Raw genomic sequence first — 56675 nt, 5'->3', positions numbered from 1 at the left:
ATCGAGGCTTCGTCGATCGGCATCGCCGAGCGCCGGCTCGACGGTTGCCGCATCGCGGTCGCCGTGTTCACCAATTTCACGCAGGACCACCTCGACTACCACGGCAGCATGGACGCCTACTGGCAGGCCAAGGCCGAGCTGTTCCGCTGGCCCGGCCTGCGCGCCGCGGTGATCAACATCGACGACATGCACGGCGCGAGCCTGTGCGCCAACCTGCTGGACGCCGGCATCGGCGCGCTCGACGTCTGGACCGTCTCGGCCGGCGGCAAGCCCGCGCGGCTCGTGGCGCGCGACATCGGCTACGACGCGCAGGGCCTGCAGTTCACCGTGGCCGAGCACGGCAGCACGGCGCCGGCCGAACGGCTCGCGACCGGGCTCATCGGCCAGTACAACGTCGCCAACCTGCTCGGCGTGCTCGGCACCCTGCGCGCGCTGGGCCTCACGCTCGCGCAGGCCGTGGCGGCCTGCGCCCACCTCAGCAGCGTGCCGGGCCGCATGGACCGCGTGCAGCCGACCGAGGGCGCGCCGCTGGCCGTGGTCGACTACGCCCACACGCCCGACGCGCTCGACAAGGCCCTCGCCGGCCTGCGCCCGTTGGCCAGGCAACGCGGCGGCGCGCTGTGGTGCGTGTTCGGCTGCGGCGGCAACCGCGACCCGATCAAGCGCCCGCTGATGGCGGCCGTCGCCGAACGGCAGGCCGACCATGTCGTGCTCACCAGCGACAACCCGCGCAACGAGAACCCCGACGCGATCATCAGCCAGGCGCTGCGCGGCTTCACGCGCGTCGAGGCGGCCCGCGTGCAGGTCGACCGTGCGCGCGCCATCGCCGAAACCATCGCCCAGGCCGCACCGCAAGACGTGGTGCTGATCGCCGGCAAGGGCCACGAAGAGTGGCAGGAGATCGCGGGCCAGCGCCTGCCGTTCTCCGACAAGACCCACGCGCTCGACGCGCTCGCAGAGCGGGGTGCCGCATGACCGCCATGGCCACGCCCGTCTCTACGCCGCTCAACCTCACGCTGGCGCAGGCGCAGCAATGGGTGCCGGGGTCGCGCCTCGTGGGCGACCCGGCCACCGTGATCGCCCGCGTCCACACCGACACCCGCACCCTGGCCGCCGGCGACCTGTTCGTCGCGCTCAAGGGCGAGCGTTTCGATGCCAACGATTTCCTGGCCGACGCCAAGAAGCAGGGCGCAGTGGCCGCCATTGCGCACGGCGGCCTCGAAGCCGCGGGGCTCGCCGGCCTCGAGGTGCCCGATTCGCTCATCGCGCTCGGTGCGCTGGGCGCCGGCTGGCGCGCGCAGTTCAACCTGCCGCTGATCGCCGTCACCGGCAGCAACGGCAAGACCACGGTCACGCAGATGATCGCGTCCGTGCTCGCCGCCTTCCGCGCCGACCGCGCACTGGCCACGGCCGGCAACTTCAACAACGAGATCGGCGTGCCGCTCACGCTGATGCGCCTGCGCGCGCAGCACCAGCTGGCGGTGCTCGAGCTGGGCATGAACCACCCTGGCGAGATCGCGCGGCTGGCCGCCATGTCGCGCCCGACCATCGCGCTGGTCAACAACGCGCAGCGCGAGCACCAGGAGTTCATGGCCAGCGTCGAGGCGGTCGCCATCGAGAACGCCGCCGTGTTCGCCGAACTGCCCGACGACGGCACGGCCGTGTTCCCCTACGGCGACACCTTCACCTCGCTGTGGACCGACCTGGCGCGCCAGAGCGGCTCGCGCCGCTGCCTGACCTTCGGCGAGCACGCCGACGCCGACATCGCGCTCGACAGCGCCGAATGGCAGCAGGGCGCCTGGCGCGTGCGCGTGCGCACGCCGCTGGGTGCCTTCGACGCGCGCCTGCACATCGCGGGCCGCCACAACGTGGGCAACGCGCTCGCCGCCACCGCCTGCGCGCTGGCCGCCGGCGTGTCGCTCGACACCATCGCCGCGGGCCTGTCGGCCTTCGAGCCGGTCAAGGGCCGTTCGCGCGCCAGCGAGGTCGTGCTGCCCGGCGGGCACGCGCTCACGCTGGTCGACGACAGCTACAACGCCAACCCCGACTCCGTGATTGCCGCCATCGACGTGCTCACCGGCCTGCCCGCGCCGCGCCTGCTGGTGCTCGGCGAAATGGGCGAGGTCGGCGACCGCTCGCCGGAATTCCACGCCGAGGTCGGCGCCTGGGCGCGCCAGCGCGGGCTCGACGCCGTCTACACGCTGGGCGGCGAGACCGTGCATGCGGCGACGGCTTTCAACAACAACGATGGTGTCGATGGACGCCATTTCGACGATTTCGACACGCTCCGCGCGGCCGTGCTCGCCCGCCTGCCGCAGCTGGGCAGCGTGCTGGTCAAGGGGTCGCGCTTCATGAAGATGGAGCGCGTGGTGCAGGCGATCGAAGCACAACAACAAAAGGAGGCCGGTCATGACGCATGAGCCGCGCAACACACCATGCTGATGTCCCTGGCCCAATGGCTGCAGACGCTGTCGCCCGAGTTCGGGTTCTTGCGCGTTTTCAACTACCTCACGTTCCGCGCCCTGATGGCCGCGCTGACCGCGCTCGTCGTCGGCCTGGTGGCCGGCCCGTACGTCATTCGTCGCCTCGCCGCGCTCAAGATCGGCCAGCCGATCCGCGGCTACGGCATGGAAACGCACCTGACCAAGAGCGGCACGCCCACCATGGGCGGCGTGCTGGTGCTGTTCGCTATCGCCTTCGCCACCTTGCTGTGGTTCGACCTCTCGAACCGCTTCGTGTGGATCGTGCTGTGGGTCACGATGGGCTTCGGCGCCATCGGCTGGGTGGACGACTGGCGCAAGGTGGTGCGCAAGGACCCCGAAGGCATGCGCTCGCGCGAAAAGTACTTCTGGCAATCGCTGGTCGGCCTGCTCGCCGGCTTCTACCTGCTGTTCAGCATTTCCGAGAGCTCCAACTGGCGCGTGCTCGAGCTGTTCTACGCCTGGGTGCGCTCGGGCTTCGACCTCGACTTTCCGCCCAAGATCAACCTGCTGGTGCCTTTCTTCAAGGAAGTGAGCTACCCGCTGGGCGGCATCGGCTTCGTGATCCTCACCTACCTGGTGATCGTGGGCGCGAGCAATGCCGTGAACCTCACGGACGGCCTCGACGGCCTGGCGATCATGCCGGTGGTGATGGTGGGCTCGGCGCTGGGCGTGTTCGCCTACGTCACGGGCAGCGCGGTGTACTCCAAGTACCTGCTGTTCCCCAACATCCCGGGCTCGGGCGAGCTGCTGGTGTTCTGCTCGGCCATGGCCGGCGCGGGCCTCGCGTTCCTCTGGTTCAACACCCATCCGGCGCAGGTCTTCATGGGCGACGTGGGCGCGCTGGCGCTGGGCGGCGCGCTGGGCACCATCGCGGTCATCGTGCGCCAGGAGATCGTGTTCTTCATCATGGGCGGCATCTTCGTGGTCGAGGCGATCTCGGTGATGGCGCAGGTCATGTACTTCAAGTACACGAAGAAGCGTTATGGCGAAGGCCGGCGCGTGCTCAAGATGGCGCCGCTGCACCACCACTTCGAGAAGAGCGGCTGGCGCGAGACGCAGGTCGTCGTGCGCTTCTGGATCATCACGATGCTGCTGTGCCTCATCGGCCTGTCGACGCTGAAGCTGCGGTAACAACACAACCATGCGGTACCTGAAAGACCTCCCCGTTCTCATCCTCGGCCTCGGCGCGTCCGGGCTGGCGATGGCGCGCTGGTGCGCGCGCCACGGCGCGGTCGTGACCGTGGCCGACACGCGCGAGGCGCCCGCCTCGCTCGCGACGCTGCAGGCCGAGCTGCCCGACGCCACCTTCATCGGCGGGCCGTTCACGGCCGCGCTGGTCGAAGGCACGCCGATCCGCGCCGTGTACCGCTCGCCGGGCCTGTCGCCCGCGACGCTGGCGCCAGTCGTCGACGCCGCCAAGGCCGTGGGCCTCGTGGTCGGCGGCGAGCTGGACCTGTTCGCGCGCGCGCTGCTCGACCTGCGGACGGTCGAGGTGCCGGTGGTGGAAGTCGAGGCTGAAGTGCCGGTCGAAACCGCCGTGGTCGAGCCTGTCGTTGAAACGCCGGCCCAGGCCGAGCTGGCCCTGAGCGAAGAGGTTCCTGTGGCGGGGGCTGCGGTGGTCGAGACGCCGGAAGTGCCTGCGCCGGAGGCTGCTGCGGTTGTCGAAGGCGAAGCCGAAGCGGCTGCGCCTGTTGAAGCAACTGACGTTGTTGCACTCACTGACGCTGTGGCTCCTGAGCCGACGGCAGAGCCGACCGAAGCCGCACTGCCGGTCGATGCGACTGCCGCAGAAGCCGAACCCGTCGCTCCCGTCGAACCGACCGAAGCCGCTGAAGTCACACCGCCCGCCATGGCCGAAGCCATGCCGCGCGATGCATCGCTGAGCGTGCCGGTGACGCCGCCCGCCGAAGACGTCGTCGCCGAAGGCGCCACGACGGAAGACGCAGCCACGGAAAACGGCGCAGCACCAGCCGCCGCCGAAACGCCCGCCGTGTCGCCCGCACCCGCCGCCACCGTCTCCCGGCTCCCGACCCCCGGCAAGCCCTACGTGCCCACCGCGGCGCGCGAGGCCGCCGAGTTCGTCGCCAAGATCGCCGAGCTGTCCGCCACCAACCCGGCGTCGGCCGCGGTCGAGGAAGAGGCCACGCCGCAGCTCGAACTCGTACCCGAACCCGAGCCCGAAGCGCCCAAGGGCTACACGCCCGCCGTGCTCGCCATCACCGGCACCAACGGCAAGACCACCGTCACCTCGCTCACCGGCCAGCTGGTCGAGCGCGCGGGCAAGACCGTGGCCGTGGCCGGCAACATCGGCCCGACGCTGCTCGACACGCTGGCGGGGCACCTCGACGCCGGCACGCTGCCCGACGTGTGGGTGCTCGAACTCTCGAGCTTCCAACTCGACGGCGTGCAGGGCTTCGAGCCCACGGCCGCGACCGTGCTCAACCTCACGCAGGATCACCTCGACTGGCATGGCGACATGCCGGCCTACGCGGCCGCGAAGGCGCGCATCTTCGGCGCCAAGGGCCTGATGATCCTCAACCGCGACGACGCCGGCGTGATGGCCATGCTGCCGCCGCCGGTCAAGGTGCGGCTGCAGCGTCCGCAGATCCGCACGCATGTCACCTTCGGCGGCGCGATGCCGCTGCGCCCCGGCGACTACGGCATCGAGCGCATCAACGGCGTGGCCTGGCTGGTGCGCGCGTTGGAAGCCGACGAAACGCAGAAGCGCAAGCGCGGCGCGGTGGTGGAAGAAGAGCTCTTCTTCCAGCGCCTCATGCCCGCCGACGCGCTGCGCATCCGCGGCCGCCACAACGCGATGAACGCGCTGGCCGCGCTCGCGCTCGCCAGTGCCGCCGACTGCCCGCTGGGCCCGATGCTCTACGGCCTGCGCGAGTACCGCGGCGAGCCGCACCGCGTCGAGCCGATCGCCATCGTGGACGAGGTCGAATTCTTCGACGACAGCAAGGGCACCAACGTCGGCGCTACCGTGGCCGCACTGAGCGGCCTCGGCGAGGAGCGCCGCGTGGTCGTGATCCTCGGCGGCGAAGGCAAGGGCCAGGACTTCGAGCCGCTGGCCGACCCCGTGCGCCAGTACGCGCGCGCCGTCGTGCTCATCGGCCGCGACGCCCCGCTGATCGAGGCCGCGCTGGCTTCCACCGGCGTCTCGCTGAAGCACGCGGGCTCGATGGAAGAGGCCGTGAAGCTCGCCGCCGCGCGCGCCCACCCCGGCGATGCCGTGCTGCTGTCACCGGCCTGTGCGAGCTTCGACATGTTCAAGGACTACGCGCACCGCGCCGAGGTGTTCTGCGAGGCCGTGGAGGCTTACGCCGACAGCCCGCGCGAGGCCGTGGGTGGCGACGACGCGGTGGTGTCGTACGTGCCCAGCGCGTCGCTGTCCACCACCGGATCGATGGAGGACCCGATTTGAACTCCGCAGCCGCAGGCCAGGAAACCAGCACCGGCAGCCGTTTCGGCGGCTGGTTCCGGCGCGCCCGCAGCGGCATGGATTCGCTGCCCGTGCACCTGCCTGTGCGGCTGGGCGGCGCCGGCGTCGCGCAGACCAAGGCCACGCCGATGCGCGTGCTGGGCTTCGACCAGGCGCTGGTCTGGGTCACGGTCGCGCTGATGACCTGGGGCCTGATCATGGTGTATTCGGCCTCGATCGCGCTGCCCGACAACCCGCGCTTCGCACGCGCCGGCTACAGCGCCTCGTACTTCCTCACGCGGCATGCGGCGTCGCTGGTCATCGCTTTCATCGCCGCGCTGCTGACCTTCCAGGTCCCGATGAAGACCTGGGAGCGCGCCGCGCCCTGGCTCTTCGTGGCTTCGCTGCTGCTGCTGGTGGCGGTGCTCATTCCGCACATCGGCATCAACGTGAACGGCGCGCGCCGCTGGCTGCCGATGGGCTTCATGCGCTTCCAGCCGTCGGAGCTGGCCAAGTTCGCGATGGTGCTCTATGCCGCCAGCTACATGGTGCGCAAGATGGAGATCAAGGAGCGGTTCTTCCGCGCCGTGCTGCCGATGGGCATCGCGGTGGTGGTGGTCGGCATGCTGGTGATGGCCGAGCCCGACATGGGCGCTTTCATGGTGATCGCCGTGATCGCCATGGGCATCCTGTTTTTGGGCGGCGTGAACGCGCGCATGTTCTTCGTGATCGCGACGCTGGTGGTGGTGGCCTTCGGCTCCATCGTGGCGAGCAGCCCGTGGCGCCGCGAGCGCATCTTTGCGTACCTCGATCCGTGGAGCGAAGAGCACGCGCTGGGCAAGGGCTACCAGCTGTCGCACTCGCTGATCGCCATCGGGCGCGGCGAGGTCTTCGGCGTGGGCCTGGGCGGCAGCGTCGAGAAGCTGCACTGGCTGCCCGAGGCGCACACCGACTTCCTGCTGGCGGTGATCGGCGAAGAGTTCGGCCTCATCGGCGTGCTGCTGATCATCGGCCTGTTCCTGTGGCTCACGCGCCGCATCATGCACATCGGCCGCCAGGCGATCGCGCTGGACCGCGTGTTCTCGGGCCTCGTGGCCCAGGGCGTGGGCGTGTGGATCGGCTTCCAGGCCTTCATCAACATGGGCGTGAACCTGGGCGCACTGCCGACCAAGGGCCTGACCTTGCCGCTGATGAGCTTCGGTGGCTCGGCGATCTTGATGAACCTCGTGGCGCTCGCCGTCGTGCTGCGCATCGACTACGAGAACCGCGTGCTCATGCGGGGAGGTCGCGTATGACCGGCCGTACGGCACTCGTCATGGCAGGCGGCACGGGCGGCCACATCTTCCCGGGCCTGGCCGTGGCCGAGGCCCTGCGGGAGCGCGGCTGGCGTGTGCACTGGCTGGGCGCGCCCGGCAGCATGGAAGAAAAACTCGTGCCCCCGCGCGGCTTCGCCTTCGAGCCGGTGCAGTTCGGCGGGGTGCGCGGCAAGGGTCCGCTCACGCTGTTCCTGTTGCCGCTGAAGCTGCTGCGCGCCTTCTGGCAGAGCCTGGCCGTGGTGCGCCGCGTGAAGCCCGACGTGCTCGTGGGCCTGGGCGGCTACATCACTTTCCCGGGCGGGATGATGGGCGTGCTCATGGGCAAGCCGCTGGTGCTGCACGAGCAGAACTCGGTCGCCGGCCTCGCCAACAAGGTGCTGGCGGGCGTGGCCGACCGCGTGTTCACGGCCTTCCCGAACGTGCTGAAGAAGGCGCAGTGGGTGGGCAATCCGCTGCGCGCGGCGTTCACGTCGCAGCCCGATCCGGCCACGCGCTTCGCGGGCCGTACGGGACCGCTCAAATTGCTGGTGGTCGGCGGCAGCCTGGGCGCGCGTGCGCTCAACACCGTCGTGCCGCAGGCGCTGGCGCGCATCGCGCCCGCCGAACGCCCGCAGGTGCTGCACCAGAGCGGCGCCAAGCAGATCGACGAGCTGCGCGCCAACTATGCGGCGGCCGGCGTCGAGGGCGAACTCACGCCCTTCATCGACGACACCGCGCAGGCGTACGCCGAGGCCGACCTCATCGTCGCGCGCGCCGGCGCCAGCACCGTCACCGAAATCGCGGCCGTCGGCGCAGCAGCGCTGTTCGTGCCTTTCCCCTCGGCGGTCGACGACCACCAGACCACCAACGCGCGCTTCCTCGTGGACGCGGGCGGCGGCTGGCTGGTGCAACAGACCGACCTCACCCCTGAATTGCTGGCTGATTTGCTACAGAAAACCGAACGCGCGACCTTGATCGACAAGGCCACCAAGGCCAAGACCCTGCAGAAGACCGAAGCAGTGGACGCGGTTGTCCGCGCCTGCGAGGAGCTTGCGAAATGAAGCACGCGATCCGTCACATCCACTTCGTCGGCGTCGGCGGCTCGGGCATGAGCGGCATTGCCGAGGTGCTGCTGAACCTGGGCTACAAGATCACCGGCTCCGACCTGTCCGACAGCGCCACGCTGCGCCGCCTCGCGGGCCTGGGCATCGGCACCTTCGTGGGCCATGCCGCCGCGCACATCGACGGCGCCGACGCGGTCGTCACCTCCACCGCCGTGCAGTCGGACAACCCCGAGGTGCTGGCCGCGCGCGAAAAGCGCATTCCCGTCGTGCCGCGCGCGCTCATGCTCGCCGAGCTGATGCGCCTGAAGCAGGGCATCGCCATCGCCGGCACGCACGGCAAGACCACCACCACCAGCCTGGCCGCCAGCGTGCTCGAGGCCGCCGGGCTCGACCCGACCTTCGTGATCGGCGGGCGCCTGAACAGCGCCGGCGCCAACGCGCAGCTGGGCAGCGGCGACTACATCGTGGTCGAGGCCGACGAGTCGGACGCCTCGTTCCTGAACCTGCTGCCCGTGATGGCGGTGGTCACGAACATCGACGCCGACCACATGGAGACCTACGGGCACGACTTTGCGAAGCTGAAGAAGGCCTTCGTCGATTTCCTGCACCGCATGCCGTTCTACGGCGTGGCCATCCTGTGCACCGACGATCCGGCGGTGCGCGAGATCGTGGCCGACGTGACCTGCCCGGTCACCAGCTACGGCTTCGGCGAGGACGCCCAGGTGCGCGCCATCGACGTGCGCGCCGTCGGCGGCCAGATGCATTTCACCGCGCAGCGCCGCAACGGCGTGACGCTGCCCGACCTGCCCATCGTGCTGAACCTGCCGGGCGAGCACAACGTGCGCAACGCGCTGTCGGTGATCGCCATGGCGGTCGAGCTCGGCATTGCCGACGAAGCGGTGCAGCGCGGCCTCGCCGGCTTCAAGGGCGTGGGCCGCCGCTTCCAGAGCTACGGCGACGTGGCCGTGCCGAACGACACGGCAGGCGGGCGCTTCACCGTCATCGACGACTACGGCCACCACCCGGTCGAGATGGCGGCCACCATCGCGGCCGCGCGCGGCGCCTTCCCGGGGCGCCGGCTGGTGCTGGCCTTCCAGCCGCACCGCTACACCCGCACGCGCGACTGCTTCGAGGACTTCGTGAAGATCATCGGCACGGCCGATTCGGTCTTGCTGGGCGAGGTCTATGCCGCGGGCGAGGCGCCCATCGTGGCCGCCGACGGCCGCACGCTGGCGCGCGCGCTGCGCGTGGCCGGCAAGGTCGAGCCGGTGTTCGTGGACGACATCGTCGCCATGCCGCAGGCCATCCTGGACAACGCCCGCGCGGGCGACGTGGTGCTGTGCATGGGCGCAGGCTCCATCGGCGCGGTGCCGGGCAAGGTGGTCGAACTCGGCACGCCGCCCGCACCCTCATCAACAACTTCAGAGCGCACTGCGCGCAAGGGGAGGGCCGCGTGAGCCTTCAGGATCCACAACTTTTCGGCAAGGTCGCCGTGCTGTTCGGCGGCAGTTCCGCCGAACGCGAGGTGTCGCTGATGTCCGGTGCCGGCGTGCTACAGGCCCTGCGTTCGCGCGGCGTCGACGCGCATGCCTTCGACCCGTCGGAGCGCGAGTTGACCGACCTCAAGCGCGAAGGCTTCGCGCGCTGCTTCGTCGCGCTGCATGGCCGCCACGGCGAAGACGGCACGGTGCAGGGCGCGCTCGAGCTGCTCGGCATTCCCTACACCGGCTCGGGCGTGATGGCCTCGAGCGTGGCCATGGACAAGGTCATGACCAAGCGCATCTGGCAGGCCGACGGCCTGCCCACGCCCAAGTACGTGCGCCTGGCCTTCGACCAGCAAAGCCGCGAGCAGATCATGGTGGTGCCCGACGTGCTGGGCCTGCCGCTGATCGTGAAGCCGCCGCGCGAGGGCTCGTCCATCGGCGTGACCAAGGTCGAGGGCTACTCGCAGATGCAGGATGCGGTCGCGCTGTCGGCCAAGTTCGACGCCGACGTGCTGTGCGAGGAGTTCATCGACGGCGAGGAAGTCACCTGCGCCGTGCTCGGCCAGGGGCTCGATGCACGCGCGCTGCCGGTGGTGCGCATCGCCGCGCCCGAGGGCGCCTACGACTACCAGAACAAGTACTTCACCGACGACGTGAAGTACCAGTGCCCGAGCGGCCTGCCCGAAGCCGAGGAACGCGAGATCCAGCGCATCACGCTGGCGGCGTACCACACGCTCGGCTGCCGCGGCTGGGGCCGCGCCGACGTGATGATCCGCGCCAGCGACCGCAAGCCCTTCCTGCTCGAGATGAACACCTCGCCCGGCATGACCAGCCATTCGCTGGTGCCGATGTCGGCGCGCGCGGCGGGCATTCCCTACGAAGAGCTGTGCGTGCGCGTGCTCGCGTCCGCATCGCTGGATGCCAAGGGAGGCGCGAACTAAGCCATGGCCGACAGCATCCCCGCTCCCTTCGACGTCAAGCTGATGAACATCGTCGCGAACGTTGCGTTCGTGCTGGTGGCGCTCATGCTGCTGGCGGCGAGCGCGTGGTGGGTGCTGCGCCAGCCTTTCTTCCCGATCTCGGGCATCAAGGTGGACGGCGAGGTCACGCACAACAACGCGGTCACGCTGCGCGCCAACGTGGCGCCGCAGCTCAAGGGCAACTTCTTCACCATCGACCTGGCGCGTGCGCGCACCGCCTTCGAAACGGTGCCGTGGGTGCGCAGCGCGGTGGTGCGGCGCGAGTTCCCGAACAAGCTGCGCGTGACGCTGACCGAGCAGGTGCCGGTGGCGGTGTGGGGCGACGAGGCCGGCTCCAAGCTGATCAACGGCTTCGGCGACGTGTTCGAGGCCAACGTGGCCGAGGTCGATGCCGACCTGCCGCGCCTGGACGGCCCGATCGAGCAGGCCGGGCAGGTGCTGGGCATGTACCGCGTGCTCGCGCCGATGTTCGAGCCCTACGACTTCGACATCGCCGAGCTGCGGCTGTCCAGCCGCGGCAGCTGGAAGGTGCTGCTGGACAGCGGGGCCGAGATCGAGCTCGGCCGCGGCCAGAGCGACGAGGTGTCGGCGCGCCTGCAGCGGTTCCTGAAGACCGTGACGCAGGTCGCGGGCCAGTACCGCCGCACGGTGGCCGACGTCGAACGCGCCGATCTGCGCCACAACGACGCGTATGCCCTGCGGCTGCGCGGCGTCACCACGGTCTCGCCCGAGGCCCCAAGAAAAATCAAGTAGCGAATACCGAGGACATCTACATGCCCAAAGAATACAAAGACCTGGTCGTAGGCCTGGACATCGGAACCGCCAAGGTGATGGTGGTCGTGGCCGAGGTGCTGCAAGGCGGCGAGCTCAAGCTGGCCGGCCTGGGCATCGCGCCCAGCAACGGCCTCAAGCGCGGCGTCGTGGTGAACATCGACGCCACCGTGCAGAGCATCCAGCAGGCGCTGAAAGAAGCCGAGCTGATGGCCGACTGCAAGATCAGCCGCGTCTACACCGGCATCACCGGCAGCCACATCCGCGGCATCAACTCGAGTGGCATGGTGGCGGTGAAGGACAAGGAAGTCACGCCCGCCGACGTGGCCCGCGTGGTCGAGACGGCGCGTGCCATCAACATCTCGAGCGACCAGCGCCTGTTGCTGGTGGAGCCGCAGGAGTTCGTGATCGACGGCCAGGACGTGAAGGAGCCGATCGGCATGAGCGGCATGCGCCTGGAAGCCAAGGTGCACATCGTGACCGGCGCGCAGAGCGCGGCCGAGAACATCATCAAGTGCGTGCGCCGCTGCGGCCTGGAGGTCGACCAGCTGATGCTGAACCCGCTGGCCTCGAGCCAGGCGGTGCTGACCGAAGACGAGCGCGAGCTGGGCGTGGTGCTGGTCGACATCGGCGCGGGCACCACCGACGTGGCGATCTTCACCAACGGCGCGATCCGCCACACTGCCGTGATCCCGATCGCGGGCGACCTCATCACGAGCGACATTGCGATGGCCCTGCGCACGCCCACCAAGGACGCGGAGGACATCAAGGTCGAGCACGGCTACGCCAAGCAGCTGCTGGCCGACCCTGAATCGCAGGTCGAAGTCCCCGGCCTTGGCGATCGCGGCCCGCGCATGTTGAGCAAGCAGGCGCTTGCCGGCGTGATCGAGCCGCGCATCGAAGAAATCTTCTCGCTGGTGCAGCAGGTGGTGCGCGAGTCGGGCTACGAGGAAGTGCTGTCGTCGGGCGTGGTGCTCACGGGCGGCAGCGCCGTCATGCCCGGCATGGTCGAGCTCGGTGAAGACATCTTCCTCAAGCCCGTGCGCCGCGGCATCCCGAAGTACTCGAGCGCGCTCTCGGACATGGTGGCGCAGCCGCGCGCGGCCACCGTGATGGGCCTGCTCGAAGAGGCACGTTTTGCACGCATGCGTGGCTTCAAGGTCGCACAGAAGAACGGGTCCGTAAAGACTGCGTTCGGACGTTTCAAGGACTTCATCGTGGGGAACTTCTGACCATGAACCACTCCCCACTCTGGCTCGCACGCGCGGGCCCTCCGCTGCATTTCAACGAGCGATGGCGACGCACCGGTCCACCATCGCGACGGCGATCCCGTTGATCACGTCACGGCAAAAGAAATATTCATAGACACATAACGGCAACTGCAATATTCAAGGAGTTAGAAATGACCATCGAAATGATCGAAGTCGAAGAATTCAACCAGGGCACGCAGATCAAGGTGATCGGTGTCGGCGGCGGCGGTGGCAATGCGGTCGCCCACATGATGGAGCGTGGTGTGCAAGGCGTGCAGTTCGTTTGCGCCAACACCGACGCGCAAGCCCTGCAACGCAGCAACGCGCACAAGAACATCCAGTTGGGCATCAGCGGCCTGGGCGCCGGCAGCAAGCCCGAGAAGGGCCGTGACGCGGCCGAAGCCGCGGTGGACGACATCCGCGCTGCCATCGACGGCGCGCACATGCTGTTCATCACGGCCGGCATGGGCGGCGGCACGGGCACCGGCGCGGCACCTGTGATCGCGCGCGTGGCCAAGGAAATGGGCATCCTGACGGTGGGCGTGGTGACCAAGCCTTTCGACTGGGAAGGCGGCCGCCGCATGACCAACGCCGACGCCGGCCTGGCCGAACTCGAAGCCAACGTCGACTCGCTGATCGTGGTGCTCAACGAGAAGCTGCTGGACGTGCTCGGTGAAGACATCACCCAGGACGAAGCCTTCGCGCATGCCAACGACGTGCTGAAGAACGCCGTGGGCGGCATCTCGGAAATCATCAACGAGTACGGCGGCGTGAACGTCGACTTCGAAGACGTGCGCACCGTGATGGGCGAACCCGGCAAGGCCATGATGGGCACGGCCGCGGCTGCAGGCCCGGATCGCGCGCGCATCGCCGCCGAACAGGCCGTGGCCTGCCCGCTGCTCGAAGGCATCGACCTCTCGGGTGCCAAGGGCGTGCTGGTGCTGGTGACAGCGTCGAAGGGTTCGCTGAAGCTGAACGAGTCGAAGCTCGCGATGAACACCATCCGCGCCTACGCCTCGCCGGACGCGCACGTGATCTACGGCGCCGCCTACGACGAAAGCCTGGGCGACCAGATGCGCGTCACGGTGGTGGCCACGGGCCTGTCGCGCGCCGACGCACGCCGCCAGGCCCCGACGCTCGAAGTGATCCGCACCGGCACCGACAACATCCCGTTCACCGTGCCGACGCTCGGCGGCGTGGGCCACGCGGGTGGTGGTTCGGGCAGCCAGCCCAACTACGACGGCATGGCCGTGCCCAGCGTGTGGCGCACCAACCGCACGATGGCCGCTGCCAAGGTCGATGCACTGTCGTCGGGTGGCATGGACGACTTCGAAATCCCCGCATTCCTGCGCCGTCAAGCAGACTAAATAGGCTCGCCCCCAGGCTACGCGCACTTCGTGTCGCTTCTCCAACCCCCTACCGGGGGCAACACCTGCGGCCCGGCAAAGCCGGTTCCGCGGTGTTTCGCGAAGTGACACGCCACCGAACGCAGAGGGCACGAGGGTTCGCAAGGGGACGGGGAAGACCTGAAAGGGACTGCCCCCCGGCTCTAGGCGCTGCGTCCACCTCGTGCCCCTTGCGTCCATCGCCGGGGGCTCCCCGGCTTCTTTGCTCTTTCTTGTCTGACCGGTCCATGTCTATCGCGGCCATAGCGAAGGGAATAGGGCGTCACGGTCGCCGCCCGCCTAAAATCTCGGGCGTGCTGCAACAACGAACCCTCAAGTCGATCAGCCGCGCCGTGGGCGTGGGGCTTCACAGCGGCCAACGCGTGGAGCTGACCCTGCGACCGGCCCCGGCCGACACGGGCATCGTGTTCCGCCGCGTCGACCTGCCCGAGCCGGTCGAGATCCGCATGACCGCCGAATCGGTCACCGACACGCGCCTGGCGTCCACCGTTTCCACGGGCGGCGCCAAGGTGCAGACCGTCGAACACATCATGTCCGCCTGCGCGGGCCTGGGCATCGACAACCTCTACATCGACATCACGGCCGACGAAGTGCCGATCCTCGACGGATCGGCCTCGTCCTTCGTGTTCCTGCTGCAAAGCGCGGGCATCGAGCTGCAGAAGGCGCCGCGCCGCTTCATCCGCGTGCTGCGCAAGGTCGAGGTGCGCGAAGGCGAGGGCGCCAACGAGAAGTGGGCGAGCCTGGAGCCGTACCACGGCTTCAAGCTGAGCTTCGAGATCGACTTCGACCACCGCGTCGTCAACTCCACCGGCCAGCGCGTGGAGTTCGACCTGGGCACCGACTCGTACAGCCGCGACATCGCACGCGCGCGCACCTTCGGCTTCACGAAGGACGTCGAATACATGCGCACCAGGGGCCTCGCGCTCGGCGGTGGCCTCGATAACGCCGTGGTCATGGACGACACCAAGGTGCTCAATGCCGGTGGCCTGCGCTACGACGACGAGTTCGTGAAGCACAAGATCCTCGACGCCATGGGCGACCTGTACATCATCGGCAAGCCGCTGCTGGCCGCGTACACCGCGTTTCGCTCGGGCCACGCGCTCAACAACAAGCTGCTGCGCGAGCTGCTCTCGCACAGCGACGCCTACGAGGTCGTGACCTTCGAGGACGAGAAGCGCGCACCGCGCGGCTTCGGCGAAGTGGCGCGGGCCTGGTAAGTCCGGCGCACGCCTTTTCTTTCCGATGCTTCTCTTTCGCTGGGCCATCCTGCTGCTTCTGCTGGTGGCGGGCGTGTCCTTCGCGTTCTATGCGGGCACGGGGCAGGTCAAGTACCGCCGCTTCGGCTGGATCGTGTTCAAGTGGACGGTGCTGGCGGCGCTCGGCTTCTTCGCCGTGCTCATCGCTGAGCGCGTCGCGTAGCGCGAGCCGCTCAATCGACCAGGGCCTGCAGCGCCTGCACTTGCTGCGCGAGCAGCGGCCCCTTGCGGTGCGTGGGCACCAGCAGCATCAGCGTGTCTCCCAGCGCCTTCGGCCGCCCCCAGGGTGCGTGCAGCCGGCCTTTCGCGAGCAACGGCGCCACCAGCCGCTCGCGACCCATCAACACCCCTTCGCCGTCGAGCGCGGCCTGCAGCGCGAGGCTGTAGAGCGAGAAATCCGGGCCGGCGGCCAGCGCATCGGCCTCGGCCGCCGTGGTGTCGGGGCGCACGGCCTGCAGCCAGCGCGACCAGTCGTCGCGCCACACCGTGTCGTGCAGGCCGCCGCAGCGCGCGAGCACGTCGAGGAGGTCGTCGAGCGGGCGCGGGCGTGCGCTCTCCAGTGATGCGCGCACGCGCGGGCTGCACACGGGCACGAGGCGGTCGCGCGCGAGCGGGATGCCCGTCGCGCCGACGGCGGCTTCGGCGCCGCGTGCGTAGAACAGTCCGAGGTCGAAGGGCTCGCGCCGGAAATTCGGTGGCTGCTCCAGCGCCGTCACCGACACCTGCACGCCGGGCAGCGCGGCCTTCAGCCGCGAGAGCCGCGGCGAGAGCCACAGTTGCGCCATGGCCGGCAGGGCCGCCACCTGCAGCGTGCTGCGGCGCGCGGCGGTCTGGGTTTCCTGGCGCAGCGCCTGTACCGCGAGGCCGAGCTGGTCGACCGCCGCGCTGAGCGCGGGCAGCGCGCGCCGGCCGTGCGCGCTGAGCCGGATGCCCTGGCTGTGCCGCTCGAACAGCGCACCGCCGGCCCAAGTCTCAAGCGCCTTGATCTGCTGCGCGACGGCGGCGGGCGTCACGAACAGTTCCTCGGCCGCGCGGGCGAAGCTGCCGTGGCGCGCCGCGGCCTCGAAGGCGCGCACGGCCGTGTGCGGCGGAAGGCGAGGGCGGGGTGGGGCGAGAGACATGGTGGGGAGGCCAAGTTTTTCTATGGCTCGGGCCCAGTTTATCCGTGTTGCCCGTTGGGACACGGGGCGCGACCATGCGGTCATTCCCTTCCACCACTCCCAGCGAGACACCGCATGCCCGCAGCTCTCCACCGCCGTTCCTGGGTCCCCGCCGCCAGCGAGGACCACGTGCTCGCCATTGCCGCCGACGCCGCCGCGCGCGACGCGTCGGGCGTGGCCGCCGAGATCGAACGCCTCGTGGCCGACAGCCACCGCATCCACGACGTCGACGGGCTGAACCTCAACCCGGCCACCAACGTGATGAACCCCGCTGCCGAGGCACTGCTGTCGCGCGGGCTGGGCTCGCGCCCGTCGCTGGGCTATCCGGGCGACAAGTACGAGATGGGGCTGGAAGCCATCGAGCGCATCGAGGTCGTCGCCGCCGAGCTGGCGGCCGAGGTGTTCGGTGCGCGCTTCGCCGAGGTGCGCGTGAGCTCGGGCGCGCTGTCGAACCTGTACGTGTTCATGGCGACCTGCCGGCCCGGCGACACGATCATCGCGCCGCCGCCCGCCATCGGCGGCCACGTGACGCACCATGCGGCGGGCGCGGCCGGGCTCTACGGCCTGAAGACCGTGCCGGCGCCGGTCGATGCCGACGGCTACTCGGTCGACGTGGTGGCGCTGGCCAAGCTCGCGCGCGAGGTGAAGCCCAAGCTCATCACCATCGGCGGCAGCCTCAACCTGTTCCCGCACCCGGTGTCCGCGATCCGCGAGGTGGCCGACAGCGTGGGCGCCAAGGTGCTCTTCGATGCCGCGCACCTGTCGGGCATGGTGGCCGGCAAGGCCTGGCCGCAGCCGCTCGAAGACGGCGCGCACGCGATCACCATGAGCACCTACAAGAGCCTGGGCGGCCCGGCCGGCGGCCTGATCGTGTCGAACGACGCGGCGCTGATGGAGCGCATCGACGCCATCGCCTACCCCGGCCTCACGGCCAACTCGGACGCGGGCCGCACCGCGGCGCTGGCACGCGGCCTGCTCGACTGGAAGGTGCACGGCGCGGCCTATGCGGCGGCGATGCGCGACACCGCGCAGGCGCTGGCGCGTGCGCTCGATGCGCAGGGCCTGCCGGTGTTCGCCAAGGCACGCGGCTTCACGCAGTCGCACCAGTTCGCGCTCGAGGCCGCGCGCTGGGGCGGCGGGCAACGCGCCGCGAAGCAGCTGGCCCAGGGCGGCCTGCTGGCCTGCGGCATCGGCCTGCCGATCGCGCCGGTCGACGGCGACATCAACGGCCTGCGCCTGGGCGTGCCCGAGATCGTGCGGCTGGGCTTCACGCCCGAGGACATGCCGCAGCTGGCCGACTGGATCGCGCGGGCGCTGGCAGGCGATGCGCCCGCCGTGGCCGCCGAGGTGCGCGAGCGCCGCCGGCGCCTGGGAGACCTGCGCTACATCGTGCGCTGAAGCCTCAGCGCGAACGCCCTTGCCGGTAGGTGCCGGCATGGGTCTTCGACAGCTCGGCCGCCTCCGCGAGCCGCGCCATCGAACGGCCGACCTGCGCGTGCGTGATGGCGATGCCCAGCGCGTCCGCCGCGTCGGCGCCCGGCAGGCCGGGCAGGTCGAGCAGGCGCTTCACCATCTCCTGCACCTGCGCCTTCGCAGCCTGGCCGTGGCCGGCCACGGCCTTCTTCATCTGCAGCGCCGTGTACTCGGCCACCGAGAGGTTGTGGCTCACCAGCGCCGTCACGCAGGCGCCGCGCGCCTGGCCCAGCAGCAGCGTCGACTGCGGGTTGACGTTGACGAAGATGATTTCGACCGCCGACGCCTCGGGCTGGTAGCGCGCCGTGATCTCGCCGATGCCGTCGAACAGCACCTTCAGGCGCGCCGGCAGGTTGCCGCTGCCCAGATGCCGGGTGCTGATGGTGCCGCTGGCCACGTAGCGCAGCGCATGGCCGTCCGCATCGACCACGCCGAAGCCGGTGGTCTGCAAACCGGGGTCGATGCCGAGGATCCGCATGAAAAGGAAGCGTAAAGGCCTAAGCCTGGGTGAGGAAGGTTGAAGAAGGTGTGAATTCGCGCGCGATGCGTGGGGGATCGCGGGCAGAATCCGCCGTTCTTGCATTCCGCCCCGCTCCGCGCGGGGCGCGCCACACAAGGAAGCGAAGGTGAATGTAGTCGAGTCCTCCGCGCAGCAGCAACCGAAGCCATCGAACGACGCCCCGGCCTTGCCCGCGCACCTGCAGCAATCTCCTGCCGAACGTGCCGCTGCGAGCTTCCGCCAGGCGGAGCTGTTGAGCGACCTCGGCCGCCGTCGCGAGGCGATCGCCGCCTGCAGCCGGCTGATCGCCGAGTTCGGTGCGCTGCCCGACGCCGCCGTGGTCGTGCCCTGTTGCCAGGCGCTGCGGCTGCTCGCGCACGTGCTGCGCCAGCTGCATCGCCCGGCCGACGCGCTGGCCACGCTCGACCGCCTGGTGGCCGCGCACGGCGGGCGCAGCGAGCCCGAGGTCCGCGCGCACATCGCCCACGCGCTGTACCAGCGCACCTGGCTCATCGACGACGCGGCGGCGCGTTGCGAGGCCTGCGACTTCATGAGCGAGCAGCTCGACGCGCAGGCCGACACCGCGCTCGATGCGTGGCGGCTCGACGCGCGCCTGCTGAAGGCCGAGATCGAACACCACCGCGGCCTGCCGCAGGACGCATTGGCCACGCTCGAAGCGGCCATCGAACGCTTCGAGGGCGGCGCCGACGCCGGCGTGGTTCTGCGCGTGGCGCGGGCCCGGCTGGCCGCGGTGCTCAACCTGCGCGAGCTGGCGCAGCACACGCAGGCGCAGGTGCTGTGCCTGCAGGTGGCCGACCAGATCGAGACCGGGCTGGCCGAGGCCGCGCCCGAGCTGCGGCTGGAAGGCGTGCGCGCGCTGGCCCTGTTCTTCGACGGCCTCGGGCTCGACGAGGCCGCGCGCCGCGCCGAACTGGTCGGCTGGCTGCTCGACCGCTACGGCCACGACGCCTCCGCGCAGGTGCGCCGCCTCGCGGCCGTGCGTGCCCACGAATGGGCCGTGGGGCTGCGCGACCAGGGCGACGGCGAGGCCGCACTGGCCGCTTGCGAACGCCTGCTCGGTGCTTTCGCGCACGACGCCGACGCTGTCGTGCAGCGCACCGTGGCCACCACCTTGCTGCACAAGGGCTTCGTGCTGCTCGACCTGCTGGGCCGGCCCGAGGCGGCGCTTGCGGTGTACGAGCCACTCGTCGCGGCCTCGCGCGATGGCACCACGCCCGAACTGCGCGAGCTGCGCGTGAAGGCCATGGCCGGGCGCGAGGCCTGCCTGAAGCGCCTGCGCAAGACCGGCGGGCTCGACGCCGGCGAGTTGCCGGCCGAGCTCTTCGATGCGGCGTGCGACACCGTCCGCGAAGGCCGCAAGCTCGGTGACGCGGGCGCATCGCGCGAGGCCATCGCGCTGTTCGACGAGGTGCTCGCGGCGCATGCCGCCTCGCCGCACCCGCTGATGCGCCGCCAGTGCGCCCGCGCCCTGTCGCACAAGACCTTCTGCCTGCTGGCGCTCGAGCACTTCACCGAAGTCGTCGAGGCCGCCGACGCGATGGACGCGCGCTACGGCGCCGATGCCTCCACCGAGATGCAGTCGCAGGTGGCGCTGTGCCTGCAATACAAGAGCACCGCGCTCGACCGTCTCGCGCGGCCCGCGGACGAGATGCGCGTGCACGACGAGATCGTTGCGCGCTGGGGCAATTCCGAGCTGCCCGACCTGCGCGCGCGCGTGGCCGGTGCGCTGTTCCGCAAGGGCGCCGTGCTGCGCCGCACGGGTCGGTTCGCCGAGGCCGTGGCCAGCTACGACGAGGTGATCGCGCGCACGGCGATGGCGCGGGACAGCGCGCTGCAGCTGTGGGCCGCCAAGTCGATGATCAACAAGGCCAAGGCCTTCGACAAGATGGACGACCTGCCGGGCCAGGCCAAGGCCTACCGCGTGCTCATCGCGCGCTTCGGCGAGTCGGGCGACGCGGCCTTGCGCGGGCGCGTGGCCAATGCCTGCGAATGGCTGGCCGAGGCCGAAGGGCGGCAGGGCCGGGTGGCGGCGCAGCGCGAGGCGCTGGAACTGGCGCTCGGGCGTTTCGGCACCGCGCTGTCGGCCGAGCAGCGCACGCGGCTCAAGCGCGAGCTTCAGGCGCTGAAGACGAAGGCCCTGGGACGGCGCGCAAAGCAGGCCTTCGACCGGGTGGTGCGGCGCAAGGCCTGATCGCCCGCCGCCCGGTGCTTCAGACGTTGAAGTACCAGCGGATCGAATGGAAGAAGATCGGCGCCGCGAAGCACAGCGCGTCGACGCGGTCGAGCAGGCCGTTGGCGCCGGTCACGCCCACGCCCTTCTGGCCCCAGTTCGGAATGCCGCGGTCGCGCTTGAGCGCCTTCATCACGAGGTGGCCCATCGAGCCCGCGACGCAGGCAATGATCGACACCGCGAGCGCCTGCCCGAACTTGAACGGCGTGATGAACGAGAACAGCGCGCCGACCAGGCTGGCCACGACGATGCCGACGCCCCAGCTGGTCCAGTTGAAGCTGCGGCTCACGTTCGGCGCGAACGGCGTGCGCTGCATGCGCCGCGAGATCAGGTGCTGCACCAGCACCGAGGTCTGCACCACGAACACCAGGAAGAACACGAGGAACGCGCTCTTGCCTTCGTAGCCCGGGAAGGTCAGCAGCAGCAGCGCGGGCACGTGGCTCATGCCGTAGACGCAGACCATGATGCCCCACTGCAGCTTGGCGTTGCGCTCGAGGAAATGGCTGGGGTCGTTCGCCAGCGCGCTCGCCACCGGGATGGCGAGGAACACGTAGACCGGGATGAACACCGTGAACAGGTCGAAGCGCGCGGTGGCCACCAGCCAGAACTGGATCGGCAGCACCACGAAGAACGCGAGGATCAGGCTGCGGTGGTCGCCGCGCCGCGTCGGCGAGAGCGTGATGAACTCGCGCAGCGCAAAGAACGCGATCAGCGCGAACAGCACGGTGGCCACCGTTTCGCCCAGCGCCCAGCCGATCCAGAATACGATCACCATGAACCAGGTGGTGCCCAGCAGCGCGCGGAAATGCGCCAGCTCGGCCTGCCACGATTCGTCGTGCACCGGGTTGCGCCGCTCCTTGAAGCTCAGGAAGAAGACGGCGGTGCTCACGATGAAGAGCAGGCCGAAGACGATCAGGAAAAGGGCCGCGACCTGCTGGGTCGGGCTGAGGCTGCGCAGGAACTGGTTCATACCTTCAGACGTCGCGCAATGCGATCACGGCGGCGCGCGCACGGTCGAGGAAAGGGCGGCGCTCTTCGCCGTCCTCGACACGGATCGGCGCGCCGAAGGTGACGGAGCACAGGATGGGCACGGGCACGATCTCGCCCTTGGGCATCACGCGCTGCACGTTGTCGATCCAGGCCGGCACGAGCACCACGTCGGGGAACATCGTCGCCAGCGCGTACAGGCCCGACTTGAATTTCTGCGGCTCGCCAGTGTGGCCCCGCGTGCCTTCGGGAAAGATGATGATCGAGTCGCCGCTGCGCAGCGCGTCGATGAGTGGGGCGAGCGGGTCGGCGACAGGGGGCTCGGGCGCGGCGGCTGGCGCTTCGGGCTCGATGACGGGCGGCGGTGCGACCGGTGGTGGAGGCGGCGGGGGCGCGGGAAGGTCGAGCTGTCCCTGAATCTCCTGCGGGCCTTCGGCAACTGGTGCGTGAGACACAGTTTCGATCGGCAGCAGCGGCTCCATCGACGGCTCGATGCGCTCGTCCGGGGCGATGGGCGCCGCGGGCGGCGGTGCCTGAGGCGGTGTTTCCGGCGGCGGCGCAACCGGCGCAGCCCCCGTGGCCGCCCGCTCCACATACACCGCGTTGAACACCTCCGTCGTGATCCAGCGCTTGACCGGCGTGTTGGCCCAGTAGTCGCGCGCCGCGATGGGCCGCGTGATGCTGCGCAGCTCTTCGGGCAGCGCGGCCCAGATCATCACGAGGTCCGCGTGGCTCTGGTGATTCGCGAAGTAGATGCGCTGCTCGGCCTTCGGTGGACAGCCGTACCAGCGCGCCTGCGCGCCGGTGAGCAATCGGACGATTCCCAGCAGCAACCAACCTGTGAGCTTTGCCAGCATATGGAGGCGATGATACGGGCCATGCGATGGCGATTCGATCTTCTTTCCCTGGCGTGGGCGGTGGCCCTTTTTGTACTGCTCGTGCTGCTGGCCACCGTCGGCGCGCGCTGGGGCTGGGTGCGAAGCTTCTTCGGCGACGTGCTGGCCGTGGCGTGGGTGTACCTCGTGTTCAAGACCTTCATCGCCGCGCGCGTGCTGCCGCTCGCGCTGGCGGCCTTCGGCGTGGGGCTGCTGGTCGAGCTGGGGCAGTTCTTGGCGTCGACCTGGCACCTGCACATTCCGAACCGCGCGCTGCGCATCGTGCTCGGCGCCACCGCCGACTGGTGGGACGTGCTGGCCTACGCGATCGGCTTCGTCGCCGTGCTGGCGGTGGAAGGCGCGGTGCGCAGGCTCAGGGCAGGTCGACCGCCGGCATCCGCGCCACGATCGTCGATGCCCGTCCGTTGATGTACGAGGAGTTGGGCCGCCGCTCGAAGAACTTCGGGCTCGGCAGCATCACGGCCAGGCGCGCGGCTTCGTAAGAGCTGAGGCGCGCGGCTGGCTTCCTGAAGTAGTACTGCGCCGCAGCCTCGGCGCCGAACACGCCTTCGCCCCATTCGACGTTGTTCAGGTAGATCTCGAGGATGCGCCGCTTGTCGAGCAGCACTTCGAGCAGCGTGGCGAGCACCAGCTCCTGGCCCTTGCGCAGCATGGTGCGTTCGCCCGACAGCAGCAGGTTCTTCGCGAGCTGCTGCGTGATGGTGGAGCCGCCGCGCAGCGGGGCCGGCTGCACCGGCTTGCCGCGTGCCGCCGCGCGTGCCATGCGCTTGGCGGCCAGCTGCTCGGCGCGGGCGTTGCGCTGGCGCGCACGCTCGATGGCTTCCCACTCGACGCCGTTGTGGTCGACGAAGCCGGCGTCTTCGCTGGCGATCACGGCGCGCTTGAGGGTGTCGTTGATCTGCGTGTAGGGCACCCAGTCCTGGCGCCATCCGCCGTCGCGGCCCTGCGAGAGGGCGACGCGCCAGGCCTCGGAGCGCTGGAAGGCCGTGCTCTGCGGATCGATCACCGCCATGGCCGCGATGCGCACCACGAAGAACAGTTCGAGCGCCAGGCCCGCCACCACGAGGCAGGCGATCAGGCGCAGCAGGCCCTTCATGCGCCGGCGGCGAGCGAGGCGCGCAGCTCGGCCAGCACCTGCGCCGACGGCGGGCGCACGCCGCGCCAGAATTCGAAGGCTTCGGCGGCCTGTTCCACCAGCATGCCGAGGCCGTCGCGCGCGACCGCGCCGTGCGCTTCGGCCCAGGCCATGAAGCCTGCGGCGGCGGGGCCGTACATCATGTCGACGGCCAGCGCGCCGGGACGCAGCACTTGCGCGCGCACGGGCACCGCGTCGCCCGCGAGGCTGGAGGCGGTGGCGTTGACCACCACGTCGAAGTCGCCCGGCACGTCGTCGAGCGCCCAGGCCTCGAGCGTGGCACCGTGGCGCAGCGCGAGCGCGGCATGGCGCTGCACCAGCGCGATGGCCTTGTCGAGCGTGCGGTTGGCCACCACGACGTGCGCGGCGCCCGCGTCGAGCAGCGGCCCGAGCACGCCCGCCGCGGCGCCGCCGGCGCCGATCAGCAGCAGCGACCGGCCCGCCAGCGGCACGCCGGCGTTGCGCACGATGTCGTTGACCAGGCCGATGCCGTCGGTGTTGTCGGCATGGATGCTGCCGTCGGCCTCGAAGCGCAGCGTGTTCACGGCCTGCGCCAGCGTGGCGCGCTCGCTGGTGTGCTGTGCGAGCGCGGCGGCGTCGAACTTGAAAGGCACGGTGACGTTGCAGCCGCGCGCGGTGTCGCCCTGCGCGGCCGCTTCGCTGCGGAAGGCGGCGATGCCTTCGGCGAAGGCGCCAATCGGCACCAGGCGCCGGCCGTAGGCCATGGGCTGGCCGCAGAGTTCGGCAAAGCGCGCGTGGATGCGGGGCGAGCGGCTGTGCTCGACGGGGTTGCCCATGACGCAGTACTGATCCATGGCCGATGCTCCGTGTTCTGCTGGGGTGCTGTTGCTATTGGGACGACAGCTCGATGGTCTCGTCGCGCGTGAACTTGAAGCGCGACTGCAGCACGATCTGGTCGGTCTGCTTGCGCATCGCGTCGGTGAAGGTGCCGAAGTTGCCGACACTGCGCACGATGGCCTGGGCGCGGCGGTCGAGCGTGGTGTTGCCCGAGCTTTCGTCGACCACGGTGTCGAGCACGCGCCCGTCGTGGTTGATGGTGACGGTCATCTTGAGTTCGCCGTAGAGCTTCTTGCCGGCCGCGGTCGGGAAGTTCTCGGTGCCCTTGACCTCGATGCGCCGGCGCAGCGTGTCGACATACAGCGCGTAGGCGGCCTCGCGCGTGGCGGGGCTCAGGTAGCGCTTCTTGGGGCGCGCGTTTTCCTCGTTCACGCGGCGCTCGATCTCGGCGAGCAGCGCGACCATCTGGCGGCGCTTTTCCTCGCGCGCGGCGGCCTCGGTCGGGTCGCCCGCCTGGCGCGGATCGGGCACGGGCATGGCGGCCAGCTCGCGCTTGAGCTGCGCCAGCATCTGCATCTGCTGGGCCTGCATGGCCTCGACCTGGCGGCGCGATTCCTCGAACGAGTCGCCCATGGTGGTGAAGCTCGACGGCGGCAGCGGGCTCGTGGCGCGGCCCTTGTCGAGGTCGCCGCCGCCCGCCAGCGTGGTCTGCGCCATCACGCGGGCCGCGGGGTCGGGCTTGTCGTTGGTCTTGCTGTTGACCAGGATCACCTCGAGCGGGGTTTCGCTGAAGACCCGGTTGAACGATTCGGGATCGACGAAGCGCACCGCGAGCAACGCGGCATGCGCGATGACCGACACGCCCAGAGCGATCTGCAGCGTGCTGAGGTCCTTGAGATTCATTCTCGAAACTCCTCCAGGGGTCGCGTGTCTCCGGTCGTTCGACCGGGGGTCATGCAGGCGTGGTCGTCGCCGGGTCGGGTGCGGCCTCGGTGTCGCTCAGGTCGACCGCGATGGCGATCGGGCCGGCGACTTCTTCTTCGTCGTCCTCGCCGCCGTCAGCGGTTGCGGCATCGGCCTGCGGCACGTCGAAGCGTTCGAGCACGGTGCCGCTCACGTCGAGCGCGATCTCGTCGATCTCGCCGAGCTTCACGCGCACGCGCGCGCCGCGCTCCTGCTGGCCGGCCACCGGGAACACCAGCGGCAGCGTGTCGGCGCGCACCAGCGCACCGTTGGGAATGTCCTTGATGACCGTGGCCTCGAGCTCGGTGATGCCCTGCTGCTGCAGGTACTTCAGCGTCCAGAAGCGCTCCATGCCGCCCTGGTAGGCGTTGTACGTGGCGTAGGCCGCGTCGAAGCCCGACAGGATCGAGAACAGGTCGGCGTCCTTCGGCTTGAAGGGCGCGGCCAGCGCGGCGGTCTTGCCGTGGCGCGCGGCCGCGATGATCTGCCACTGGTTCACGAGGTCGGTGTAGCGGCGCAGCGGCGAGGTGCTCCAGGCGTAGCTCTTCACGCCCAGGCCCGCGTGCGGCAGCGCGCGCGTGCCCATGCGCACCTTGATGCCGGGCGCCAGGCTGGCCTGGCTGCGGTACAGGCCCGGCACGCCGAGCTCGCCGAGCCAGCCGCCCCAGCTGCTGTTGGCCAGGATCATGGCCTCGGACACGATCAGGTCGAGCGGCGCGCCGCGCTGGCGCGTGCTGATCTGCACCTGCTCGTTGCCGGTAGGCTCCGCGCCGTCGTTGCCGACGAGGCGGAAGTTGTAGTCGGGCCGGCTGAAGTTCTCGGGCTTGCCGCGCACCACTTCGCGCTGCGCCTTCAGGTGCTTGGCCAGGCGGAACAGGAAGGACAGCGGCGCGCGCAGCTTCGCGGCGGCGTCGGGGGTGTTGTCGGAGTTGAAGGTGGCGTCTTCGAGCCAGGGCTGCGTGACGACCGCGTCGAGCTGGTCGTGGCGCAGGTTGGCGACGATCGGCACGCGTTCGAGCTTGGTCTCGGTGCCCTGCAGCTCCAGCGTGGCTTCGTCGAAGCGCGCATAGAGCGACACGGCCGGGCGGTCGCCGCCTTCGAGCAGCGTGTAGGTGTCGACCACCTCGTCGGGCAGCATGGTGATCTTGTAGCCCGGCATGTACACGGTGGACATGCGCGCGCGCGCCACGGCGTCGATGGCGCTGCCAGGCGTCAGCGCCAGGCCTGGCGCCGCGATGTGGATGCCGACCGTGATGGTGCCGCTGCCCATGCCTTGCACGGACAGCGCGTCGTCGATCTCGGTGGTCTGCGAATCGTCGATCGAGAAGGCCCGCACGCCTTCGGCCAGCGGCAGGTCGTCGGCGACGGCCGGTGCCGCGAGCGCGGGAAAGCCGGTGCCCTTGGGGAAGTTCTCGAACAGGAAGCGCCGCCAGTGGAACTGGTAGGGCGAATCGATGGCGCCGGCACGCTCCAGCAGGTCGAGCGGCGGGCGCTGCGTGGCGCGTGCGGCGTCGACCACGGCCTTGTATTCGGGCGCGTTCTTGTCGGGCTTGAACAGGATCTTGTAGAGCTGCTCGCGGATCGCCGGCGGGCACACGCCCTCGGCCAGCTGGCCCGCCCATTCGACGATCTGCGCCTGGATGGCCTTCTTCTTCTCGATGGCGGCCAGCGCCTGCTGCACGATCTCGGCCGGCGCCTTCTTGAAGCGCCCCTTGCCCGCGCGGCGGAAGTAGTGCGGCGCCTCGAACAGCGCGAACAACGCGGCGGCCTGCTGCGCCAGCGAGGGCTTGTCGCTGAAATAGTCGGCCGCCAGGTCGGCAAAGCCGAACTCGCCGTCGGCTGCGAATTCCCAGGCGAGGTCGAGGTCCATGGCGGCGGCGAGCGCGCGCGCCTCCGCCATCAGCTCGGCCGGGGCCGGCTTCTCGAAACGCAGAACGATATTGGCGCTCTTGACCTTGACGCGCTTGCCGGTCTCGAGCTCGACCTGTGCCGAGGCTTCGGCTTCCGACAGGATGCGGCCGCCGAGGTATTTGCCGGCTTCTTCAAACAATACAAACATCCGGCGATTCTCCCACGCGGGATCGGGCGCGCTTCCGGGCCCGGGGCGGACGCTAGACGGGGTTGATGAACGCCATCACGTCGTCGAGGTGCGCTTTTTCGAAATCGGACAGCGCATGGTCGCCGCCCTCGAGCAGCTTGATGCGGCTGTCGGGGTAGCGCGCCGACATCTCGTGCCAGTCGAGCGCCTCGTCGCCCTTGGCGATGATCGCGAACAGGCGCTCGGGCCGCGTGAGCGCACCGATTTCCATCGCGCGCAGCTCCTGGATGAATTCGGGCTGGAAGTAGAAGTGCTCGGACGGGTCGTGCCAGGCGGTCTGGCTGCCGATGTAGCGCGTGAGGTCGCGCGCCGGGTGCACCGCGGGGTTGAGCAGCACGGCGCGGCAGCGGGTCATGCCGGCGACGTAGGTGGCGTAGAAACCGCCCAGCGACGAACCGATCACCGCCATCGACTTGCGCGGCCAGTGCGCGATGCCCTTCATCACCATGTCGATCGCATCGTGCGGCGACGGCGGCAGCTGCGGGCACCACCACTCCAGGTTCGGGTGCTCGCGCGCCACGTGCTTCGCCACCAGCCGCGCCTTGGTCGAGCGGGGCGACGAGCGGAAGCCGTGCAGATACAACAGATGGGTGGTTTGCGGTTCCATGGGAGGAGGTGACTGGGGTGCGCTGGTCGCGCCCCGTGGCCGGATTCAGACAATTTTGCATGAGGTCCGCGCCGCCCACGGCGCGGTGACCCCACAAATCCCTGCGAATCGGCCCCTGAAAAGGCCGCGAGGGCGTGGCTGGAATTCGAAAGTATTCACGGTGCGGCCGCGCAGGGGCGGCGGTGCGGCGCAAGGGCGGAAAGAAGAGACAAGTTTCGTGACGCATCTGGCAGGGGGCATCCCATGAACGAGGGAGGCAGGCCCCGCGTGGCGGTGGGTGCCCAGGCTTATGCTTCATCCCATGAACACCGAGGTACAGGATGACGGGATGCCACGCCGCTGGGGCGTGCTCGTGGTCGAGGACGACAGCCGCGCACGCGCCTTCTTCGAGGCCAGCGTGCAGCGCAGTCCGCGCCTGTTCTGGCTCGGCAGCGCCGGCACCGTGCAGGAAGCGCGCACCTGGCTGGCCGCGACCGCGACCATCCCCGATGTGCTGCTGGTCGACCTCGGCATGCCCGACGGCACCGGGCTCGACGTGATCCGCGACGCCGTCGCGCGCTTTCCCGGCTGCGAGCCGCTGGTGGTGTCGGTCTTCGGCGACGAGGAGAACGTGCTGGCCAGCATCGAGGCCGGCGCCGTCGGCTACATCCACAAGGACGCCGCACCGGAAGACATCGCACAGACCATCGTCGAGATGAAGGCCGGCGCCTCGCCGATCTCGCCCATGATCGCGCGCCGCGTGCTCGCCAAGTACCGCAGCCTGCAGGCGGCCGTGCCGGGCACAGCCGGCGCGGCGCCGGCAGAGGCGGCGCTCGACGAGACCGACCGCGGCCTGCTCTCGGCGCGCGAGCACGAGGTGCTGACGCTGATCGCGCGCGGCTTCTCGTACGCCGAGATCGCGCGCCTCAAGGGCCTGAGCGTGCACACGGTGCAGACCCACATCAAGAACCTCTACGGCAAGCTCGCGGTGCATTCCAAGAGCGAAGCGGTGTTCGAGGCCACGCGCCTCGGCCTGCTGTCCCACCCGGGCTGAGGGCGGATGCTGCGGCGGCTGGCGTTCCTGTGCCTGCTCGGGCTGGCGGCGCTGTTGGCCGCGGGGGGCGCCGCCGCAGGGGAGACGCAGGGGCCGATCGAACTGCGCCACGCCAGGGTGACCACCACCATCGACGGCGTCGTGCAGACCGAAGCGGTCGACCTGTCCTACCACTGGGACCGCCGGCACCGCGGGCGCACCGGCTTCGCGAGCTTCGAGCTGCCGTTCCGGGTCGAGACCCTGCCCGAGGTGCCCTGGGGCGTCTTCATTCCCCGCGCCGGCAGCGTCTTCGAGGTGCAGCTCAATGGCGCGCTGCTGCAGTCCTACGGCGACCTCGGCCAGGGCAACCGCGCCGACTACGCCAAGGCGCCCGTCTACGTGCCGGTGCCCGGGCGGTTGCTGAAAGAGGGCGAGAACCTGCTGCAGATCCGCATCCGCGCCGACAGCGAACGGCGCGCCGGCCTCTCGCGCGTCACCATCGGGCCGGCGACGCCGGTGCGCACCGCGTTGTTCGAAGGCGCCTACGCCTGGCGCTTCACGGGGTCGGTGCTGCTGACCGCGTTCAGCCTCATCGTCGGCAGCATCGCGCTGGCGCTGTGGTTCACCCAGGTCGACACCGACGCGACCGGCCGCCGCCAGCGCGACGCCCTCTATTTCTGGGCCGCGGTCGCCGAGTTCTGCTGGGCGCTGCGGGTGGCCGACGCCATGATTCCCGAGCCGCCGCTGCCCTGGCAGCTGTGGGGCGTTCTGATGGCCGGCTGCTACGCGGGCTGGGCCGCGTCCGCCATGATGTTCTGCTACCACCTGGCCGACTGGGCGCAGAGCCCGCGCACGCGCTGGATGCGCTGGCCGACGGCGGCCGTGGTGGCCGGCACTGTGGTGTTCACCTGGCTGGCGCTGAACCGCGAGGAGCCGCGCTGGCTCACGGCCTGGCTGGCGGTCGAGATCACGATCGTCGTCGGCTTCGTGATCGCCTTTGCCGTTGCCACGGTGCGCCGGCCCAGCGTCGAGCGGCTGCTGGTGGCCGGCGCCGCGCTGGTCACGGTGGCCTTCGGCACGCGCGACTGGCTGGTGATCCGACTGAGTGACGCCTACGGCGAAACCACCTGGGTGCGCTATTCCTCGGTGATGTTCGGGGTGGCGCTGCTGCTGATCGTGCTGCGGCGTTTCCATTTCGCGAGCGTGCAGGCGCGCGGCTGGGTCAAGACACTGGCCGACCGGGTGGCGCAGCGCGAACGCGAACTGGCTTCCACCTACGCCGAGCTGGAGGAGGTGGCCCGCGACCAGGCGCGCACCCACGAGCGCGAGCGCATCCTGCGCGACATGCACGACGGCGTGGGCTCGCACATCAGCTCGGCGATCCGCCAGTTGCAGTCGGGCCAGACCAGCCCCGAGGAACTGCTGCGCACCCTGCGCGACTCGCTCGATCAGCTCAAGCTGTCGATCGACTCCATCCACCTGCCGCCCGGCGACATCGGCGCGCTGCTGGCGGCGCTGCGCTACCGGCTGGAGCCTCGGCTGGCCGCCGCGGACATCGCCTTCGAGTGGGGCGTGGACGAGCTGCCCCCGGTGACGCAGCTCGACGCCCACGCCACGCGGCAGCTGCAGTTCTTGCTGTTCGAGGCCATCTCGAACGTGCTGCAGCACGCCCATGCGAGCGCCCTGCGCATCGAGGCCGACGCGCGCGACGGGGCCGTGCGCCTGCGGGTGATCGACAACGGCGTGGGCTTCGACGCCACCGAGGTGCCGGAGGCGCTGTCCAAGCGCGCCGCCGCCATCGGGGCCCGGCTGGCGATCGAAAGCCGACCGGGGCGCACGGTCGTTCAGCTCGTTTTCGACTGAAGGGGCGGGCGGGGCGGGGATAATCCGCCCCCATCATGTCTGCCGTGTTCAACCAGCCCTCCCTGGCGCGTCGCATTGCGCCCATCTTCCAGGGCTTCGACGGCTTCCTGGCCTTTGCCGTGATGCTGCTCGCCTTTGCCGGGCTGCTCACCATGTATTCCTCCGGCTACGACCATGGCACGCGCTTTCTCGACCATGGCCGCAACATGCTGCTGGCCGGCGGCATCATGTTCGTGGTGGCGCAGGTGCCGCCGCAGCGGCTCATGGCCTTCGCCGTGCCGCTGTATGCGGCCGGGGTGGCGCTGCTGATCGCGGTGGCGCTGTTCGGCATCACCAAGAAGGGCGCCCAGCGCTGGATCAACGTGGGGGTGGTGATCCAGCCCAGCGAAATCCTCAAGATCGCGATGCCGCTGATGCTGGCCTGGTGGTTCCAGCGCCGCGAAGGCCAACTGCGCCCGCTCGACTTCGTGGTGGCGACGCTGCTGCTGGCGGTGCCGGTCGGGCTCATCATGAAGCAGCCCGACCTGGGCACTTCGCTGCTGGTGCTGGCGGCCGGGCTGGCGGTGATCTTCTTTGCCGGGCTGCCGTGGAAGCTGATCGTGCCGCCGGTGGTGCTCGGCGCGGTGGCCATCACGTTGATCGTGGGTTTCGAGTCGCAGCTGTGCGTCGACGGCGTCGACTGGCGCGTGCTGCACGACTACCAGAAGCAGCGCGTGTGCACGCTGCTCGACCCCAGCAAGGACCCGCTGGGCAAGGGCTTCCACATCATCCAGGGGATGATCGCCATCGGCTCGGGCGGCGTGGGCGGCAAGGGCTTCATGCAGGGCACGCAGACGCACCTCGAATTCATTCCCGAGCGCACCACCGACTTCATCTTCGCGGCGTACTCCGAGGAGTTCGGCCTGATCGGCAACCTGGCGCTGATCGCGGCCTTCATCCTGCTGATCTTCCGCGGGCTGACCATCGCGCTGAACGCGCCCACGCTGTTCTCGCGCCTGCTGGCCGGGGCGGTGACGATGATCTTCTTCACCTACGCCTTCGTGAACATGGGCATGGTCAGCGGCATCCTGCCCGTGGTGGGCGTGCCGCTGCCGTTCATCAGCTACGGCGGCACCGCCATGGTCACGCTGGGGCTGGGGCTGGGCATCCTGATGTCGATCGCGCGGGCCCGCAAACTCGCCCAGAACTAGAGTCCCCCGGGGCGGCACGGACGGGGGCGGCTGCCTAGAATGGCAGTCATGATCTCCCGCGAACCCACCATCGAGCGCCTCGCCACGGCGCAACAGCTCCTGCTCACGCCGTTCGGCCTGGACGAATCGCACCTGAGCAAGGCCCTGGCCGAGATCACCGCGCACCGCGTGGACGATGCCGACCTGTACTTCCAGTACACCCGCAGTGAAGGCTGGAGCCTCGAGGAAGGCATCGTCAAGACGGGCAGCTTCAGCATCGACCAGGGGGTCGGCGTGCGCGCCGTGAGCGGCGAGAAAACCGCCTTTGCCTACTCGGACGACATCTCCGAGGCTTCGCTGCTCGACGCGGCGCGCACGGTCCGTTCCATTTCCTCCGCCGGGCGCACGGCGCGCGTGAAGACGGTGCCGCGCAAGATCGCCTCCAGCCGCTCGCTCTACGGCGGCATCGACCCCATTGCCACGCTCGACAGCACGGCCAAGGTGAAGCTGCTCGAGAAGGTCGAGCAGCTCGCCCGCTCGCGCGACCCGCGCGTGGCGCAGGTCATGGCCGGCCTGGCCAGCGAGTACGACGTCGTGATGGTGGCGCGCGCCGACGGCACGCTGGCGGCCGACGTGCGGCCGCTGGTGCGGCTGTCGGTCACCGTGATCGCAGAGCAGAACGGGCGCCGCGAGGTCGGCTCGGGCGGCGGCGGCGGGCGTTTCGGCCTGGCCTACTTCACCGACGAACAGATCGCCGAGTACGTCGACCACGCCGTGAAGGCCGCGCTGACCAACCTCGACGCCCGTCCGGCCCCGGCCGGCGAGATGACCGTGGTGCTCGGTTCGGGCTGGCCCGGCATCCTGCTGCACGAAGCCATCGGCCACGGCTTGGAGGGCGACTTCAACCGCAAGGGCTCGAGCGCGTTCTCGGGCCGCATCGGCCAGCGCGTGGCGGCCAAGGGCGTCACGGTGCTCGACGACGGCACCATCGCCGACCGCCGCGGCTCGCTCAACGTGGACGACGAAGGCCACGCCAGCCAGCGCAACGTGCTGATCGAGGACGGCATCCTCAAGGGCTACATCCAGGACTCGATGAACGCCCGCCTCATGAAGGTCAAGCCCACCGGCAACGGCCGCCGCGAGAGCTACGCCCACGTGCCGATGCCGCGCATGACCAACACCTACATGCTCGGCGGCGACAAGGACCCGCAGGAAATCGTCGCCAGCATCAAGAAGGGCCTGTACGCCACCAACTTCGGCGGCGGACAGGTCGACATCACGAGCGGCAAGTTCGTGTTCTCGGCCAGCGAGGCCTTCTGGGTCGAGAACGGCAAGATCCAGTACCCGGTGAAGGGCGCGACCATCGTAGGCAACGGCCCCGACGCGCTCACCCGCGTGACCATGATCGGCAACGACATGGCGCTCGATTCGGGCGTCGGCACCTGCGGCAAGGAAGGCCAGAGCGTGCCCGTGGGCGTCGGCCAACCGACCCTTCGCATCGACGGCCTGACGGTAGGTGGAACGGCTTAGGACTTTCGGCACTTGCCGGTTGTTTCATTCGGTTGCTAAGCTGCGCTCCTTTTTGCGAACGACGAATCAAGGAGCATTTCAATGGGGAACAGGATCAATTCGCCCGCCGTGCTGTGGGCCGTGACCGCCGTGCTCGCGCTGGCCACAGCCGGTTGCGCATCGCGCGGCGGTTCGGGCAGCCAGCCCGCCGCCGCACCGGCACCCGCCCCGGCCGCCGCCGCGCCCGCGGCGCCCAGCGGTTCGAAGGCCGGCATGGACGCGCGCGGCAACGTGGTGGATTCTTCCAAGGTCGAGGCCGGCAGCGGCCGCACCGTCAAGGGCCTGAATGGTTTCGAAGGCGAGATCACCGGCAACCCGGCGCGCAACAGCAAGTTCACGCGCCTGCAGATCGGCATGAGCACCAAGCAGGTCACCGACCTCGCCGGCCAGCCCACCGACCAGGGCGCCTACATCACCGGCAAGGCCTGGATTCCGTTCTACTTCGGCAGCGATCGCCACCGCTTCGAGATGACCTACAAGGGCCAGGGCCGCCTGATCTTCGCGGGCGGCGGCATGGGCGATTTCAGCAGCGGCAACCTGATCTGGATCATCCACAACGCCAACGAATCGGGCTACAGGTAAAAACAACACCGACCCGGCCGCCTGGCCGGGTTTTTGTTTTCCGTGCTACATTCCGCCCACATGTCCGCCCTCCGCGCTTACTTTTTTGCCTACTTTTGGTTCCCGGTTTCCGGCGGACGAGAGGCGAGCGCGTAAAGCAAACGAACACCCTCCCAGAACCGCCGGTGGCTTCCAGCCCCCGGCGGTTTTTTTATGCCCTGACGATTTTTCATTCACACCAACAAGGAAGAGAACCATGAGCACGAACACCCCTCCCGCCGGCGACAGCTGGTATGCGAGCGTCGAAAAAACCAGCAAGACCGACGACGAACGCATCAAGGACATCAACGTGCTCCCCCCTCCCGAACATCTGATCCGCTTCTTCCCGATCCGCGGTACGCCGATCGAAACGCTGATCACCGGCACCCGCCGCGGCATCCACAACATCATGGCCGGCAAGGACGACCGGCTGCTGGTGATCATGGGCCCGTGTTCGATCCACGACCCGGCCGCGGCCCTCGAATACGCCCGCCGCCTCAAGGCCGAGCGCGACAAGTACGCCGGCACGCTGGAAATCGTGATGCGCGTGTACTTCGAGAAGCCGCGCACCACGGTCGGCTGGAAGGGGCTCATCAACGATCCGTACCTGGACGAGAGCTATCGCATCGACGAAGGCCTGCGCATTGCGCGCCAACTCTTGATCGACATCAACCGCCTGGGCCTGCCGGCGGGCAGCGAATTCCTCGACGTGATCTCGCCGCAGTACATCGGCGACCTGATCGCCTGGGGCGCCATCGGTGCGCGCACCACCGAAAGCCAGGTGCACCGCGAGCTGGCCTCGGGCCTGTCGGCACCCATCGGCTTCAAGAACGGCACCGACGGCAACATCCGCATCGCCACCGACGCCATCCAGGCGGCGGCGCGCGGCCACCACTTCCTGTCGGTGCACAAGAACGGCCAGGTCGCGATCGTGCAGACCAACGGCAACCGCGACTGCCACGTGATCCTGCGCGGCGGCAAGACGCCGAACTACGACGCCGCCAGCGTCGAAGCCGCCTGCAAGGACCTCGAGGCCGCCAAGCTGCCGCCCACGCTCATGGTCGACTGCAGCCACGCCAACAGCTCCAAGCAGCACCAGAAGCAGATCGACGTGGCCAAGGACATCGCCGACCAGATCGCCGGCGGTTCGAAGCGCGTGTTCGGCGTGATGATCGAAAGCCACCTGCAGGCGGGCGCCCAGAAGTTCACGCCGGGCAAGGACCAGCTGTCGGGCCTGGAGTACGGCAAGAGCATCACCGACGCCTGCATCGGCTGGGACGATTCGGTGCAGGTGCTCGAGACCTTGTCTCAAGCCGTCAAGCAGCGCCGGGGCTGAAGCGCTATTAGTTAGAGCATGCTGGCCAGGTCGGGCCAGTGGTGCCGCATCGACGCCGCTTCGTCGCTGTCGGGCGGCACCAGCGAGAAATCGCTGAAGTCGAAGCCCGGCCCGACCATGCAGGCGGCCAGCGTGTAGTCGCCGCTCGCGTGGCCCTGGATCGGGCGCGCGGCCTGCCACTGGCCGGCAGGCACCACGTGCTGCGGCCGGGTGCCGTGCACATCGACCGGGCCCAGCTTCACGTGGGCCGGCGCGGTCCGCATCGTGGCATCGCAGGTCCACAGCGCCAGCGGCACGCCTTCCAGGTGCACCCAGACTTCGTCCGACAGCACCCGGTGCCAGCGCGAATGCTGGTGGGCTTCGAGCAGGAAATAGATGCTGGTCAGCGCGCTGCGCGGCGCGCGGCCGTCGGCGGGCGTCACGCTCGCGGCCGACCGGAATACCTCGGCATACCAGCCGCCCTCGGGGTGGGGCTGGAGCTTCAGGGTATCGATCAGCTCACGCGCGCGCATGCCGTTCATCATCCGTGGGCGGCGCGCAGGGCGTCCAGCAGTTTCTCGTGCACGCCGCCGAAGCCGCCGTTGCTCATGCAGACGATGTGATCGCCGGGCCGCGCCGCGGCCACGACCTGCTGCACCAGCGGCTCGATGGCGCCGGCGACCTGGGCGCGCGCGCCCATCGGCGCCAGCGCAGCGGCCGCGTCCCAGTCGAGACCGGCGGTGTGGCAGAACGACAGGTCGGCCGACTCCAGGCTCCACGGCAGCTGCGCGGCCATCACGCCCAGTTTCATCGTGTTGCTGCGCGGCTCGAAGGCTGCGAGGATGCGCTCACTTTGCTTGCCGGCGTCGTCGAGCTTCTTGCGCAGTCCGTCGAGCGTGGTGCGGATCGCGGTGGGATGGTGCGCGAAGTCGTCGTAGACGGTGATCGCGCCGCCCTGGCCCTCGACCGTGCCGCGCAGCTCCATGCGGCGGCGCACGTTGCGAAAGCGTCCGAGCGCGCGGGCCGCATCGGCCGGCGGCACGCCCACGTGGTCGGCCGCCGCGATGGCGGCCAGCGCGTTCATCTGGTTGTGCAGGCCCGAGAGTTCCCACTCGACCCGGCCGACCACCTCGCCGCGGTGCAGCACGTCGAAGGCGTCGTGCGTGCCGCGCGCCTGCCACTCCGTGGCCGGACCGCCATCGCCGAAGCGGGCGAGTTCGCTCCAGCAGCCCTGGGCCAGCACGCGCTGCAGGCTCTCTTCGGTGGCGTTCACCACCAGGCGCCCGGTGCCGGGCACGGTGCGCACGAGGTGATGGAACTGGCGCTCGATGGCGGCCAGATCGTCGAAGATGTCGGCGTGATCGAACTCCAGGTTGTTCAGCACCGCGGTGCGCGGCCGGTAGTGAACGAACTTGCTGCGCTTGTCGAAGAAGGCGGTGTCGTACTCGTCGGCCTCGATCACGAAGGCCGGGCCGTCGCCGAGGCGGGCCGAAACGCCGAAGTCCAGCGGCACGCCGCCGACCAGGAAGCCGGGTGCCTTGCCGCCCTGTTCGAGCACCCAGGCGAGCATCGAGGTGGTGGTCGTCTTGCCGTGCGTGCCGGCCACCGCCAGCACATGGCGGCCCTGCAGCACGTGCTCGGCCAGCCACTGCGGGCCGCTGGTGTAGGGCTTGCCGGCGTCGAGGATGGCTTCCATCAGCGGGAACTTGGGGCTGCCGTCGGGCAGCCGGGCCCGCGAGACCACGTTGCCGACCACGAACATGTCGGGGGCGAGGGCCAGCTGGTCGGCGCCGAAGCCTTCGATCAGGTCGATGCCGAGCGCGCGCAGCTGGTCGCTCATCGGGGGGTACACGCCGGCGTCGCAGCCCGTGACCCGGTGGCCTGCTTCGCGTGCGAGGGCGGCCACACCACCCATGAACGTGCCGCAGATACCCAGAATATGAATGTGCATCGGCCAATTCTAGGGAGGCGCTGCGGGTGCCCCGGCGGCTTCGCCCCGGGCGCCGTACTGATGTTCATGTGAGGGACGTCCGCAGCGGGCAAAATGCCCCGATGGACACGTCCAAGCGTGAAATCGCCGCCGTTGCCGCCCGACTCGTCGTCGAGGAGGGGCTCGAGTACGGCCCGGCCAAGCGCCGGGCGCTGCGCGAACTCGGCCTCCCGACGCGCACCGCGCTGCCCAACAACGACGAGGTCGAGGCCGAGGTGCGCGACTACATCGCGGTCTTCTGCGCCGACACCCAGCCCCAGGAACTGCACGCGCTGCGCCTGCTCGCGCTCGAGTGGATGGAGCGCATGGCCGTGTTCCGGCCGCATGTGGGCGGCGCCGTCTGGCACGGTACGGCCACACGTTTGTCAGACATTTATATTCAATTGTTCTGCGATGATTCCAAGTCGGCCGAAATCGCCCTGATCGATCACCACGTGGACTACGAGCCGCGCATGGTGACCGGCTTCCATGGCGAGCAGGTCGAAGCCCTCAGCGTCCACGCGCCGAGCCGGGCGCTGGGCGAGGAAATCGGGGTCCACCTGCTGGTGTACGACCTCGACGACCTGCGCGGCGCCCTCAAGCCCGACGCCCAGGGGCGCGCGCCGCGCGGCGATCTGAGCGCGCTGCGCCGACGCATTGAACAAGAAAAGGACCAGTAATGACTTCAACGCCCACACGACGCGGCATGCTGTATGCCGGCGTGGCGGCAGTCGCTGCCGCGGCCGGCATTGCCGGCGCCTGGTGGCGGGAGCGCAATGACAGCGGTGTCGCGGCCACCGGCGGCGAAAAGCTCGATGCCGCCATGTTCTGGGACCAGCGCTTCGAGCGCCCCGAGGGCGGCGAGCTGGCCTTGTCGAGCCTGCGCGGCAAGCCCGTGCTGCTCAACTTCTGGGCCACGTGGTGCCCGCCCTGCGTCGAAGAAATGCCGATGATCGACGCCTTTTTCCGCGAACACGGTGCCAACGGTTGGCAAGTGGTGGGGTTGGCCATCGACCAACCCAGTGCCGTGCGCAAGTTCCTGCAGCGCACGCCGGTCACCTACCCGACCGCGCTGGCCGGCTTGCAGGGCATGGAACTGGTGAAGAATCTGGGCAATACCGGGGGTGGCCTGCCGTTCACCTTGGTGCTCCATGCCGACGGTTCGGTGCTGGCTCGTAAAATGGGCAAGCTTGAAACGACCGACCTGGACGCTTGGCGACGCCAACTTGTTCACGGTTAGAATTTAAATACACAAGCTGGCGTTAGACGCCAAACGCCGAAAATCGACGGTTTTCGGTCAAGTTCTTTCCTAAAGACCGGCAAAGCTGGCACTGGAGTCCCATGGATCTGCGCAAACTCAAGACACTGATCGATCTGGTGTCCGAATCGAATATTTCCGAACTGGAAATCACCGAGACCGAAGGCAAGGTCCGCATCGTCAAGGGTGGCGGTGCCGCCCCCGTCCAGTACGTGCAGACCCTGGCCGCCGCGCCCGCCGTGGCAGCGCCCGCCGTGGCCGGTGCTGCCGCTCCGGCTGCCGCGGCCCCCGCCGTCGAAGCCGCACCGAGCGGCCATGCCGTGAAGTCGCCGATGGTCGGCACCTTCTACCGTTCGTCCAGCCCGGGCGCTGCGGCTTTCGTCGAAGTCGGCAGCAAGGTGAACGAGGGCGACACGCTCTGCATCATCGAGGCGATGAAGATCCTCAACGAAATCGAGGCCGACAAGGCCGGCACGGTCACGCAGATCCTCGGCGAAAACGGCCAGGCGGTCGAATACGGCCAGCCGCTGTTCATCATCGAGTAAGCATGTTCAAGAAGATTCTGGTTGCAAACCGGGGGGAGATCGCCCTTCGGATCCAGCGCGCTTGCAGCGAAATGGGCATCAAGGCCGTGATGGTCTATTCCGAAGCCGATCGCGAAGCCAAGTACGTCAAGCTGGCGCAGGAAGCCGTGTGCATCGGCCCGGCGCCTTCGGGCCTGAGCTACCTCAACATGCCGGCCATCATCTCGGCCGCCGAGGTGACGGACGCCGAAGCCATCCACCCCGGCTACGGTTTCCTGAGCGAGAACGCCAATTTCGCCGAACGCGTGGAGCAAAGCGGCTTCCAGTTCATCGGCCCGACGCCCGACAACATCCGCACGATGGGTGACAAGGTCTCGGCCAAGCAGGCCATGATCAAGGCCGGCGTGCCCTGCGTGCCCGGCTCGGAAGGCGAATTGTCGGACGACGCCGCCACCAACAAGCGCATCGCCCGTGCGATCGGCTACCCGGTCATCATCAAGGCGGCAGGCGGCGGCGGTGGCCGCGGCATGCGCGTGGTGCACACCGAGGCGGCGCTGGTCAACGCGATCCAGATGACCAAGGCGGAAGCCGCCGCGGCCTTCAACAATCCGGCCGTGTACATGGAGAAGTTTCTCCAGAACCCGCGCCACATCGAAATCCAGATCCTCGCGGACAAGCACAAGAACGCGGTCTACCTGGGCGAGCGCGACTGCTCCATGCAGCGCCGCCACCAGAAGGTGATCGAGGAATCGCCGGCCCCCGGCATTCCGCGCAAGCTGATCGAGAAGATCGGCGAGCGCTGCGCCACCGCCTGCAAGAAGATCGGCTACCGCGGCGCCGGCACCTTCGAGTTCCTGTACGAGAACGGCGAGTTCTACTTCATCGAGATGAACACGCGCGTGCAGGTGGAGCATCCGGTCACGGAGTTCACCACAGGCATCGACATCGTGAAGACGCAGATCATGGTCGCCGCCGGCGAGAAGCTGCCGTTCACGCAGCGCCAGATCGAGATGCGCGGCCACGCCATCGAGGTGCGCATCAACGCCGAAGACCCGTGGAAGTTCACGCCGTCGCCGGGCCGCATCACCATGTGGCACCCGCCGGGCGGCCCGGGCGTTCGCGTCGACTCGCACGTGTACACCAACTACTTCGTGCCCCCGAACTACGACTCGATGATCGGCAAGATCATCGTGTACGGCGACACCCGCGAACAGGCCATGGCGCGCATGCGCACGGCCCTGAACGAGACGGTGATCGAAGGCATCCAGACCAACATGCCGCTGCACCGCGAGCTGATGGTCGACGCCAAGTTCATGAGCGGCGGCACGAACATCCACTACCTGGAAGAGTGGCTCGCGGCGCATAAGCGTTGAACACCCCCAGGCTGTGCGCACTTCGTGTCGCGACGCCAACCCCCTTGCAGGGGGCAACACCAGAGGCCCGGCAAAGCCGGTTCCTCGGTGTTCCTGATGAAGAGGGACCTTTGTAATGTTTGAACTCCGCCTCATGGCGCCGGAAGACCGGGTCGAAATGCTCGGCGATGCGCTCGACGCACTCGATGCGCTGAGCGTGTCGGTCGAAGACGCCGACGCGCAGACCGATGCCGAGCAGGCCCTGTTCGGCGAGCCCGGCATGCCGCCGCCCAAGGAGGGCTGGCAGCGTTCGCGCGTGATCGCGCTGTTCCCCGATGAAGATGCCGCCAACGAGGCCGCCTCGGTGCTCGCGCTGCAGGACTTCTTCGAAGGCTGCGCGGTGCTCGGCGTGGCGCCGGTGCCGGACCAGGACTGGGTGCGGCTCACGCAATCGCAGTTCGCACCGGTCGAGATCACGCCCGAGTTCTGGATCGTGCCCACGTGGCACGAGCCGCCGGCGCAAGCGAAGCAGGTGATCCGGCTCGACCCGGGCCTGGCCTTCGGCACCGGCACGCACCCGACCACGCGCATGTGCCTGCGCTGGATCGCGACGCAAGGCGAGGGCGCCTTTGCCGACCAGCGCGTGCTCGACTACGGCTGCGGCTCCGGCATCCTGGCCATCGGCGCGGCCAAGTTCGGCGCGCGCAACATCGACGCCGTCGACATCGACGAAGCCGCGGTCTCCTCGACCCGGCTCAACGCCGAGGCCAACGGCGTGCAGCTGAACGCAGGCCTGCCCGAAGCAGCGAAGGGCGAGTACCAGACGGTGCTCGCCAACATCCTCGCGACGCCGCTCAAGGTGCTGGCGCCGCTGCTGCGCAGCCATGTGGCCGCCGGCGGTTCGCTGGTGCTGGCCGGCATCCTCGAGCGCCAGGCCGACGAGCTCAAGGCGGCCTACGCGCCGTACGCCGCGCTCGAAGTCAGCGACACCGAGGACGGCTGGATCCTCATGACCGCGCGCTGCTGAAGCGCGCGGCCGGGCGCTCGCACCGCGGGCGCCCCGGGCACCTGCCTGCACGGCGGGGGCCCAACCCTACAATCGCCCGGTCATGAGCCTCGTCACGCGTTGCCCCGCCTGCACCACCACCTTCAAGGTGGTGCGCGACCAGCTTCGCATCTCGGACGGCTGGGTGCGCTGCGGCCGCTGCAGCCATGTGTTCGATGCCACGCTCGACCTGCAGGAGGCGCCCGACGGTGCGGTGTCCGCACCCGCCGCGCCGGCGCCCGCACCCACGTCGGCACCTTCGCCGATGTCTTCGATGGCCGCACTGGTGGCGTCTTTCGACGACGCACGCCTCGACCTGGCGGCCGCACGGCCGGCGGTCGAGGAGGCCGACTTTCTCGACGACGAGTCCGAGCCGCAGGCGCCACCGCCTGCCCCTCAAGACGAAGCCGGACTGTCGACCGCTGCCACCAACGTCGCGCCGGCTGCGTCCCCGCTGCCTTTCGAGCTGACGCTGCCCGCACACGGCCTCGCCGCGGACGAGCCCTGGTCCGACCTCGACGCCACCGAACCCGCATGGCGTCCGCCCGCGAGTTCGCTGCCGCCGTTTCCGAACATCGACCTGAACCTCGGCGCACCGCCGCCCGCATCACCGCCGCCTGCGCCGCCCTTGCCTGACCTGCCGCGCAGCTCGGCGCTGCGCGGGCTGGTTGCAGCGACCGGTGAGAACGACGACGGCGCGGCCGCGGAGCGCGAGCAGGAAGAGAAGGACCACGACCAGCTCCTGATCCAGAAGGCGCTGCGCCGTGCGCGCGCCAAGTCGGCCAAGATCGCGAACGCCAAGGCGCGTGACGCGCAGCACGAAGAGGCGTCCGCGCCGCTGCCGGGCCCCGGCATCCGTGCCGAAGGCGAGCCGGATTTCTCGCTCTCCGCGACCTTCGAGGCGCCTGAAGACCATCCCTTCGCCGAAGAAGACGAGCCAGCCGAAAAGGCCATCGGCTTCTGGCAACGCAAGGGCGTGCGCCGCCTGCTCGTGCTGCTGGCCGTGCTCGCGGCGTTGGTCCTCATCGTGCAGATCGTTCGCCATGAGCGCGACGGCATCGTGGCGCGCCAGCCGAACCTGCGACCTGCCCTGTCGGCGCTGTGCCAGTACACCGGTTGCGAACTCGCGGCGCTGCGCCAGATCGGCGACATCGTGATCGAAGGCGCGGCCTTCGCGCGCGAGAAGAGCGGCGGCAACGACTACCGGTTGAGCTTCACCTTGCGCAACGCGGCGACCGTGCCGCTCGCGATGCCGGCCATCGAGCTGTCGCTGCTCGACACGCAGGAGCAGGCCGTCGTGCGGCGCGTGCTGACGCCCAACGACTACGGCGCGCCGGGCGTGCTGGCGGCGCGTGCCGACCGCGCGGCCTCGCTGCCGCTGACCCTGTCGGCCAGCGAGGCGGCGGCACTGCCACCGATCGCGGGCTACCGCGTCGAAGCTTTCTATCCCTGAGCGGAGCGCCGACACGCGCGCCGTTCGTTCCCTTTCTCATCCAACCTACGGTCCACCCATGGCAGCAGTGATTTGCGGTTCCCTCGCGTTCGACACCATCATGACTTTCGAAGGCCGGTTCGCCGACCAGATCCTGCCGGACCAGCTGCACATCCTGAATGTGTCGTTCCTGGTGCCGGGCCTGCGTCGTGACTTCGGCGGCTGCGCCGGCAACATCGCCTACAGCCTCAACGCCCTGGGCGGCACGGCGCTGCCGATGGCCACGCTGGGCAGCGACGGTGCCGACTACGCCGAGCGCATGCGCACGCTGGGCATCAGCACGGAGTTCGTGCGTCAGCTCGACGACACCTTCACCGCGCAGGCGATGATCATGAACGACACGGACAACAACCAGATCACGGCGTTCCATCCCGGCGCGATGCAGCAGGCGCACATCACGAAGGTGGTGGCGCGCGAGGACATCAAGCTCGGCATCATCGCGCCCGACGGCCGCGAGGCGATGCTGCAGCACGCCGAGCAGTTCGCTGCCGCCGGCATTCCCTTCGTGTTCGATCCGGGCCAGGGCCTGCCGATGTTCGACGGCGACGCGTTGCGTCATTTCATCGAGCTCGCGAGCTGGGTCGTCGTCAACGACTACGAAGGCAAGATGCTGTCGCAGCGCACCGGCTGGAGCCTGGCCGAGATCTCGCAGCGCGTGCGCGGCCTCGTGGTCACGCTGGCGGCCGAGGGCTGCGAAGTGTGGACCGGTGGCGAGCGCGAGCACGTGCCTGGCGTGACGCCCACGGCCGTGGTCGAGCCCACGGGCTGCGGCGACGCGTGGCGTGGCGGCCTGCTGTACGGCCTGGAAAAGGAATGGCCGCTGGCACGCTGCGCGGCGCTCGGCAACCGCATCGGCGCGCTCAAGATCGCCCAGCGCGGACCGCAGAACTACCAGATCGACCGCTCGACGCTCGACCTGTGATTTGCTGACGACCCGCCCGCATCGCTTCGGCGATTCGGCGACAGCGGGCGCCCATGAAAAAAGCCCGGCACCTTGCGGTGCCGGGCTTCGTGCCTTTCAAGGCCGCTGAGAATTCACTCAGGGCTTGCTGGCCGTCGGAAACGGCCAGGCTGCCTGGGGATTCAGCGTCGTTTGCGCCGCAGGGGCAGGCGCTACGGCAGCCTTCGCAGGCGCGGCGGCCTTCTTGGCAGCAGGCTTCTTGGCAGCAGCGGCAGGCTTGGCAGCGGGCTTTTTCGCGGCTTTCTTGGCCGCGGCCTTCTTGGCAGGGGCCTTCTTGGCGGCAGCCTTCTTCGCAGGGGCCTTCTTGGCAGCAGCCTTCTTGGCAGGCGCCTTCTTCGCTACGGCCTTCTTGGCAGGCGCCTTCTTGGCGGCGGCCTTCTTTGCCGGAGCCTTCTTGGCAGCGGCCTTCTTCGCCGGTGCAGCCTTCTTCGCTACGACCTTCTTGGCTGCAACCTTCTTGGCCGCGACCTTCTTTGCCGGAGCCTTCTTCGCTACGACCTTCTTGGCGACAGCCTTCTTGGCCGGAGCCTTCTTGGCAGCGACCTTCTTTGCCGGAGCCTTCTTCGCGGCGACAGCCTTCTTAGCCGGAGCCTTCTTTGCAGCGGCCTTCTTGGCCGGCGCTTTCTTTGCAGTTGCCATTTCTATTTCTCCTTGATCAAGTTGAAAAAATCAACCTATTGAAGCACTCCACGCGCGTTGGGAGCGTGAAGCGATTCATGGCGTTGGAATCTGAGCCCCAGCACCATGAACACCTGAGCCCTCGTCCATGCCGCGCTCTTTGGCGCAGTCGGTGGCAAGGGCAATTCTTGAATTCATGAATTGTTGTGTATCGAAAAATTCAATCCCAGGAGAGCGCACCACCCGACTGGTACTCGATCACGCGGGTTTCGAAAAAGTTGCGCTCTTTCTTCAGGTCAATCATTTCGCTCATCCAGGGGAACGGGTTTTCCTCGTTCGGGAAGAGCGTTTCGAGGCCGATCTGCTGCGCGCGCCGGTTGGCGATGTAGCGCAGGTAGCCCTTGAACATGGAGGCGTTCATGCCGAGCACGCCACGCGGCATGGTGTCTTCGGCGTATTTGTATTCGAGCTCGACGGCCTTCATGAAGAGGTCCTTGATCTCGGCCTTGAACTCTGCGGTCCACAGGCCAGGATTCTCGAGCTTGAGCTGGTTGATCAGGTCGATGCCGAAATTGCAGTGCATCGACTCGTCGCGCAGGATGTACTGGTACTGCTCGGCAGCGCCGGTCATCTTGTTCTGACGGCCCAGCGCAAGGATCTGCGTGAAGCCGACGTAGAAGAAGAGACCTTCCATCAGGCAGGCGAACACGATGAGCGACTTGAGCAGCGTCTGGTCGGTCTCGTGCGTGCCGGTCTTGAAGTTCGGATCGCTGATGGCGTCGATGAACGGGATCAGGAACTGGTCCTTCTCGCGGATCGACGGCACTTCGTTGTAGGCGTTGAAGATCTCGCTCTCGTCCAGGCCGAGCGACTCGACGATGTACTGGTACGCGTGCGTGTGGATCGCTTCCTCGAAGGCCTGGCGCAGCAGGAACTGGCGGCACTCGGGGGCCGTGATGTGGCGGTAGGTGCCCAGCACGATGTTGTTGGCGGCCAGCGAGTCGGCGGTCACGAAGAAGCCGAGGTTGCGCTTGACGATGCGGCGCTCGTCTTCGGTCAGGCCGTTCGGGTCTTTCCACAACGCGATGTCGCGCGTCATGTTCACCTCTTGCGGCATCCAGTGGTTGGCGCAGGTGGCGAGGTACTTTTCCCAGGCCCACTTGTACTTGAACGGTACCAGCTGGTTGACGTCGGTCTGGCCGTTGATGATCCGCTTGTCGGAAGCCTTGACGCGCTGGCCTGCAGCGGCGGCCACCGGTGCGGTGGCAGTGGCGGGTTGTGCAAGCGACGAAGTCGGAGCGGCGACCGCGCGGCCAGCGGAAAGACCGCCGGTCGATGCGTGGTGCTGCTGCAATCCTTGTTGCATATCCTTTGGTAAGGAGGGCTTGACTTCTTCGTCCCAGGTCAACATAGAAAAATCCAATGCGCAATTATCGGAGCAACGATGTGAGTTGCAAAGTGCTCGTTCACATCGTGCGCCATTTATGGGGTTGTTATGTTGCTCGCATGCATCGCGCGACGTCAGTCAATGCCTTGATTGATTGAACGTCGCGCGCTTTTCACTTGTGCGAGCACCTCGCTGATCGATCGAAGCGTCTTGTGTGTTGACGCTTCACTTGCACATCACTGGCAGGCTTCGCAGGTCGGATCGTCGACACCGCAGAACGCGATGTCGGTGGCGGGCATCGCGCTCATCTGTGCCTTCGCTGCAGCAGCGGCGGCTTCGAGTGCGCTCATGCCCGAGGGTGCGTCGTTGCCCGACGACACCGCGTTGAGACGGCCCGATTGCACCGTCGACTTTTCAGCGTGCGTCGCGCTCTGCGTGCGCAGGTAGTAGGTGGTCTTCAGGCCGCGCAGCCAGGCGAGCTTGTAGGTGTCGTCGAGCTTCTTGCCCGAGGCGCCGGCCATGTAGATGTTCAGCGACTGCGCCTGGTCGATCCACTTCTGGCGACGCGCGGCGGCTTCCACCAGCCACGTGGTTTCGACTTCGAACGCGGTGGCGTACAGCGCCTTCACGTCCTGCGGCACGCGGTCGATGGGACGCAGCGAACCGTCGAAGTGCTTCAGGTCCATGACCATCACGTCGTCCCACAGGCCCAGGCGCTTCAGGTCGCGCACCAGGTAGTGGTTGATCACGGTGAACTCGCCCGACAGGTTCGACTTGACCGACAGGTTGCCGAAGCAGGGTTCGATCGAGGCGTCCACGCCGATGATGTTCGAGATGGTCGCCGTGGGGGCGATGGCCACGCAGTTCGAATTGCGCATGCCGTCGGCCTTGATCTTGGCGCGCAGCGAATCCCAGTCGAGGGTGGCCGAGCGGTCCACTTCGACGTAGCCGCCGCGGGCCTTCTCGAGCAGGTCGAGCGAGTCGATCGGCAGGATGCCCTTGTCCCACAGCGAGCCCTTGTAGCTGGAGTACTTGCCGCGTTCCTTGGCCAGCTCGGTCGAGGCCCAGTAGGCGTGGTAGCAGATGGCTTCCATCGACTCGTCGGCGAACTGCACGGCTTCCTGCGAGGCGTAGGGAATGCGCAGTTCGTACAGTGCGTCCTGGAAGCCCATCAGGCCCAGGCCGACCGGGCGGTGGCGCAGGTTCGAGTCGCGCGCCTTCTTCACGGCGTAGTAGTTGATGTCGATCACGTTGTCGAGCATGCGCATCGCAGTCGAGATGGTGCGCTTGAGCTTTTCCTGGTCGACCTTGCCGTCCTTCAGGTGCTGCAGCAGGTTCACGGAACCCAGGTTGCACACGGCGGTTTCGGTGTCGCTGGTGTTCAGCGTGATCTCGGTGCACAGGTTCGACGAGTGCACCACGCCGGCGTGCTGCTGCGGCGAGCGCACGTTGCAGGCGTCCTTGAACGTGATCCAGGGGTGGCCGGTCTCGAACAGCATCGTGAGCATCTTGCGCCACAGGTCCGAGGCCTGGAGGGTGCGCGCGGGCTTGATCTCGCCGCGGGCGGCCTTTTCTTCGTAGGCGACGTAGGCCTTCTCGAAGTCGGCGCCGAACAGGTCGTGCAGGTCAGGCACGTTGGAGGGCGAGAACAGCGTCCAGGTGCCCTTTTCCATCACGCGGCGCATGAAGAGGTCGGGGATCCAGTTGGCCGTGTTCATGTCGTGCGTGCGGCGGCGGTCGTCGCCGGTGTTCTTGCGCAGCTCCAGGAACTCCTCGATGTCGAGGTGCCAGGTTTCCAGGTACGTGCAGACGGCGCCCTTGCGCTTGCCGCCCTGGTTCACCGCCACGGCCGTGTCGTTCACCACCTTCAGGAACGGCACCACGCCCTGCGATTCGCCGTTGGTGCCCTTGATGTGGCTGCCCAGTGCGCGCACGCGGGTCCAGTCGTTGCCCAGGCCGCCGGCGAACTTCGACAGCAGCGCGTTTTCCTTGATCGACTCGTAGATGCCGTCCAGGTCGTCGGGCACGGTGGTCAGGTAGCAGCTCGAGAGTTGCGAGCGCAGCGTGCCGGCGTTGAACAGGGTGGGCGTGCTCGACATGAAGTCGAACGAAGACAGCACTTCGTAGAACTCGATGGCGCGGGCTTCGCGGTCGATTTCGTTCAGCGACAGGCCCATGGCCACGCGCATGAAGAACGCCTGCGGCAGCTCGATGCGGGTCTTGCGCACGTGCAGGAAGTAGCGGTCGTACAGGGTCTGCAGGCCCAGGTAGTCGAACTGGTTGTCGCGCTCGGCCTTCAGGGCGGCGCCCAGGCGGGGCAGGTCGTACTGCAGCAGCTTCTCGTCGAGCAGCTCGTTCTCGACGCCCTTCTTGATGAACTGCGGGAAGTAGTCGGCGTAGGCGGTGGCGCGCTCGATCGGCATCACTTCGCGGCCGATGATTTCCTTGAAGATCGTGTGCAGCAGCAGGCGCGCGGTGGCGAAGGTGTAGTCGGGGTCCTTCTCGATCAGCGTGCGGGCGGCCAGGATGGAGGCCTTGTAGACCTCGTCCAGTGGCACGCCGTCGTACAGGTTGCGCATCGTCTCGGCGACGATGGGGGCGGCGGTGATGCTGTCGCCCAGGCCCTGGCAGGCCGATTCGATCAGGCCCTTGAGCTCGTTCAGGTCCAGCGCCACGCGCTCGCCGTTGTCGAGCACGTGCAGCGCCGGTGCGGCGGGCACGTCCTGCTCGCCCTGCTTCGAACGTTCCTGGGTGCGGCGTTCGCGGTACAGCACGTAGGCGCGCGCGATTTCATGGTGGCCGCCGCGCATCAGGCCGAGCTCGACCTGGTCCTGCACGTCTTCGATGTGGAAGGTGCCGCCGCCCGGACGCGAGCGCACCATGGCGCGGATCACGCCTTGCGTCAGCGTGTCGACGGTCTCGCGCACGCTGGCGGAAGCCGCGCCCTGGGTGCCGTGCACCGCCAGGAAGGCCTTCATCATCGCGATGGCGATCTTGTTCGGTTCGAAGGGAACGACGGCGCCGTTGCGACGAATGATCTGGTAGTGCGCAAGGTTCTGACCGGTGGGCGAGCCCGCAGTGTCTTGTTGCTGCTGCGGCGTCGCGGGGACGGCGCGGGGGGTCGACGGGGTGTTCAGTGCAGTTTGCATTCGCTTCCTCTCGGTTGTGCAATTCTTGTTGGTTGGCAAGGCCTCGCGGGCCTTGCGTCGGCGTTGTTGCCGAACGGGAAGACACTATATCTAGGGTGTCTGTGCCCTACAAGCCACTACAGGTAGTGTTTTCCTATGGACGCAACCCTTACAGGATTTGCGCCGCACTCAGCGCATCGCCAGCGATGCCGCGTGAATACTGGCCCATGGTGGCGCAACCCGCACGGGGCGCGGCTTGCGAGGCGATTTGGGCCTGCAGCCCGCATGGTTGCTACGTCGCGTGCCTGCGCTTGCGAGATTGCTGCGCTGCGAGAGCGGCGCATCGCGGGCCACGGAGCGATTGAAAAAATTAGCGCGCGACCACCTGCTCGGGAAACATCTGTGGATTCCAGCCGAGCTGTTCGCGCAGCAGGCGCCAGTCGAAACCGGCGCCGGGGTCCTGCTTGCGGCCGGGCGCGATGTGCTCGTGGCCGGCGATGTGGGTGATGGCGTAGTGCTGCGCGAGCGCGGCGCACAGGCTGGCCAGCGTCTCGTACTGCGCCTCTTCGAAGCGCTCGCCCTCGAGGCCTTCGAGCTCGATGCCGACGGAGTCATCGTTGCAGTTGCCGCGTCCGCGCCACGACGACACGCCGGCGTGCCAGGCGCGGTCGTCGCAGCTCACGAACTGCCAGAGCTCGCCGTTGCGCCGCACAAAGAAATGCGAGGACACCTCGAGCCCGCGGATCGACTGGAAGTACGGGTGCGCGTCCCAGTCGAGCCGGTTGGTGAAGAGCTGCTGCACGGCGTCGCCGCCGTACTCGCCCGGCGGCAGGCTGATCGAGTGCAGCACGATCAGGTCGGTCTGCGCGCCGACGGGGCGCGGGCCGAAGTTGGGCGAGGGCAGGGCCTTGGCGAAGCGGTACCAGCCGGCGCGCCAAAGTCTGTCGTCGCCGGCCGGTGTCGTGGCGAGGTCGTCAGTCGTCGGCATGCGCGGTGGCACCGTCGTCGCCGTTGGGCGTGGAGATGCCCAGGCGCGCGATGCGGTAGCGGATCTGGCGCAGGCTCATGCCCAGCCGCGCGGCGGCGGCCGTGCGGTTGAAGCCGCTCTCGTGCAGCGCGCGCACGAGGATCTCGCGCTCCTGCTGGTCGAGCCAGGCTTGCAGGTCGGAGGGCAGCGGCGGCGGCGCGGGCTTGGGCTCGACGGCGGGCGCGGGGACGGGAGCCACCGCAACGGCGGCTGGCGCTTCAGCGGATTCGCCGCGCGGCGCGGCCGGCATCGGCGTCATCGCGCCCATCAGGTCGATGTGCAGCTCGTCGCCGTCGTTCAGCGCCACGGCGCGGTGCAGCAGGTTCTCGAGCTCGCGCACGTTGCCGTCCAGCGGGTGCTGGGCCAGGCGCTGCAGCAGCGCGTCGGACAGGCGCGGCACGGGCAGGCCGCCGTCCTGCGCGATGCGCGCGAGCAGCGCAGTGCACAGCGCTGGCAGGTCTTCGCGGCGCTCGCGCAGCGCGGGCACGGCGATCTCGATCACGTTGAGGCGGTAGAACAGGTCCTGCCGGAAGCGGCCGGCCAGCACCTCGGCGTGCAAATCTTTATGGGTGGCGCTCACGATGCGCACGTCGACCGCGTCTTCCTGCGTCGAGCCGATGGCGCGCACGCTGCGTTCCTGGATGGCGCGCAGCAGCTTCGACTGCATGGCCAGCGGCAGGTCGCCGATCTCGTCGAGGAACAGCGTGCCGTCGCGCGCGGCCTGGAAGTAGCCGTCGCGGTCTTGCGAGGAGCCGGTGTACGAGCCCTTCTTGGCGCCGAAGAACTCGGCCTCGAGCAGGTTCTCGGGAATCGCGCCGCAGTTCACCGCGACGAAGGGGCCTTCGCTGCGCTGGCTGCAGCCGTGCACGGCGCGCGCGACCAGCTCCTTGCCGGTGCCCGACTCGCCGCGCACCAGCACCGGCGCCATGCCGCGCGCCACCTTGGCGATGCGCGACTTCACGAGGCGCATCGGGTCGGAGTCGCCGACCAGCCGGTCGAGCGCGGTGGCGCCGCTGCGCGTCACGGCCAGTGCGTCGGGGCGTTCGCCGCCCTGGCCGGCGGCCTGCGGCGGCGCCTTCTGCGGCACGACCACCGCGGCGCGGTTGGCCTGCACCGCCGACGCCACCACGGCGCGGAACTGCTTCAGGTCGACCGGCTTCGTGAGGTAGTCGAAGGCGCCGGCCTTCAGCGCTTCGACCGCGTTCTCGGCGGAGCCGTAGGCGGTCATGACCACGCAGCGCTCGCTGCGCTGGTCTTTCTGGATGCGGTGGATGATCTCCATGCCTTCGCCGTCGGGCAGCCGCATGTCGGTGATCACGGCGTCGAAGCGGCCGGCTTCCAGGTGCTGCCAGGCTTCGGACACGCTGCCCGCGGCTTCCACCCGGTAGCCTTCGCGCAGCAGCGTGAGTTCGTAGAGCGTGCGCAGGTCGGGCTCGTCGTCGATGACGAGGATCTGCGCGGGGCGCGGGGCGGCGGCGGAAGACGGGAGGGAGCTCACGGCCGCTATTGTGTCAGCCGGTTTTCGCTCGGTGCGAAGCTGACGAAGAATTCATTGCCCTCGGGCCCGCCCGGCACCAGCGCGCGCCGTTCGTAGCCGATGGTGGCGCCGTGGCGCCGGCACAGCTCGCGGCACAGGAACAGGCCCAGGCCGCTGGAGCGGCTCTCGGACGAGAAGAAGGGTTCGAACAGGTGGCGCTGCACCGCCGGTTCCAGCGGCGCGCCGTCGCTCCACACCAGCAACGCGGCGCGCTGCACGCCGGCCCGCTGCAAGGTGGTGATGACCTGGATCGCGCCCTCGCGCTGGCTCGCGTAGCGCGCCGCGTTGTCCAGCAGGTTCACCAGCAGGCGGCGCAGGTGCTCGGCCTCGAAGCGCACTTCGCTGCCCGGCGCGTCGAGCGCGACGCGCACGCCCTTGCGCTGGGTCTGGCGTATCCATTCCTCGGCCAGGATCTGCGCGGCCGGGTCGAGCACCAGCTGTTCACCCAGCGACAGCACGCGCTGTTGGCGCGCGCGCGAGACGTCGAGCACGTCGTCCACGATGCGCGCCAGGCGCTGCGCGTTGTGCTGCACCATGTCGGTCAGCTTGCGGTGCGCGGGGTCGGTCAGGTCTTCGCTGAGCAGCGCGCTGGCCTGCGCGATGGCGGCCAGCGGGTTGCGGATTTCATGCGCCACCGCGGCCGACATGCGACCCATCGCGGCGAGCTTTTCGGTGCGGATGCGGGCTTCGAGCTCGCGCAGGTCCTGCAGGAACATCACGCACAGGCTGTCGGCGCGGCGGTCGTCGGTGGGCGTGAGCCGGGTGCGCACGCGCACCTCGCGCGCCGCGCCGCGGGCCTGCGCCACCGGGATTTCTTCGGTCTGCGGCGCGCGCCGTGCGAAGGTCTGGCGCGCCAGCGCGGCCAGCGCATGCCAGGCCGGCTGGGTGTGCAGCGGGAACGGCATTGGCAACTGCGCCAGGCCCTGGCCGAGGATCGCGTCGGCCGCCGGGTTGGCGGTGTGCACCAGGCCCTCGGCGTCGATCACCAGCACGCCTTCGGTGAGCGTTTCGATCACCAGGTCGTTGACCTGTGCCTGCATCTGCGCGTGGCTGCGGCTGCGCTGCGCCACCGCTTCCTCGCGCGCCAGCCGGCGCGCGAGTTCGTGCGCGAGCAGCGCCACCACGAACAGGCCGGTGCCGGTGAGGGCGGCCTGCACGAAGCGCGCCGAAGGATCGCCGGGTTGCTGCAGCCAGTGCCAGCCGGCGTCGGCCAGCAGCAGCAGCGTCACGGTGGCCGTGGTGCCCAGGCCCACGAGCAGTGTGCCGAGGACCGCGCTCATCAGCACGGGCAACGCGAACAGCGGCGTGTAGTTGACGCTGCCGCCCTGCAGCACCTGCAAGGCGCTGAAGATGCCCAGGTCGACCCCGATGGTCAGCAGCCAGAGGGTGGAGAAGCCGCGGATCGGCGGCTCGAAGTGCGCGTAGCGCATCTCCAGCCAGGCCAGCACGAGGTAGCCGCCCGACAGCACGATCGGCAGCGGTTGCACGGCCTGCCCGATGGCGAAGGCCACGCCCTGCAGCAGCACCAGCACAAGCGCCACGAAACAGCGCGCCGCCATGAAGCCGCGCCACAGCCGCAGCAGGGCCGTGCTGTCGCCGGCGCCCAGGTCGAGCACGTCCCAGTCGGTGGCCGGCTCGCCGCGCGACCGGCGCAATGAACTCATGCGGAGGTGCCGGCCTGGCGGTGCGCGGCGCTGCAGAACACCGCGCCGTCCGGCCCGGCGAGTGCGTCGGCCGCGGGCAGGTGCAGCCCGCAATGGGCGCAGCGCACCATCGCCTGCGGCGGGCCGACGGCCGGCGCGCGTTGCTGCGCTTTCTTGGCGCGTTCCTGCTGCGCGTCGCGCATCTCTTCGCGCCGGTTCTTGCGCCAGAGCCAGATCGCGACCCACACCACCGCGAGGACGAGCAGGTACTTCATGCGGGCAGGCGCGTCAGCACGACTTCGAGCACGAAGCGCGAGCCCACGTAGGCCAGCAGCAGCAGCGCCGCGCCCGCGTAGAGCACGCGCCGCGCGGTGCGCCCGCGCCAGCCGAAGCGCGCGCGGCCGGTCAGCAGGACCGCGAAGCTGAGCCAGGCGAGCACCGAGAAGATGGTCTTGTGGTCCCACTTCCAGGCGCGGCCGGCGGCGCCGTAGAGCTGCTCGCTGAACAGCAGGCCGGCCAGCAGCGTGGCCGACAGCAGCACGAAGCCCGCCGTGACGAAGCGGAAGGTGAGCCGTTCCAATGTGAGCAGCGGCACGCCGGCCTGCGCATCGGCGCTGGCGAGGCGGATCTGCTTTTCGGCCCGCGTGATCAGCCAGGCGTGCACCACGGCGGCGCCGAACAGGCCGTACGAGGCGATGCCCAGCGCCAGGTGCAGCGGCAGCCAGGGCGAGGCGCTGACATGCAGCGGCGTGCCCGGGAACAGCAGCGCCAGCAGCACGGCGGCCGCGCCCAGCCAGGCCAGCGCGCGGCGTGCCTTCAGTTGCGGATACAGGCGGCTTTCGACCGCGTAGACCGTGAGCACCAGCCACGCCGTGACCGACAGCGCCGGCGCAAAACCGAAGCGAGGGTCGCCGCCGATCAGCCCGTGGCCGAGCACCGCAGCGTGCAGCAGCCATGCGATGCCGAGCGCCCATTGGGTGGTCTGGCGGCTGAGCCGCGCACCGGCGGCAGCGGCAAAACCGTAGGCTGCCGCGGTGGCGATGCCCAGCGCCACGCCGAGTGGGGAGGGGATCGCTAAAATCATCGGTGGAGTGTATAGGCTCGTCCCCCGGCTTCGCGCACGTCGCGTCGCTTCGCCCACCCCCGCCGGGGGCACCCCCCGCGAGAGAGCGGGCCCACATACCGCTTCCAGGTTTTCACGACTTTCCATCGGTCCGCTGCCGCGGACAACAAGGTATTTCCTTCATGGCCACCGCCCTCACCGAAAAGTTCTCCCGCCTCGTCAAGACGATGAGCGGCCAGGCGCGCATCACCGAAAGCAACGTGCAGGACATGCTGCGCGAGGTGCGCATGGCGCTGCTGGAGGCGGACGTGGCGCTGCCCGTGGTGCGCGACTTCGTCGCCCGCGTGAAGGAGAAGGCGCTCGGCCAGGAAGTGCTGGGTTCGCTCAAGCCGGGCCAGGCGCTGGTGGGCATCGTCAACCGCGAACTCGCCGCCACCATGGGCGAGGGCGTGTCGGACATCAACCTCGCAGCCCAGCCGCCGGCGGTGATCCTCATGGCCGGCCTGCAGGGTGCCGGCAAGACCACCACCACCGCCAAGCTGGCCAAGCACCTGATCGAGAAGCGCAAGAAGAAGGTGCTCACCGTGTCGGGCGACGTGTACCGCCCGGCCGCCATCGAGCAGCTCAAGACCGTGACCAAGCAGGCCGGCGCCGAGTGGTTCCCGAGCACGCCCGACCAGAAGCCGCTGGACATCGCGCGCGCCGCGCTCGACCACGCCAGGCGCCACTACTTCGACGTGCTGCTGGTCGACACGGCCGGCCGCCTCGCGATCGACGAAGTGCTGATGACCGAGATCAAGCAGCTGCACGCCGAGCTCGATCCGGTCGAAACCCTATTCGTGGTCGATGCCATGCAGGGCCAGGACGCGATCAACACTGCCAAGGCCTTCAAGGAGGCGCTGCCCCTCACCGGCATCATCCTGACCAAGACCGACGGCGATTCGCGCGGCGGTGCGGCGCTGTCGGTGCGCCAGGTCACGGGCGTGCCAATCAAGTTCGCCGGTGTGAGCGAGAAGATCGACGGCCTCGAGGTGTTCGACGCCGAGCGCCATGCGGGCCGCATCCTGGGCATGGGCGACATCGTCGCGCTGGTCGAGCAGGTCACGGCCGGCGTCGACGTGGCGGCGGCGCAGAAGCTGGCCGCCAAGGTCAAGAGCGGCGCGGGCTTCGACCTGAACGACTTCCTCGGCCAGCTGCAGCAGATGAAGCAGATGGGCGGCCTCTCCAGCCTGATGGACAAGCTGCCCCAGCAGATGGCCGCCAAGGCCACCGAGGCCGACATGACGCGCGCCGAGCGCGACATCCGCCGCAAGGAAGGGATCATCCAGAGCATGACCCCGCTGGAGCGCCGCAAGCCCGAGCTGCTCAAGGCCACGCGCAAGCGCCGCATCGCGGCCGGTGCCGGCGTGCAGGTTCAGGAAGTGAACCGCCTGCTCAACGAGTTCGAGCAGATGCAGGGCATGATGAAGAAGATGAAGGGCGGCGGCCTGATGAAGATGATGAAGAAGATGGGCGGCATGAAGGGCATGGGCGGAATGCCCGGCATGGGCGGAGGCGGCGGCAAGCTGCCGTTCTGAGCCCGGCCGCTCGACGCATGCATATATAGAGAGGCGCGCAGCCCCGCGATGTCCGCAGGCGACTGGAAAGAGCTCTACCAGGGCGCGCTGACCGGCGACCTCGAGCTGGTGCGCTATCACATCGGTGCGGGCGTGAATCCGAACTACCAGCACCCCGAGATCCTGTGCACGCCGCTGGTGGCCAGTCTGGTCCAGGGGCACAGCGAGATCTCCGCCTACCTGCTGGACCACGGCGCCGATCCGAACCTGCTGTCTGAATTCGACGGGCTCACGCCGCTGCAGGCCG

The 56675-nt window shown here is 68.9% G+C and carries 50 protein-coding genes (2 of these 50 cut by a window edge); 31 read left to right on the top strand and 19 right to left on the bottom strand.

Annotation, left to right across the window (positions count from 1 at the left end; all coding sequences use genetic code 11):
• The 13 genes from AC07O4_RS23575 to AC07O4_RS23515 form a co-directional block, all read left to right on the top strand.
• A protein-coding gene (locus tag AC07O4_RS23575) for a UDP-N-acetylmuramoyl-L-alanyl-D-glutamate--2,6-diaminopimelate ligase (RefSeq protein ID WP_495305812.1) crosses the window boundary here: on the top strand, positions 1-975 show its 3' portion. The gene continues 582 nt to the left of window position 1, outside the view; 975 of the gene's 1557 nt are visible here — the last part of the coding sequence; the start codon falls outside the window, past its left edge; the stop codon is at positions 973-975.
• Between the two features lie 5 nt (positions 976-980).
• Entirely contained in the window at positions 981-2420 is a 1440-nt protein-coding gene (locus AC07O4_RS23570; RefSeq protein ID WP_495305849.1) for a UDP-N-acetylmuramoyl-tripeptide--D-alanyl-D-alanine ligase, read from the top strand.
• 15 nt (positions 2421-2435) lie between these two features.
• Positions 2436-3614, top strand: a complete 1179-nt coding sequence (gene mraY / locus AC07O4_RS23565; protein ID WP_070060130.1) for a phospho-N-acetylmuramoyl-pentapeptide-transferase — start codon at positions 2436-2438, stop codon at positions 3612-3614.
• 10 nt (positions 3615-3624) lie between these two features.
• Entirely contained in the window at positions 3625-5910 is a 2286-nt protein-coding gene (murD, locus tag AC07O4_RS23560; RefSeq protein WP_495305811.1) for a UDP-N-acetylmuramoyl-L-alanine--D-glutamate ligase, read from the top strand.
• On the top strand, positions 5907-7202 hold the full coding sequence (gene ftsW, locus AC07O4_RS23555; protein WP_062474228.1) for a putative lipid II flippase FtsW: 1296 nt from the start codon (positions 5907-5909) through the stop codon (positions 7200-7202). The genes murD and ftsW overlap by 4 nt, the downstream gene beginning before the upstream one ends.
• Positions 7199-8263: an undecaprenyldiphospho-muramoylpentapeptide beta-N-acetylglucosaminyltransferase gene (gene murG, locus AC07O4_RS23550; RefSeq protein WP_495305810.1), complete on the top strand. Its 1065-nt coding sequence runs from the start codon at positions 7199-7201 to the stop codon at positions 8261-8263. The genes ftsW and murG overlap by 4 nt, the downstream gene beginning before the upstream one ends.
• The gene (gene murC / locus AC07O4_RS23545) at positions 8260-9723 is read left to right on the top strand and encodes a UDP-N-acetylmuramate--L-alanine ligase (RefSeq protein ID WP_159278558.1); all 1464 of its coding nucleotides are present in this window, start codon (positions 8260-8262) and stop codon (positions 9721-9723) included. Before murG ends, murC begins: the two co-directional genes overlap by 4 nt.
• Positions 9720-10691: a D-alanine--D-alanine ligase gene (locus tag AC07O4_RS23540; RefSeq protein WP_062474222.1), complete on the top strand. Its 972-nt coding sequence runs from the start codon at positions 9720-9722 to the stop codon at positions 10689-10691. Before murC ends, AC07O4_RS23540 begins: the two co-directional genes overlap by 4 nt.
• A 3-nt stretch (positions 10692-10694) precedes the next feature.
• A complete protein-coding gene (locus tag AC07O4_RS23535; RefSeq protein WP_062474220.1) occupies positions 10695-11483 on the top strand; it encodes a cell division protein FtsQ/DivIB in 789 nt (262 codons plus the stop codon).
• A 20-nt stretch (positions 11484-11503) separates the two neighbouring features.
• Positions 11504-12733, top strand: coding sequence for a cell division protein FtsA (gene ftsA / locus AC07O4_RS23530; protein ID WP_056575685.1), 1230 nt, complete (start codon positions 11504-11506; stop codon positions 12731-12733).
• Positions 12734-12903: 170 nt separating this feature from the next.
• Positions 12904-14118 (top strand): cell division protein FtsZ, encoded by a 1215-nt coding sequence (gene ftsZ / locus AC07O4_RS23525; protein ID WP_062474218.1) that lies wholly within the window; start codon positions 12904-12906, stop codon positions 14116-14118.
• A gap of 332 nt (positions 14119-14450) precedes the next feature.
• Positions 14451-15374 (top strand): UDP-3-O-acyl-N-acetylglucosamine deacetylase, encoded by a 924-nt coding sequence (gene lpxC, locus AC07O4_RS23520; protein WP_307635885.1) that lies wholly within the window; start codon positions 14451-14453, stop codon positions 15372-15374.
• Between the two features lie 25 nt (positions 15375-15399).
• Positions 15400-15576, top strand: coding sequence for a hypothetical protein (locus AC07O4_RS23515; protein ID WP_167394968.1), 177 nt, complete (start codon positions 15400-15402; stop codon positions 15574-15576).
• Positions 15577-15586: 10 nt separating this feature from the next.
• Here AC07O4_RS23515 and AC07O4_RS23510 read toward each other — a convergent pair whose 3' ends face one another.
• On the bottom strand, positions 15587-16534 hold the full coding sequence (locus AC07O4_RS23510) for a LysR family transcriptional regulator (protein ID WP_495305809.1): 948 nt from the start codon (positions 16532-16534) through the stop codon (positions 15587-15589).
• Between the two features lie 114 nt (positions 16535-16648).
• Between AC07O4_RS23510 and AC07O4_RS23505 the strand changes: the two genes are divergently transcribed.
• Positions 16649-17971 carry an alpha-methylserine aldolase gene (locus tag AC07O4_RS23505; RefSeq protein WP_495305808.1) on the top strand — a complete coding sequence of 441 codons (1323 nt, stop codon included), beginning with the start codon at positions 16649-16651 and terminating at the stop codon, positions 17969-17971.
• 4 nt (positions 17972-17975) lie between these two features.
• Here the strand turns inward: AC07O4_RS23505 and ruvC are convergent, their stop codons facing one another.
• On the bottom strand, positions 17976-18524 hold the full coding sequence (ruvC, locus tag AC07O4_RS23500) for a crossover junction endodeoxyribonuclease RuvC (protein ID WP_062474210.1): 549 nt from the start codon (positions 18522-18524) through the stop codon (positions 17976-17978).
• Between the two features lie 148 nt (positions 18525-18672).
• Here ruvC and AC07O4_RS23495 point away from each other — a divergent pair, with 148 nt between their 5' ends.
• On the top strand, positions 18673-20757 hold the full coding sequence (locus tag AC07O4_RS23495; protein WP_495305807.1) for a tetratricopeptide repeat protein: 2085 nt from the start codon (positions 18673-18675) through the stop codon (positions 20755-20757).
• 19 nt (positions 20758-20776) lie between these two features.
• Here the strand turns inward: AC07O4_RS23495 and AC07O4_RS23490 are convergent, their stop codons facing one another.
• A complete protein-coding gene (locus AC07O4_RS23490; RefSeq protein ID WP_095948182.1) occupies positions 20777-21766 on the bottom strand; it encodes a phosphatidate cytidylyltransferase in 990 nt (329 codons plus the stop codon).
• A 4-nt stretch (positions 21767-21770) separates the two neighbouring features.
• On the bottom strand, positions 21771-22640 hold the full coding sequence (locus AC07O4_RS23485; RefSeq protein ID WP_495305806.1) for a lysophospholipid acyltransferase family protein: 870 nt from the start codon (positions 22638-22640) through the stop codon (positions 21771-21773).
• 9 nt (positions 22641-22649) lie between these two features.
• Here AC07O4_RS23485 and AC07O4_RS23480 point away from each other — a divergent pair, with 9 nt between their 5' ends.
• Positions 22650-23087: a ribosomal maturation YjgA family protein gene (locus AC07O4_RS23480; protein ID WP_495305848.1), complete on the top strand. Its 438-nt coding sequence runs from the start codon at positions 22650-22652 to the stop codon at positions 23085-23087.
• Here AC07O4_RS23480 and mtgA read toward each other — a convergent pair.
• The 5 genes from mtgA to AC07O4_RS23455 are packed head-to-tail and all read right to left on the bottom strand — an operon-like array spanning position 23032 to position 28280.
• Positions 23032-23775, bottom strand: a complete 744-nt coding sequence (gene mtgA / locus AC07O4_RS23475; RefSeq protein WP_062474202.1) for a monofunctional biosynthetic peptidoglycan transglycosylase — start codon at positions 23773-23775, stop codon at positions 23032-23034. The genes AC07O4_RS23480 and mtgA overlap by 56 nt on opposite strands.
• Positions 23772-24629 (bottom strand): shikimate dehydrogenase, encoded by an 858-nt coding sequence (gene aroE, locus AC07O4_RS23470; RefSeq protein ID WP_095948185.1) that lies wholly within the window; start codon positions 24627-24629, stop codon positions 23772-23774. Before aroE ends, mtgA begins: the two co-directional genes overlap by 4 nt.
• Positions 24630-24663: 34 nt before the next feature.
• On the bottom strand, positions 24664-25515 hold the full coding sequence (locus AC07O4_RS23465; RefSeq protein ID WP_492679253.1) for an energy transducer TonB: 852 nt from the start codon (positions 25513-25515) through the stop codon (positions 24664-24666).
• A gap of 49 nt (positions 25516-25564) precedes the next feature.
• The gene (locus AC07O4_RS23460; protein ID WP_495305805.1) at positions 25565-27634 is read right to left on the bottom strand and encodes a ribonuclease catalytic domain-containing protein; all 2070 of its coding nucleotides are present in this window, start codon (positions 27632-27634) and stop codon (positions 25565-25567) included.
• A gap of 52 nt (positions 27635-27686) precedes the next feature.
• Positions 27687-28280 carry a YqiA/YcfP family alpha/beta fold hydrolase gene (locus AC07O4_RS23455; RefSeq protein ID WP_159273879.1) on the bottom strand — a complete coding sequence of 198 codons (594 nt, stop codon included), beginning with the start codon at positions 28278-28280 and terminating at the stop codon, positions 27687-27689.
• Positions 28281-28569: 289 nt separating this feature from the next.
• On the opposite strand from AC07O4_RS23455, the gene AC07O4_RS23450 reads away from it, so the two are divergent.
• From AC07O4_RS23450 to AC07O4_RS23425, 6 genes are all read left to right on the top strand, one after another.
• Positions 28570-29313: a response regulator gene (locus tag AC07O4_RS23450; RefSeq protein ID WP_495305804.1), complete on the top strand. Its 744-nt coding sequence runs from the start codon at positions 28570-28572 to the stop codon at positions 29311-29313.
• 6 nt (positions 29314-29319) lie between these two features.
• A complete protein-coding gene (locus AC07O4_RS23445; RefSeq protein ID WP_495305803.1) occupies positions 29320-31155 on the top strand; it encodes a sensor histidine kinase in 1836 nt (611 codons plus the stop codon).
• A gap of 35 nt (positions 31156-31190) precedes the next feature.
• On the top strand, positions 31191-32345 hold the full coding sequence (rodA, locus tag AC07O4_RS23440) for a rod shape-determining protein RodA (protein WP_062481224.1): 1155 nt from the start codon (positions 31191-31193) through the stop codon (positions 32343-32345).
• Between the two features lie 48 nt (positions 32346-32393).
• A complete protein-coding gene (gene tldD / locus AC07O4_RS23435) occupies positions 32394-33854 on the top strand; it encodes a metalloprotease TldD (protein WP_139703016.1) in 1461 nt (486 codons plus the stop codon).
• Positions 33855-33935: 81 nt separating this feature from the next.
• Positions 33936-34475: a hypothetical protein gene (locus AC07O4_RS23430; protein ID WP_492733935.1), complete on the top strand. Its 540-nt coding sequence runs from the start codon at positions 33936-33938 to the stop codon at positions 34473-34475.
• 235 nt (positions 34476-34710) lie between these two features.
• Positions 34711-35829, top strand: coding sequence for a 3-deoxy-7-phosphoheptulonate synthase (locus AC07O4_RS23425; RefSeq protein WP_101491181.1), 1119 nt, complete (start codon positions 34711-34713; stop codon positions 35827-35829).
• Positions 35830-35840: 11 nt separating this feature from the next.
• Here AC07O4_RS23425 and AC07O4_RS23420 read toward each other — a convergent pair whose 3' ends face one another.
• Together AC07O4_RS23420 and mpl are read right to left on the bottom strand one after the other, a co-directional pair.
• Positions 35841-36350: a cupin domain-containing protein gene (locus tag AC07O4_RS23420; protein ID WP_159274066.1), complete on the bottom strand. Its 510-nt coding sequence runs from the start codon at positions 36348-36350 to the stop codon at positions 35841-35843.
• Entirely contained in the window at positions 36350-37759 is a 1410-nt protein-coding gene (gene mpl / locus AC07O4_RS23415; RefSeq protein ID WP_139703019.1) for a UDP-N-acetylmuramate:L-alanyl-gamma-D-glutamyl-meso-diaminopimelate ligase, read from the bottom strand. Before mpl ends, AC07O4_RS23420 begins: the two co-directional genes overlap by 1 nt.
• A gap of 101 nt (positions 37760-37860) precedes the next feature.
• On the opposite strand from mpl, the gene AC07O4_RS23410 reads away from it, so the two are divergent.
• From AC07O4_RS23410 to AC07O4_RS23380, 7 genes are all read left to right on the top strand, one after another.
• The gene (locus AC07O4_RS23410; RefSeq protein WP_495305802.1) at positions 37861-38457 is read left to right on the top strand and encodes a hypothetical protein; all 597 of its coding nucleotides are present in this window, start codon (positions 37861-37863) and stop codon (positions 38455-38457) included.
• Positions 38457-39017: a TlpA family protein disulfide reductase gene (locus AC07O4_RS23405; protein WP_062481237.1), complete on the top strand. Its 561-nt coding sequence runs from the start codon at positions 38457-38459 to the stop codon at positions 39015-39017. The genes AC07O4_RS23410 and AC07O4_RS23405 overlap by 1 nt, the downstream gene beginning before the upstream one ends.
• A gap of 101 nt (positions 39018-39118) precedes the next feature.
• Positions 39119-39580, top strand: a complete 462-nt coding sequence (gene accB, locus AC07O4_RS23400; protein WP_070060113.1) for an acetyl-CoA carboxylase biotin carboxyl carrier protein — start codon at positions 39119-39121, stop codon at positions 39578-39580.
• A 2-nt stretch (positions 39581-39582) separates the two neighbouring features.
• On the top strand, positions 39583-40932 hold the full coding sequence (accC, locus tag AC07O4_RS23395) for an acetyl-CoA carboxylase biotin carboxylase subunit (protein WP_062480332.1): 1350 nt from the start codon (positions 39583-39585) through the stop codon (positions 40930-40932).
• Between the two features lie 115 nt (positions 40933-41047).
• Positions 41048-41938 (top strand): 50S ribosomal protein L11 methyltransferase, encoded by an 891-nt coding sequence (gene prmA, locus AC07O4_RS23390; protein WP_070060112.1) that lies wholly within the window; start codon positions 41048-41050, stop codon positions 41936-41938.
• A gap of 82 nt (positions 41939-42020) precedes the next feature.
• Entirely contained in the window at positions 42021-43409 is a 1389-nt protein-coding gene (locus tag AC07O4_RS23385) for a zinc-ribbon and DUF3426 domain-containing protein (RefSeq protein ID WP_495305801.1), read from the top strand.
• 58 nt (positions 43410-43467) lie between these two features.
• The gene (locus AC07O4_RS23380; protein ID WP_495305800.1) at positions 43468-44370 is read left to right on the top strand and encodes a carbohydrate kinase family protein; all 903 of its coding nucleotides are present in this window, start codon (positions 43468-43470) and stop codon (positions 44368-44370) included.
• A 117-nt stretch (positions 44371-44487) separates the two neighbouring features.
• Here the strand turns inward: AC07O4_RS23380 and AC07O4_RS23375 are convergent, their stop codons facing one another.
• The 8 genes from AC07O4_RS23375 to AC07O4_RS23340 all read right to left on the bottom strand — a co-directional run bounded on the left by AC07O4_RS23375 (position 44488) and on the right by AC07O4_RS23340 (position 54833).
• Entirely contained in the window at positions 44488-45048 is a 561-nt protein-coding gene (locus tag AC07O4_RS23375) for a histone H1-like DNA-binding protein (protein ID WP_056575601.1), read from the bottom strand.
• Between the two features lie 199 nt (positions 45049-45247).
• Positions 45248-46438, bottom strand: coding sequence for a ribonucleotide-diphosphate reductase subunit beta (locus AC07O4_RS23370; protein ID WP_062480340.1), 1191 nt, complete (start codon positions 46436-46438; stop codon positions 45248-45250).
• A 212-nt stretch (positions 46439-46650) separates the two neighbouring features.
• Positions 46651-49563, bottom strand: a complete 2913-nt coding sequence (locus tag AC07O4_RS23365) for a ribonucleoside-diphosphate reductase subunit alpha (RefSeq protein WP_495305799.1) — start codon at positions 49561-49563, stop codon at positions 46651-46653.
• Positions 49564-49912: 349 nt separating this feature from the next.
• A complete protein-coding gene (gene ampD / locus AC07O4_RS23360; RefSeq protein ID WP_495305798.1) occupies positions 49913-50530 on the bottom strand; it encodes a 1,6-anhydro-N-acetylmuramyl-L-alanine amidase AmpD in 618 nt (205 codons plus the stop codon).
• Complete coding sequence (locus AC07O4_RS23355) at positions 50517-52067, bottom strand: sigma-54-dependent transcriptional regulator (RefSeq protein WP_495305797.1); 1551 nt, start codon at positions 52065-52067, stop codon at positions 50517-50519. Before AC07O4_RS23355 ends, ampD begins: the two co-directional genes overlap by 14 nt.
• A 5-nt stretch (positions 52068-52072) precedes the next feature.
• The gene (locus AC07O4_RS23350) at positions 52073-53770 is read right to left on the bottom strand and encodes a two-component system sensor histidine kinase NtrB (RefSeq protein ID WP_495305796.1); all 1698 of its coding nucleotides are present in this window, start codon (positions 53768-53770) and stop codon (positions 52073-52075) included.
• The gene (locus AC07O4_RS23345; protein ID WP_495305795.1) at positions 53767-54024 is read right to left on the bottom strand and encodes a PP0621 family protein; all 258 of its coding nucleotides are present in this window, start codon (positions 54022-54024) and stop codon (positions 53767-53769) included. The genes AC07O4_RS23350 and AC07O4_RS23345 overlap by 4 nt, the downstream gene beginning before the upstream one ends.
• The gene (locus tag AC07O4_RS23340; protein WP_056575582.1) at positions 54021-54833 is read right to left on the bottom strand and encodes a cytochrome C assembly family protein; all 813 of its coding nucleotides are present in this window, start codon (positions 54831-54833) and stop codon (positions 54021-54023) included. The genes AC07O4_RS23345 and AC07O4_RS23340 overlap by 4 nt, the downstream gene beginning before the upstream one ends.
• Positions 54834-54994: 161 nt before the next feature.
• Here AC07O4_RS23340 and ffh point away from each other — a divergent pair, with 161 nt between their 5' ends.
• Positions 54995-56389 (top strand): signal recognition particle protein, encoded by a 1395-nt coding sequence (gene ffh, locus AC07O4_RS23335; protein WP_095743629.1) that lies wholly within the window; start codon positions 54995-54997, stop codon positions 56387-56389.
• Between the two features lie 48 nt (positions 56390-56437).
• Positions 56438-56675, top strand: partial view of an ankyrin repeat domain-containing protein gene (locus AC07O4_RS23330; RefSeq protein ID WP_495305794.1) — the 5' portion only. Its footprint extends 98 nt past the window's final position; 238 of the gene's 336 nt are visible here — the first part of the coding sequence; the start codon lies at positions 56438-56440; its stop codon lies off the right edge, out of view.

Source organism: Variovorax sp. GW821-FHT09D04 (assembly GCF_059416405.1).
This window is presented reverse-complemented; position numbering and strand designations above follow the sequence as displayed.

Excerpts from the sequence above, each read along its gene's own strand:
- AC07O4_RS23570 (WP_495305849.1), top strand. The coding sequence starts at position 981 with ATGGCCACGCCCGTCTCTACGCCGCTCAACCTCACGCTGGCGCAGGCG.
- mraY (WP_070060130.1), top strand. The coding sequence starts at position 2,436 with ATGCTGATGTCCCTGGCCCAATGGCTGCAGACGCTGTCGCCCGAGTTC.
- murD (WP_495305811.1), top strand. The coding sequence starts at position 3,625 with ATGCGGTACCTGAAAGACCTCCCCGTTCTCATCCTCGGCCTCGGCGCG.
- murG (WP_495305810.1), top strand. The coding sequence starts at position 7,199 with ATGACCGGCCGTACGGCACTCGTCATGGCAGGCGGCACGGGCGGCCAC.
- murC (WP_159278558.1), top strand. The coding sequence starts at position 8,260 with ATGAAGCACGCGATCCGTCACATCCACTTCGTCGGCGTCGGCGGCTCG.
- AC07O4_RS23535 (WP_062474220.1), top strand. The coding sequence starts at position 10,695 with ATGGCCGACAGCATCCCCGCTCCCTTCGACGTCAAGCTGATGAACATC.
- ftsA (WP_056575685.1), top strand. The coding sequence starts at position 11,504 with ATGCCCAAAGAATACAAAGACCTGGTCGTAGGCCTGGACATCGGAACC.
- ftsZ (WP_062474218.1), top strand. The coding sequence starts at position 12,904 with ATGACCATCGAAATGATCGAAGTCGAAGAATTCAACCAGGGCACGCAG.
- AC07O4_RS23515 (WP_167394968.1), top strand. The coding sequence starts at position 15,400 with ATGCTTCTCTTTCGCTGGGCCATCCTGCTGCTTCTGCTGGTGGCGGGC.
- AC07O4_RS23510 (WP_495305809.1), bottom strand. The coding sequence starts at position 16,534 with ATGTCTCTCGCCCCACCCCGCCCTCGCCTTCCGCCGCACACGGCCGTG.
- AC07O4_RS23505 (WP_495305808.1), top strand. The coding sequence starts at position 16,649 with ATGCCCGCAGCTCTCCACCGCCGTTCCTGGGTCCCCGCCGCCAGCGAG.
- ruvC (WP_062474210.1), bottom strand. The coding sequence starts at position 18,524 with ATGCGGATCCTCGGCATCGACCCCGGTTTGCAGACCACCGGCTTCGGC.
- AC07O4_RS23490 (WP_095948182.1), bottom strand. The coding sequence starts at position 21,766 with ATGAACCAGTTCCTGCGCAGCCTCAGCCCGACCCAGCAGGTCGCGGCC.
- AC07O4_RS23485 (WP_495305806.1), bottom strand. The coding sequence starts at position 22,640 with ATGCTGGCAAAGCTCACAGGTTGGTTGCTGCTGGGAATCGTCCGATTG.
- AC07O4_RS23480 (WP_495305848.1), top strand. The coding sequence starts at position 22,650 with ATGATACGGGCCATGCGATGGCGATTCGATCTTCTTTCCCTGGCGTGG.
- mtgA (WP_062474202.1), bottom strand. The coding sequence starts at position 23,775 with ATGAAGGGCCTGCTGCGCCTGATCGCCTGCCTCGTGGTGGCGGGCCTG.
- aroE (WP_095948185.1), bottom strand. The coding sequence starts at position 24,629 with ATGGATCAGTACTGCGTCATGGGCAACCCCGTCGAGCACAGCCGCTCG.
- AC07O4_RS23465 (WP_492679253.1), bottom strand. The coding sequence starts at position 25,515 with ATGAATCTCAAGGACCTCAGCACGCTGCAGATCGCTCTGGGCGTGTCG.
- AC07O4_RS23460 (WP_495305805.1), bottom strand. The coding sequence starts at position 27,634 with ATGTTTGTATTGTTTGAAGAAGCCGGCAAATACCTCGGCGGCCGCATC.
- AC07O4_RS23455 (WP_159273879.1), bottom strand. The coding sequence starts at position 28,280 with ATGGAACCGCAAACCACCCATCTGTTGTATCTGCACGGCTTCCGCTCG.
- AC07O4_RS23450 (WP_495305804.1), top strand. The coding sequence starts at position 28,570 with ATGCTTCATCCCATGAACACCGAGGTACAGGATGACGGGATGCCACGC.
- AC07O4_RS23445 (WP_495305803.1), top strand. The coding sequence starts at position 29,320 with ATGCTGCGGCGGCTGGCGTTCCTGTGCCTGCTCGGGCTGGCGGCGCTG.
- rodA (WP_062481224.1), top strand. The coding sequence starts at position 31,191 with ATGTCTGCCGTGTTCAACCAGCCCTCCCTGGCGCGTCGCATTGCGCCC.
- tldD (WP_139703016.1), top strand. The coding sequence starts at position 32,394 with ATGATCTCCCGCGAACCCACCATCGAGCGCCTCGCCACGGCGCAACAG.
- AC07O4_RS23430 (WP_492733935.1), top strand. The coding sequence starts at position 33,936 with ATGGGGAACAGGATCAATTCGCCCGCCGTGCTGTGGGCCGTGACCGCC.
- AC07O4_RS23425 (WP_101491181.1), top strand. The coding sequence starts at position 34,711 with ATGAGCACGAACACCCCTCCCGCCGGCGACAGCTGGTATGCGAGCGTC.
- AC07O4_RS23420 (WP_159274066.1), bottom strand. The coding sequence starts at position 36,350 with ATGAACGGCATGCGCGCGCGTGAGCTGATCGATACCCTGAAGCTCCAG.
- mpl (WP_139703019.1), bottom strand. The coding sequence starts at position 37,759 with ATGCACATTCATATTCTGGGTATCTGCGGCACGTTCATGGGTGGTGTG.
- AC07O4_RS23410 (WP_495305802.1), top strand. The coding sequence starts at position 37,861 with ATGGACACGTCCAAGCGTGAAATCGCCGCCGTTGCCGCCCGACTCGTC.
- AC07O4_RS23405 (WP_062481237.1), top strand. The coding sequence starts at position 38,457 with ATGACTTCAACGCCCACACGACGCGGCATGCTGTATGCCGGCGTGGCG.
- accB (WP_070060113.1), top strand. The coding sequence starts at position 39,119 with ATGGATCTGCGCAAACTCAAGACACTGATCGATCTGGTGTCCGAATCG.
- accC (WP_062480332.1), top strand. The coding sequence starts at position 39,583 with ATGTTCAAGAAGATTCTGGTTGCAAACCGGGGGGAGATCGCCCTTCGG.
- prmA (WP_070060112.1), top strand. The coding sequence starts at position 41,048 with ATGTTTGAACTCCGCCTCATGGCGCCGGAAGACCGGGTCGAAATGCTC.
- AC07O4_RS23385 (WP_495305801.1), top strand. The coding sequence starts at position 42,021 with ATGAGCCTCGTCACGCGTTGCCCCGCCTGCACCACCACCTTCAAGGTG.
- AC07O4_RS23380 (WP_495305800.1), top strand. The coding sequence starts at position 43,468 with ATGGCAGCAGTGATTTGCGGTTCCCTCGCGTTCGACACCATCATGACT.
- AC07O4_RS23375 (WP_056575601.1), bottom strand. The coding sequence starts at position 45,048 with ATGGCAACTGCAAAGAAAGCGCCGGCCAAGAAGGCCGCTGCAAAGAAG.
- AC07O4_RS23370 (WP_062480340.1), bottom strand. The coding sequence starts at position 46,438 with ATGTTGACCTGGGACGAAGAAGTCAAGCCCTCCTTACCAAAGGATATG.
- AC07O4_RS23365 (WP_495305799.1), bottom strand. The coding sequence starts at position 49,563 with ATGCAAACTGCACTGAACACCCCGTCGACCCCCCGCGCCGTCCCCGCG.
- ampD (WP_495305798.1), bottom strand. The coding sequence starts at position 50,530 with ATGCCGACGACTGACGACCTCGCCACGACACCGGCCGGCGACGACAGA.
- AC07O4_RS23350 (WP_495305796.1), bottom strand. The coding sequence starts at position 53,770 with ATGAGTTCATTGCGCCGGTCGCGCGGCGAGCCGGCCACCGACTGGGAC.
- AC07O4_RS23345 (WP_495305795.1), bottom strand. The coding sequence starts at position 54,024 with ATGAAGTACCTGCTCGTCCTCGCGGTGGTGTGGGTCGCGATCTGGCTC.
- AC07O4_RS23340 (WP_056575582.1), bottom strand. The coding sequence starts at position 54,833 with ATGATTTTAGCGATCCCCTCCCCACTCGGCGTGGCGCTGGGCATCGCC.
- ffh (WP_095743629.1), top strand. The coding sequence starts at position 54,995 with ATGGCCACCGCCCTCACCGAAAAGTTCTCCCGCCTCGTCAAGACGATG.